This window comes from Rhizomonospora bruguierae, assembly GCF_018397995.1.
GTDB classification, from domain to species: domain Bacteria; phylum Actinomycetota; class Actinomycetes; order Mycobacteriales; family Micromonosporaceae; genus Rhizomonospora; species Rhizomonospora bruguierae.
The window spans coordinates 184,116-241,786 of record NZ_BBQH01000012.1; the positions used below are offsets into that span (position 1 = coordinate 184,116).

A 57,671-nucleotide genomic window follows, 5' to 3' on the forward strand; every position below is an offset into this window, starting at 1 on the left:
GCTGTGGAGACGCCCGACCGAGGCGACTGGCCGGGTACGGTCCACCGCCGGTGCGGCCGGAGGCGGCACCGCGGCGACCGTGGTATGTCAAGCCGGCACCGGCGCGGCCTCGCCGGGGTCGGAAGCACTCACCCCACGCCCGATTCGCCCGGATGTGGGACCAAAGTGATGCTGTTCTGTTACGCGATCTATGTTGTGCGGTTAGCCCGCGTTGGTCGGACGTACTCCCCTAGTACCGCGAGGCTAGGTCGCCGGCACCGGTCCGGTCAAGGACCCATGATCGGGACCAACCGCCGCAACCCCGGCCAGCCGGGCATTCGCCGAACAGCGAATTTTGTCGATCGCGCGGCGCACCGCCCGACCTCCGCCGCTACCCGACCCCCGGGTGTTACTTGCCGGCGTCGAGGATCTCCGCTATCGCGTCCCGGCGGACGGCGTCGAACAGCGTCTTGGCCTTCCCCGGGTCCGCGAACACCACGCTCTCGCTGCCGACCCGGCCCGTGCCCTTGCTCGGGCTGGTCAGGAACGTGAGGTTGCCGCTACGCAGGTGGCGCAGGTCGGTCGCCATATCGATCAGTGACAGCGTCTTGTCCACGGCGACCGCGTCCGCCGACGCCCGCACGAACGAGTTCAGCCTGGTGGGGCTGGCGAGCAGGCCCCCGGAGGCCGCCGTGTCCAGGATCGCCTTGATCACCTGCTGCTGGTGCCGGATCCGGGCGAAGTCGCCGTCCTTGAACGCGTACCGCTCGCGGGCGTAGTCCAGCGTCGCCGCCCCGTCCATGACCTGCCGCCCCTTGGTGAACTGGCGCTTGCCGTCCGGGTTCAGCGAGTGGGTGGAGGTGAAACTCTGCTCCACATCGATCGTCACGCCACCGAGCGCGTCGACGATCTCCTTGAAGCCGGCGAAGTCGATGACCACGACATGGTCGATCCGGACGTTCGTGAACTTCTCCACCGACTGCACCATCAGCGGGATGCCGCCCCAGGCGAACGAAGCGTTGATCTTCGCGTCCCGGTCGCCGTGCTTACCGTCCTTGGACCGCGGCACGTGCACCCAGGTGTCCCGCGGGATCGAGATGAGCTGCGCGCTGGACCGGTCCTTCGGCAGGTGGGCCACGATGATCGTGTCGGTGCGCGAGCCGGAGCTGCTCTCCGGGTCCCGGGAGTCGCTGCCCAGGATCAGGAAGTTCTGCGCGTCCTGCGCCACCTTCGCCGGGCGCGCCTCCTCCGGCACCTGGTCGAACGCGTCCACCCGGTCCACCCCGGACTCGACGGAGCGCAGGTAGAGCCCACCGGCCACAACCGCGCCGCCGCCCAGCAGGGCCAGCACCAGCAGGGTGATGAGCAGGACGCGCCGCCACCGCCGGCGCTTGCGGGGCGCGGCCTCGACCTCGCCGTCCGGCGGCGGCTCGAAGATGTCAGCGGAGTCGGATTCCACGAGACCGGGGCGAGACATGGCTTCGATGCTATCGATTCCTGCTCTGCCGCGGGTACCCGCACGTGCCGCGCGAGGTGTGCGGTCCGCAACGTGACGCGGCAGGCTGGGCGCGGGCGGGGCACCGCTAGGATCCGCACCAGGAACAGCGGGGAAGGGTCGGGATGCAGCCAGTTAGCCCCTACACGTTCAACGGCGCACTGGGCCACTGCCCGGTGGGCGCGGTCTGGTCCGCCGTGGACGAACAGGGCAGGCCGCTGACGGTGGCCGTGCTCGACCCCAACGTCGCCCGGGACCCGCGCTGGCGGGACGCGTTCGCGGCGGCGGTCAGCTCGCTGGCGCGGCCCGGTCCGGAGAATCCCCGGCACGTCCGCGCGGACTTCACCGTGGACGCACCGTGGGCCGCGTACGCGGGGGCTGGTGGTGAGGGCCCCGGCGCCGAGCGGGTGTTCGAGTCGCTCGGCATGCAGGTCCAGGCCACGGAGCCGGACGCCCCGCCGGTCGGGCCGGCCGCCGACCCGGATGACAGCGACGCGTCGCAGCCCACCGCCCGCATCGACCTGCCGCAGCAGCCCACCCAGCCGTCCTACCCCGCGGGCACCGGCCCCAACCCGGCCCCCACCTCGGCGCCGCCGGTCCCGATCTCAGGCGTTCCGGACCCGGTCTCCGGGATTCCGGTGTCACCCGCATCCCAGCCGCAGTCGCCGGCCTCATACGACGTCGTCTACTCGTCGTCGCCCGCGTACCAGGACCCGTTCAGCTCCCCCGTGCGGCACATCGTGCCGTCCGAGCCGCCCAAGCGGCGCACCGGGCTGTGGGTCGGAATCGCGGTGGTCCTGGTCGTCCTCCTCGCCGGCGCCGGCACCCTGTTCGCTCTGACCGGCGGCTTCGGCGGCGGGGACAGGCCCGAGCCCCGACCGTCCGCGACGACCGCGGCGCCGCCGGTGGCGCTGCCGCCCACCCCGCCCGTGAGCCCAGGCGTCGAGCCGCCCACGCAAGGCTCATGGCCCACGAAGTGGCCCCGCTACTCGGCCACCGACCAGGTGAAGACGCTCACCCTGGAAGGGCTGGGCTTCCCGGTCAAGGTCCCACCGACGTGGCAGTGCACGCTCGCCGGTCAGGCCGAGGGCCTCATCAGGTACACCTGCGGCACACCGCCCGGGCAGAAGCCCGAGTTCGGCGGCGACCTCATCGTGCGCGCCTGCGCGCAGCCCTGCGACGAGCAGCGACAGACCGAAATGCGCCAGGCCGAGGAAGCGTGGGGCGCGCAGTGGATCCGTAGCGGACAGTTCTCCACGTACGCCGAGCAGATCCTGCAGGTCGATGGCGAGCCGCGGCACGGCCTGGTGGTGGTCGGGTACTTTCGCGGCGGCGACAGCGGCGAGATCGACCGGCAGCTGGTGTTCCGGATGACCGCGCCCCAGCGGGAGGCCCAGACGTTGCGCAGGGTCGCCACCTACCTGCGCGACACCCTGGTGTTCTGAGCGATCCGCCCGCGCTGACCGGCCGAGGCCGCCCCGGTCAGCGGGTGGTCTCGGCGATCCAAGCGGCCATGCGCGTGGCGAACTCGCCCGCCGAAAACCAGGCCGCGTGCGCCGCCAGCCGTTCGCGCGGCAGTTCGGTGACGCGTCGCAGCAGAGGTCTGTAGGCGTCCGGGTCGCGGGAGTCGGTGAGGAAGCCGGTCTCACCATCGACGACCGTCTCCAGCAGCCCGCCCCGGCGCAGCCCCACCACCGGGGTTCCGCACGCCTGTGCCTCGACCGGGATGATGCCGAAGTCCTCGTGGACCGGGAACAGCAACGCCCGGGCGCCCCAGTACAGCCGCCGCAACCGCTCCCGGTCCGGCTGCACCTCGAACGTCACCGGGACGGCAGCTCGCTCGGCCGCGCGGCGCAGGTTCGCCTCCTCCGGACCCGACCCAGCGACGACCAGCGGCAGTCCGGCCGCGGCGGCGATCGCGATGATGAGGTCGAAGTTCTTGTACGGAATCCAGCGCCCCGCGCCGAGCAGGTAGTCCCGCGGCTGCCCCCGGTCCGCGGCCGGCGCGTCCGCGAAGAACTCCACGTCGACCGGCGGGTTGATGACGACCGCGTCGCGCCGCCAGTAGCGGGCGATGCGATCGCGCACCTCACGGGAATTCGCCGCGTAGCTGTGCACGTGCCGGCTGAGCCGCACGTCCACGCCCTGCAAAACCCGCCTCGGCACCGTCAGCAGCGGACTGGACCCGCGCCCGTCGAAGTCCGGGCTCCAGACGTACCGCGCCGGCGAGTGCACGTAACTGAGATACCGGGTCCGGTCGGGCGGACCCAGCCGCACGGTGTGTGCGAACGCGTGGCTGGAGGAGATCACGACGTCGAACCGTTCCCGGCTCAGCGTGCGCCAGGCGAGCGGCATCAACGGCAGTGCGCCCGCCTTGCTGTACCGCAGCGGTGTGCGGGCCAGCCAGGACTCGCGCAGGTCGGGCTCTTCCGCGTCGTGATCCTTCCACAGTACGAAACGCTCGGCGTGCGGCACGATCTCGCCGATGCGCCGGAACACCATTTCCGAGCCGCCGGTCGCACCGAACCACTCATGCACCAACGCGACGGATTGCCCGGCGAGTACGTCCTGGCCCGTCATCCGTTACTCCTCACGACCGGGGGCGGCGCAGCCTCCCGCTTGTCCCGGCGGCGGAGGCCGGACAGGAACCGTTCACGCAGACTCGGTACCGCCGTGACATACACGCCCCAGACCAGCAGGATGGCGGCACAGGATACGGCGAGGCGTACGAAACCGGTGCCGCGCAGGGCGTACCCGACCGCGCCCGCCGCGGCCGCGCCAGGCAGCAGGGTGGCGAGTAGTCCCGCGCAGAACCTGAGCACGCCCAGCCAGTGCGCCGACAGCAGGAACATGAGCACTCCACAGACGGACGACGCCGCGCCGATGGTGAACGCACCCCAGTACCGGTACAGCAGCAGGTTCACGGCGACGGCCGCGGAGAACGACACCGCCATGACGACGGTGACCCGCAGGTTCGCGCCCCGCGCGTTGAGCACCTTGACGAATGTGTACCCGACCACCTGGGCCCAGATGCCGAGGGCGAAGCCGAGCAGCATCACCGACGAGGTCGCGACGGCCCGCTCGTCGAACTCGCCGCGGGCGTACACGAATGTGACGATGCCGGTGCTGTTGATGCAGAGCATCAGCGACAGCGGCACGGTCGTCAGGAGCACCGGCGGGATCAGGCGGCGCAGTCCGCCGATCACCTCGTGCGCGGCCATCTTGGTGAAGGAGGCCAGGCCGGCCAGGCCAAGCGGCGCGGCGAGCAGCGCCATCAGTGAGTCGACCACGAACCGGGCGTACTCGGTCGCAGCCACCACCTCGACGCCAAGCAACGAGCCGACGATCCGTTCGACGGCGATCGAGCCCTGGAGGATCACCGGGACAAGCAGCAGCGGGCGCAGGCGCCGCCAGAACATCGCCAGCGCGATTCGGTACCCGGCCCGCTCGGGTAGCTGGACGGTGCGGTCGTCACCGCCGGTCAGATACCCGCGCCGGTGTACCCAGAACGCCCCGAACGCGCAGAGCACGATGTACGGGATGGTGAAGCCCCAGGCGAGCAGCGCGACATGCCCCGTCTTGTACGCCGCGAGGGTCGCGCCGATTAGGCCGAGGCTCTGGAACGACGGCCGCAGGTTGATCAGGCGGACGTCATCGTGCGCCAATCCGACCAGTGTGTACAGGTTGTACTGGACGTAGAACGGCACGCCGACGGCGGCGATACCAAGCATCGACGCGGCTATCGCCGCCGTACCGGCGTCGAGGCCCGGCCCCAGCAGGCGGACCCAGCCGTGCCGCCCGATCAGCAACGCGAGCACGAGCACCAGCGAGAACGCCGCCAGCAGCGAGCGCACGCTGCGGTACAGGGCGGCCGCCATGGCCGGGCGCTCCTGCCGGTACTGGACGTAGAGCGGCAGGAAGCCGGCCGTGAGCGCGTCGGCGGTGAAGAAGTTGATGGGGATGAAGGTGGCGGTCAGCGCGATCCGGTTGGCCGCCACCGCGCGGCCCGCCCCGAACAGCGCCGCGAGCAAAACCTCGCGCGCGACGCCGAGAATCTTCCCGGTGATGCCCCCGAGAACCAGGCGGAAGAAGATTCTGCCCACGGCGGCCCCGTCACGACCTCGCGGCCGGGGCGAGGTCCTCGAAGGCCGCCAGATACCCGCGAGCGCAGTGGGCGAGCGTGAACTGGGCCGGCAGCAGGCTCTCCCGCGATGCCCGCTTCCGGGTCGCGTCCCGCAGTGCCTCCGCGACCAGCCCGGGGTCCGCCGGGTCGACCTGCCGCATGACGCGGGCCAGCGTCTCGGAGCCGAGCGAGCCCGCCGGCACCACGCACGGCAGTCCGCAGGCGAGCGCCTCCAGCCCCGCCATCGGCAGCCCTACCTCCATCCGCGCGGTGGTGAGCAGGGCCACGTCCGCGGCCGAGTAGTACCGTCGCACGTCGTCCCGGTGCACCCGGCCGACGAATCGCACCATCTCACCCAACCGCAGGTCGCGGGCCAGGCCACGCAGGCGGCTCTCGTCCGGCCCGTCGCCGACTATGAGGAACGCGTAGTCCGCCGCATGTCCGCGGTCGCGCAGCGTGGCAGCCGCCCGCAGCACCCGGTCCAGCCGCTTCTGTACGTGCACCCGGCCGACGCAGGCGACGACGGCGGTGGCTTCGGCAATACCCAGCGCCCGCCGGATCTCCGCCCGCCCGGCCGGGTCGAAGGCGCGCTCCTCGACACGCACGCCGTTATGGATCAACTGCACCCGCTCCGCCGGCACGGACCAGCGTAGCGGCGCGGCGGCCAGCGACCGGACGACGTTGTCTCCGACCGCGACGATCCGGTCGAAGTCCCGGTACCGGGCGGCGTCCCGGAGCAGCCCGAGCGCGTTCTTCGGCGTCGTGGCGAGCGACCGCGGGTTAGCCGCCCGCAGCTTCGATCCGATTTCCATGGTGGACGTCCCGTGGGCCTGCATCACGAACGGCGTCCCCGGGTGCCGTTCACGGTCACGGACCACCGAGTACGCCCCCGCGCTCACCGAGAGCACGACGCCCGGCGCTTCGGCCAGTGCGGACCAGTAGCGGCGGGAGGCTTCCCACCACCCCGCGGAATAGGCGCCGGGGCGGGTACCGGCGAGCGGTACGACCCTGACACCATCCTCGGTGAACGGAGCCTCCGTCCCCGGTAGCACGGTGGTCACGACGCACACCTCGCGGACCGACCGGGCCCACTCGACCGCCAGGCTCCACGCCAGCGTCTCCATGCCGCCCGTATGGTGGTGCGGCGTGGCGCGGGAATAAATCAGTATCGACTCGATCACGTGAGCGTCCTATACAGCGCTTCTAGCTTGTCGGTCTGTCGGCGCAGGTCGAACCGCTCCCGGACCAGGTTCCGGCCGGCCTTGCCGAACTGGTCGCACAGTTGCGGATCGCGCAGGAGCGCCACCAACCGCTCTGCCAGGTCCGCCGGCTTCCGCTCGGGCACCAGGAAGCCGTTGGTGCCGTCCGTGACGGCCTCGGGAATACCGCCGTGGTCCGTACCCACCACCGGCTTGCCGGATGCGCCAGCCTCCAGCAGCACCATGCCCAGCCCTTCCTGGTCGCCATTCGCGGCGGTGACACTGGGCAGGCACAGCACCTGCGACTCGGCCAGCAGCCGCAGCGTCTCGCCGTGCGGTTGGGCGCCGAGGAACCGGACCGCGTCCGCCACGGCCAACTCGGTGGCCAGGTCGTTCAGCGCGGCGTGCAGTGGACCGTCGCCGACGATCACCAGTTCGGCGTCGGGGACCGCCGTGCGGACGAGGGCGAACGCGCGCAGGAGGTCGTCCGTGCCCTTCTTGGCGACCAGGCGCGCCACATGCAGGATCCGGGGGGCGTCGATAACGCCGGTGGGCCGGATCGCCTCCACGTCCACGCCGATCGGCAGGACGACCGTGCGCTCCGCCGGGTACCCCCAGTCCACCGCGCGGCGGCGGATGTGCTCGGAGACGCAGATGAAGGCGGCGCCGGAGTCGAACAGGTCGCCCCGCCAGCCGACATAGTTCATCCAGGACGGCTTCCGCGAGGCCAGGAGTTGGGACTTCGTGACCGTCACGTCGAAGCCGTGCAACGTGGTGACCAGCGGCACCCCCAGCGCCCTCGCCAGTGGGGCAGCGTAGACGCCCTCAACGCCGAAGTGGGCATGCAGCAACGCGGTCCGCCGCTCCTTGAGCGCCGCCCGCAGCGGTCCCGGGCAGCGCGCCACCGTGTACGCCAGCACCGCCCGGCGTCCGAAATCCGCCACGCTAACCGAGTCGACATCCGGCCCGGTCGGCACCGGGTCCCTCGCCACGTACAGCGGCCGGTGCCGGCGCAGGGCGCCCGCCTGGGCCCGGATGAAGGTCTCCGACGGCAGGAACTGCTGATGTCTCAGCACGCCGACCGTCGGCCCGGCCGGGTGCGCTTCCGGCATTGTCCTTCGCCTCCTCGCCAACGGGGCGGATCAGGTGAGCGATCAGCAGTGCAAGCACCGGAATCAGGTGGATCTCGCCGAAGACATCAGTGTTCTCGCCCATGCCCTGGACGACGACCCAGGCGAGGGCGGCACCCGCGAACGCGACGAACCGTTTGTCGACCCCGGCGCGGCGGGACAGGCCGCCAGCGACGAGCCAGCACGCCACCGCGAAGAACGCGACGCTCAGCGCCAGGCCCGCGAGGCCAGCATTGGACCAGGCGGCCAGCAGGACGTTGTGCGGGGGGAAGCTGCGGTAGAGCCCGCGCTCGGCGGCGTAGTCCGGAAAGCCGGCGTCCCAGCCGCCGTACCCCAGCCCGAGCAGCGGGTGCTCCCGGAAGGACTCCCCGCCGAACTCCCAGATGGCGGTGCGGCCGACGAACGCCTCGACGATCGCACGGCGCAGGGCAGCATTGACGACGAGCAGCAGAAGGGCGCCCGCCGCTCCCGCCGAAACCGCACCGACCAGCAGGTACCGGCGGGCGGCGGGCAGGGTGAAGCGGCTCATCTGGTACGAGCCGAGGGCGGCCGCGGGCAGCACGACCGCGAGGATCGTGGCGGACTTCGAGCCGGTGAACGGGACGGCGGCGAGCGCGACGACCCCGGTCGCGGCCACCCAGCGGGTGCGGGTCAGGCCCGCCACGGCCAGCGCGGCGAGCCCATTCACGCCGAGGAACATGGCGGCCACGTTCGCGTTGACGAAGACCCCACCCGCCTTGGCAGGGTCGAGGACGTTGTTCGGACTGTCGCCGAACAGGGCCACGACCGTGTTGTGCCCAGCGAAGAAGCCACCGACTGAACGCAGGAAGGCGTCCTCGACACCGGGCAGGAAACGGAAGGTGACGACAAGGCACGCCTCCGCGATCACCCACGGCCAGTAGAACGACTGGATGGAGCGCAGCAGTGCGGGTTTGCGTCGTAGCGCGGCGGCCATCACCGCCAGCGTGACGATGAACTGTCCGAGCAGGACCACCGGTTGCAGGCCGGCACGCGGGTCGGGCGACCAGGCGAGCGCGAGCACCCGCACCACCAACAGCCCGGCCAGGACGGCGAACAGGCCGGTGTGCGGAAGTGACGGCCACGGGCGGCGCGCGAGCCGGACCAGGCCGCCCGCCGCGAGCAGCAGGGCGACCAGCGTCGTGAGCGCCACGTCGAGCGTGCCTTCGGGGAGCAGGTACACCTGCGGCAGCGCGAGGAAGAGAAGGATGGCGGCCTGTGTTCGCGGTGCTGAGCCAGAGACCGCACCGGCGATGTGGCCGGCCAGTCCACGGACCGTGCGGGACGACGGAGCACTAGACATGGGCGTCCTCGGCTCCCTGGTCGACCGCCCGCGCCACGATCTCCCGCAGCACCTCACCACGATGTTCCCAACCGAAGTTCCGGGCGTACCCGGTCCGGGCGTGGATGTCCTCGTCAGCGCCGGGATCGATCGCCGCCAGGACCCGGGCCACGAAGTCGTCGGTGTCGCCGGCGACTTCGACGAGGCTGGTCTCCCCGGCGACCCGCACGACCTCCGGGATCGCGGTGCTGACCACGCCGACGCCGCCCGCCAGGTACTCGTAGCACTTGAGCGGGCTGACCCCGGCGGTGTATCCGTTGCGGGCGTAGGGGATCAACCCGATCGTGCATTCTCCGACCACCTCGGCCAGCCGGTCCAGCTTGAGCACGCCCAGGTACTTCGCGCCCAGCCGCTGAAGTTCCGCCAGTTCGGCGGCGAAGCCGGTCGCGACCGGGCCGGCCAGCAGCAGATCGCCGCGGCCACGCAGCGCGGTCGCGAGCGCGCGCAGCAGATTGGTGTCGAGTTTGTGGGGCGACAGGTTGCCCGCGAATATCGCCGCCGGGCGGCGTCGCGCGGCGGGGCGCGCCGCCGCCGAGAACACGTCCACGTCAGCGACGTTCGGCAGCGTGCGGACGCGGGGGAAAGCCACCCCGGCGAGGTGCTCGGCCACCCCGTCGCTGGTCGCGATCGCCATTGTCGCCCGCGTCGCGAGCCGCCGCTCCCCCGCGCCGACCGCCACCGCGTCGATGCCGGGAAACGCCTGGTAGATGTCGACGCAGTGGTAGAGAGTGCAGTCGGCGTACCGCTCCAGGTCGTAGGTGACCGGGGTGAACGTCCATAGGATCCGGGGACGAGGGCCACGGCGCCACTGCGTGACGGCCCGCTCCAGCAGGAGCCGGTTCGGCACGCGCGTCGGCGCCCGGTGCAGTGGCACCACGAGCGGGGAAATGATCTTCGCGCGCTCGGGTATCGGGCGGTACGCGGTCGTGGTCTGCCCGCGGATGGAGTTGCGCAGCCGCTGCGCCATCCGCCCGAGGTCCCGAGCGTCCACCCGCGGTCGCCGCAGCCCGAGGGACTCGACGAAGTGCGTGTCGTACGCCCGGGCCAGCTCACGCACCACGTAGTGCTGGTTCGTGGCGATCGGCGAACTCCACTCGGCGGTCCCGAGCACCAGGATCGTGGGTGACGCACCCGTCACGGCTGCTCCGATCGCTGAACGGCTGCGGTATCCGTGGCGCGGATCCGGGCGAAGCTGTCGCGCAGGCCGCTGCGCAGCGCCCTGGCCGCTGGGCGCTCCACCAACCGGTAGGTGGCGTAGCCGAGCAGCAGAACGGCGGCCACGACCACGGCGGCCAACAGCAACGGCGGCACCCGGTCGTGCAACTGTCTGATCGCGGCCAGGCCCAGCTGGTGGTGCAGCAGGTACACCGGGTAGGTGAGCGCGCCGACGGTCACCAGCCCGCGCCACCGCACCCAGGAGAACCAGCCCAGCGCCACTCCCACCATGACCGCGAAGAACACCAGCATGACGGCCAGCGTGACCGGGTAGGAGATGATGCCCCGCTTCACCGGGTCGCGCTGCGCCAAGCAGGCCATGGAGATCGCGATCGAGGTGCCGAGCATGCACCACAGCAGCAGATCCGGACCGAACCGGCGAATCAGATACAACGTGATGCCGGCTACGAAGAACGGCGCGTAGAACGGCTCCACAATCGCGTTGAGGAAGCCAGAGCCCGTATAGATCGAGAACAACGACACGACCGTCCAGAGCATGCTGAACAGGACCACCCGACGATACGTGACCCCGAGGTGGACCACGATCGCGAACAGCAGGTAGAACTTCAGCTCCACGAAGAGCGTCCAGTACACGCTGTCGACGGACGGGACGTTCAGGAACTTCTGCAGCATGGTCAGGTTGATCGCCACATGCGACAGGTGCGGCCGTTCCCCCTCCAGTGGCAGCAGCGAGAGCACGGCCGCGGTCACCACGACAGCGAACATGTACCCGGGCATCAGCCGGGCCACCCGAGAGGTGAAGAACTGGGCCAGCGAGCGCCCCCAACTACTCATGCAGATGACGAAGCCGCTGATCACGAAGAACGCCTCGACGCCGAGCCACGCGTACTGCAGGGCCGCCTTCACCGGGGCGCCGAACGCCGCCTCGTCGGCGCCCCAGGCACCGCCGGACGAGGGCAGAAAGTGGTATCCGACGATCGCCATGGCCGCGACGAAGCGCAGCAGGTCCACGACGTAGTGCCGGTTCTCCGCATCGGGGGGTGGCGCACCAGCCCCGTCGACCCCCGAGGCCGCTTCGGCGACGCTGGGCGTGGCTGGCGGCGGCAGTCCTGTCGACGATGCCTCGACGGCAGGTACTGTCCGGGTCTCGATGCTCATTGGTTCCTCGGGTGGCGCGCTCTGCTCGGCACCGGAAGGATATGTGAGGGCCGCTCGGCGTGGTGACCCGCCGTGTTTGCCGCCCCGTGGCCGTTCGCATATCTTCAGCTCATGTCGGGGGACGTCGCGCTGTTGCTGCACCGCGCCGGCTTCGGCCCCACACCGGCCGAACTCGCCGCGGCGCGCCAGTCCGGCTACGCCCGGACACTGTCGAATCTTGTCGAACCCCCTGGTCCGGACGTGGATGCCACCGGCGCCCCCATGCCGGAGATCGGCTTGGACCCGTTCGCCGGCCTGCTGGACCCGGCGCCCGAACAGGTCGCCCGGGCGCACGCCATCCGTCGCGAGCAGACCAAGTTGATCTCCCAATGGTGGCTCGACAGGATGGTCGTGGCCAGCCACCAGGCGGTCGAGCGGCTCCAGTTCTTCTGGCAGGGTCACTGGGCCACGAAGGTCCCCAGCGCCCAGCTCATGCTCGGGCAGCACCGTGCGCTGCGGGCCGCCCGTGACTTCACCGACATGGCGCACCGGATGGTCGCCGACCGGGCCCTGGTGTACTGGCTGGACGGCCAGCACAACAAGAAGGACGCACCGAACGAGAACCTCGCCCGCGAGCTGTTCGAACTGTTCATGCTCGGCATCGGGAACTACACCGAGAAGGACGTCAAGGAGGCCGCCCGGGCGCTGACCGGGTACCGCGTCGCGCTGGACAAGGAAGCACTGATCTTCGACCCGCAGCACCACGACACGGGGCTGAAGAGCGTCCTCGGCACCACTGCGAACCTCAACGCCCGCGGCCTTGTGGACCTGGTACTGACGCAGAAGTCCTGCCCCCGATTCATCGCCTCCCGCATGTGGTACCGCTACGCGTCGGCCAGCGACCCGATACCGGAGCGCGTTCAGGAGCGGATGGCCGCCGCATTCCCGCGGCCCCTGGCGATGCTCAAGGCGATGTTCGAGGACGATGCCTTCGGCACCACGGCCGGCACGATGGTGAAGCAGCCGGTCGAGTGGTTCGTCGGGGCGCTGCGCCACCTCGGCCTGCGGCCGGCGCGCCTGGATAACGAGAACTTCGATCGCCTCTACTGGGCGCTGGACGCGCTGGGGCAGCGCCCGTTCGCTCCGCCCAGCGTCGGCGGCTGGCCCGCCGGTACCGCCTGGCTGACCTCCGCCGCCGCGAACGGCAAGCTGGCCATCGCCAAGGAACTGGTCGACCTGGTGGACCCCGCACCGATGACGCCAGAGAGCGTGGCCTACGTACTGTGCGTGGAAAAGTGGACGGACCGCACGTACGCGGTGATGAAGGGCGTCACGGATCCCCGCCTGTTGCTGACGCTCGGCCTCGTGAGCCCCGAGTACCAGGTGACCTGAATGGACGCACTGACCCGCCGCCGCTTCCTCCTCGCATCGGGCGCCGCCGGCGCCGCCGCCCTGGCCACCGGCTCGGCGGCCGTCCTGGGCCTCCGTGAACTGCTCGGCAAGGCTCCCGCCACCCCGGCGGACCACCAGCCGAAGCTGGTCCTGGTCACCCTCTACGGCGGCAACGACGGACTGAACACGGTCATCCCGTACGCCGACCCGGCGTACTTCCGCTGGCGCCCGGAACTGGCGTACGCGCCCGACAGGGTGCTCCGGCTGGACGACAGCCTCGGGCTCAACCCGATACTGACCGGGCTGAAGCGGATCTGGGACGCCAAGCGCCTCGCGATCATCCGGGGCGTGCAGTACCCGAAGCCCAACCGGAGCCACTTCCGCTCGATGGACATCTGGCAGTCGGCCTCCCCCAGCGGACCGGTCAACACGGGCTGGATCGGGCGCTGGCTGGACGGCACGAAGGCACCGGTCGAGGCTGCGGTGAGTTTCGAACCCGTCCTCCCGCCCGTGCTCGTGGGCCGGACCCGGGCCGGCGCCTGCGTCAGCTACCAGGGCCTCGACCTGCCCGCCTGGATGGACGCGAACCTGGTCGCCGCGCTCGGCCGCCCCCAGCCCGGGGAGCCGCCGATGCAGGCGCGGGCCGCCGCCGCCTACGCCGACCTGATCAGCATGGAGCGGGTCGTCCGCGACGCGGAACGGATCACGGCCGGCCCCGCCGAGGAGAGCGAGGCCCCCGAGGTCGCCGCCACCGGCACCGGCGGGACCGGCGCGCTCGGGACCCAACTCGCGCTGGTCGCCCGCTGTGTGGAGGCCGGCGTGCCGACCCGGGTGTACTCGGTGAGCCTCGGCGGATTCGACACCCATGCCGCCGAACGTGCCGGGCACGAGGTGCTCCTGGGCCAGTTGGACCGGTCCCTCACCAGCTTTGTGGACCGGTTGTCCCGTACCGAGGCCGGCCGCCGGGTGACCGTGGTCGTCTACAGCGAGTTCGGCCGCCGGGTGCGGGCCAACGCCTCCGACGGCACCGACCATGGCACCGCGGGTCCGGTTCTCGTCCTTGGCCCCGGGGTCGCGGGCGGCTTCTACGGCGAGCAGCCCAGCCTGACCGACCTCGACGACGGCGACCTCAAGGCGACGGTGGACTTCCGCGACGTCTTCGGGACGGTGCTCGCCTCGGTGCTCGGTGCCGAGCCGGCCCGGTACCTGAACGGGTACCAGGCGAAGCTGCTGCCGTTCCTGCCACCGTCCTGACGCGACCGGCTACCGGCCCCCGCCCCGGAACACTTCGGCGATGGTCCGCAGCAGGACCTTCAGGTCCAGCCAGAGCGACCAGTTCTCGATGTAGTAGTTGTCGAAGCGGGCCCGGTCGGAGATGGGGGTGTCGCCGCGCAGCCCGCTCACCTGGGCGAGGCCGGTCAGCCCGACCGGCACCCGGTGGCGCATGGCGTAGTCGGGGTGCTCGGCGGAGAACTTCTCCACGAAGTACGGCCGCTCGGGTCGGGGGCCCACCACGGTCATGTCGCCGCGCAGGATGTTCCACAACTGCGGCAGTTCGTCCAGCGAGGTGCGGCGCATGAAGCGGCCCACCGGGCCCACCCGCTGGTCGTTCGCGATGGACCAGTTCGTCTGCGACTCGTGTTCGTCCACCGGGCGCATCGAACGGAACTTGATTACCTTGAACGGCTTGCCGTGCCGGCCGATCCGCTCCTGGTAGAAGAAGATGCCCCGGCCGCCCTCGAGGAACGTCGCCACCGCGCAGAGCAGCAGCACCGGGCTGAGCAGGATCAGTGCCAGCGAGGCGAACGCGATGTCCGAGGCCCGCTTCGCCGCCCACCGTGGACCCGACAGCGTCGTGTGCCGGATCTGCACCACCGGGATCGCTCCGATGTGGTCGGGCCGGGTGCCGTGGAACCGGGAGCCCCACAGCCGCGGCACCGCCCACAGGTCGCACCGCTCGCAGGCCGGGCTCCGCAGCACCTCCATCAACTCGGCCTCCGGGCAGTCGATGTCGGCGATGATGAGCACGTCGGACTCGACCAGGGGGATCAGCTTCTCCAGGTCGTCCAGGCCACCGAGCAGCGGCATGCTGCGACTCGGCCGCTCCGCGCCGGCGGCGCCACGCGCGGCGGCGTCCGTCTCGTCCGTGTCGGCGCTGCCGGCGTCCGCCCCGCTGGCGCTGGCGCTGCTCCGCGGGTTGACGGCGTCGACGAAGCCGGCGAACCGGAGGCCGTACTGGGGGTAGCGGCGGAGGAGCCGGGCCAGGTCCACACCGATCGGGCCGCTCCCGATGATCACCGCGTTGTGCTCGACCCACCGCCGCTTGCGTGCGATCAGCGTCACGGTGCGACTCACCGCCCGGCCGACGATGACCAGGCCGGCCGACAGCGCCACCCCTCGCATGAACGTCGCCATGTACTCGACCGAGTCGTGCCGCAGCGCCGCGATGATGGACACGATCGCCGACGATGCCAGCAGCCGCCCGCACAGTCCCGGCAACTCGTCCAGGAGGCTGACGTGCCGCCGGGCGTGGTACAGCCCACCGGAGACGAAAATCGTCATCGTCAGGGCGGCCGTGAACAGTGTGCCCTTCCAGAACCGGTCGGTGAGCAGCAGCGGCGCCAGCAGCGCCGCCAGGTCCACCGGGGCCACCAGCATCCACGCCCGCAGCGGTCGGGTCCGCCGTGAGGCGCTCGACACCGCGTACGGCAGCACCGCCGTGGTCCCGTTTGCCGGCTCGTCGTCGACCATCACCGCCAGGACCGCCGCCGCCTGGGCCGCGTCAACGTCCGGTGTCGCGGTCGCCGTCGCTGTGGGCGTGCCGGCTGTGGGTGTGGCCTGCCGCGGGGCCGCTTCCGGGCCGGCCTTGCCAGCGCTCTCGGCGGTGTCCCCGTCGGCGTCCCCGTCGCGGGTGGGCCTGGGGCAAGGGATCGACCGCTGATCGGTCCCGCCGTCCGGTGACAGCGCCGCAGACCGATCAGCCGCTTCGATGACGGGCATCTCCACTGTCGCCTCGCGGCCCACCGCAGCGAGACTGGAACTGCTCATGCGATCCCCCGAAGATGTGCAGTGGTCGCGCGTGTCCCCGGACGTGCGGCCGTGAGCAGGATACGGCCGATCGACCGGCCCCGCTATGCCGCTCCGGCGCGGGGCGGCGGCCATTCGCACGCCTTCCTGCCCTTTCGCGCCATTGGCACGAACCCCCACCCGCTCGCGCCCACACCGGCACGACGTGGGCGGCATCGGGTCTCCCGTGCCCGGTCAGCCCTCGGGTTCCATCGCCTCGGCGAGGGCGTCGGGGTCGATCTGCTCGGTGAACGCGGCCGCTTCGGCGTCGCGGGCGGCCATCGCCTCCTTCACGGCGCGGATCGCGACGCCGGCCGGGTAGCCCTTGCGCGCCAGCATGCCGGTGACCTTTCGGAACACCGCCTCGGGCGGGCCGGTGGCGGTGCGCAGCCGGCGCTCGGCGAGGGCGCGCGCGGTGGCGGCCTCGGTCTCGGGGTCCAGCTCCTCCAGGGCGGCGCCGGCGGCGTCCACGTCCACGCCGCGCTGGCGCAGTTCGTTGGCCAGCGCCCGGCGGGCGAGCCCGCGACCGTGGTGGCGGCTGGTCACCCAGGCGCGGGCGAAGGCGGCGTCGTCGATGATGCCGACCTCGTCGTACCGGTCGAGCACCTCGGCGGTCGTCTCCGGGGAGATGCCCTTCCGGCGCAGCGCGGCTGCCAACTCGGCGCGGGTGCGGGGGCGCACGGCGAGCTGACGCAGGCAGATCTCCCGCGCTACCTCCGCCTCGGCTCGCTGCGGGGCCGGCTCCGGTGCGCGGGCGCCCGGGAGGTCCGTCGGGTCTGGGGGGTCAGCGGCGCCCGGGGCGCTGGTCGGATCGGCGGAGTCGGCGGAGTCGGAGAAATCGGCGGGGTCGGGCGGGTACGCCGCGCGGCGGGGCGCACCGGAGGCGGGTAGCGCCCCCTCCGGCCATCCCGCCTCCGCGTCCTCGGACCAGCCCGCGGCCAGCGGCCCACCACGCCGCCGGCGCCCGGACCGGGAACCGCCCGTCGCACCCGCCCGGGGCGGGGCGGCATCCCACCCGCGCCCCGAACGGGCGCCTCGCCTGCCCGGCACCAAACCCGCGGGCCGATCAGAAGTCGACCGGCGGCAGCTCCGGGCCACCGGTGGCGTCCGCACCGGCGCCCGCGCCGACGCCGAGCTTCTCGAGGATCTTCTTCTCGATCTCGGCCGCCACGTCCGGGTTCTCCTTGAGGAACGTGCGGGCATTCTCCTTGCCCTGACCGAGCTGGTCGCCGTCGTAGGTGTACCAGGCGCCGGACTTGCGGATGAAGCCCTGCTCCACGCCGACGTCGATCAGCGAGCCCTCGCGGGAGATCCCCTTGCCGTACATGATGTCGAACTCGGCCTGCTTGAACGGGCTGGCCACCTTGTTCTTGACGACCTTGACCCGGGTCCGGTTGCCGACCACCTCGGTGCCGTCCTTGAGGCTCTCGATGCGGCGCACGTCCAGCCGGACCGAGGCGTAGAACTTCAGCGCCTTGCCGCCGGTGGTGGTCTCCGGGCTGCCGAACATCACGCCGATCTTCTCGCGCAACTGGTTGATGAAGATGGCGGTGGTGCCGGAGTTGTTCAGCACGCCGGTGATCTTCCGCAGCGCCTGGCTCATCAGCCGGGCCTGGAGGCCGACGTGGCTGTCGCCCATCTCGCCCTCGATCTCGGCGCGGGGCACCAGCGCGGCCACCGAGTCGATCACGATGATGTCCAGCGCGCCGGAGCGGACCAGCATGTCCGCGATCTCCAGCGCCTGCTCGCCGGTATCCGGCTGGGAGACCAGCAGCGCGTCGGTGTCCACCCCCAGGGCGCGGGCGTACTCCGGGTCCAGCGCGTGCTCTGCGTCGATGAACGCGGCGATGCCGCCGCCGCGCTGGGCGTTGGCGATCGCGTGCAGCGTCACCGTGGTCTTGCCGCTGGACTCCGGGCCGTAGACCTCCACGATCCGGCCGCGGGGCAGGCCGCCGATGCCGAGCGCCACGTCCAGCGCGATGGAGCCGGTGGGGATCACCGCCGTCTGCACCACCGGCCGCTCCCCCAGCCGCATGACCGACCCCTTGCCGAACTGCTTGTCGATCTGGGCCAGGGCCAGGTCCAGCGCCTTTCCCTTGTCCGGTCCTGCCGCCATGCTCGCCACCCCTGTCGTCGCCGTCTTGGCCGGTCTCTTCGTCACGCCGACACGCTAGGCGCTGGGTCCGACAGAAAACAGCCGCCGGGCCGTAGACCGCGGATGAGCGCCGACGCGAGGACCATACCCGAACATCTGTACGATCATGAACGGACTCGCCGAACGGGTGTACGAGCAGGTCAGCGCAGCTTCGTGGGGACCCGGTCCGGATACGCGGCGCACACGGCCCGCCACACGGTGAGCGCGGGCTCGCCCGCCTCCAGGGCCTCCACGACCGTGCGCCCGCCGAGCTGGGGCAGCACCTGGTCGCGGGCGACGCTGGCGGCGTACACCGGGCCGAACGCCTGCTCGAAGCGGGACCAGAAGTCGGTCAGTCGCACCGGATCACTCCTCCTCCACCGGCGGCACGGGCCGCAGCGCCAGCGCCACCAAGGGCACCGTCACCAGGGCCGCGAGCAGGGTGAGCGTCGGGTACCCCGCGGCGTGCACCACGAACCCGCCCAGCGCGCCGGCGAGCGCGCCGGCCAGCCCCATGCTCAGGTCGGTCAGGCCCTGCGCCGCCGGCCGGTCCGGCGGCGGCACCGACTCGGACAGCAGCGTCGAGCCGGCCACCATCGTGCCCGACCAGCCCAGCCCCAGCAGTACCAGGCCCACCCCGAGCCGGACCGTGTCGTGCCCCGCGGTCCCGGCCACCGCGCAGGCGGCCACCAGCAGGGTCACCCCGCCGAGGATCACCGCGCGCCGGCCGAGCCGGTCGGACAGCACCCCGACCAGCGGGGACAGCGCGTACATGCCGGCGATGTGCAGGCTGAGCACCAGGCCCACGACGCGCAGCACGTCCGCGTCGCCGTGCGACTCGCCGATCCGCACCGGCGTCATCGACATCACGCCGACCATCACCGCGTGCCCCACCGCGACGGCCGCGATGCCGAGCCGCGCCGCCGGCCGCCGGGCCACGACGGGCAGCGCCGACCTCACCCCGGTTCTCCGGGTACCGGGGGCGGCGGCGGCCGGGGTCGCCAGGCGCAGCGGGTCGGGGCGCAGCAGGGCGAGCAGCGTGAGGGCCGAGAGCGCGAACGCCACGGCCGACAGCGCGAACGGCCCGCTCAGCGGCGGCACGCCCAGCGGGCGGGTGGTGGCGTCGGCGAGGGCGGCGAAGTTCGGCGCCGAGACCGCGCCGAGGGTGGTGGCCCAGACGATGAGCGACAGGTCCCGGCCGCGGCGCCCCGGCGGGGAGAGGTCCATCGCGGCGTAGCGGGCCTGGAGGCCGGCGGCGCTGCCGCCGCCGAACAGCAGCATGCCGGCGAGCACCAGCGACACCGAGCGCAGCGCCGCCCCGCCCACCACGACCAGGGCGCCGGCCGCGCCGCACAGGTACGCCAGCGCCAGCGCGGGCCGCCGCCCGCGCGACTGCGTCAGCCGGGTGACCGGGATCGCCAGCAGCGCGCCGCCGATCACGCTCGAGCTGCCCGCCAGCCCGGAGATGCCGGCGCCGCCGAGCCGGGCCGCCAGCAGGGCGCCGACCGAGATGCCCAGCGTCACCCCGACGCCGCCGATCACCTGGGTACCGAACAGCAGCGCGAGCGTCCGGCGCCGCACCCGCGCGAGGTGGGGCGGGACGGTGGCCGCGGGCGTGGGTGCCGGCGGGCCGGCGGGAACGGTGTCGGGGCTGGCCGAAGGGCGCGTCGTGGTCATCGTCCGCATCGTTTCGCGCGGCCGGGCCACGATCAAGAGATTTCGAGCCACGCGTCCACCGGGCCGGTGCCCGGCCCCGGGCGTGCGGCGTCAGGCGGCGAGGGCGGCGGCGGCCACCTTCAGGTCGGCGACCAGGCCGCTGTACGCGGTCTGCCGGTCGTCGGCGCGCAGCACGGCGGACGGGTGGATGGTGGCGACCAGCTTGGCCGGCTCGACCGGGAAGTCCTGCGGCCGCTGGGCGGACTCGGGCCACGGGAGCACCGTGCCGCGCGACTGGGTGACCCGGAACGACGGGCCGAGCAGCGCCTTGGCGGCGGTGGCGCCGAGGACCACGACGACGTCGGGGCGCAGGGCGGCGAACTCGGCGACCAGCCAGGGGCGGCAGGCGGTGATCTCGATGCGGTCCGGCGACTGGTGGATGCGGCGCTTGCCGGGCCCGGACTGCTTGAACTTGAAGTGCTTGACCGCGTTGGTGATGTAGAGGTGCTCCACCGGCAGCCCGGCCTCGTCGACGGCGCGGCGCAGCAGGTGCCCGGCCGGGCCGACGAACGGCAGGCCCTGCCGGTCCTCCTGGTCGCCGGGCTGCTCGCCGACGAACACCAGCTTCGCGCCCGCGTCGCCCCGGCCGAACACGGTCTGGGTGGCGTCCTGGTACAGGTGGCAGCCCTGGCAGCCGGCCGCGGCGGCGCGCAGCTCGTCGAGGTCGGGCGGTCCGGACGGGACGAACTCCTGCGCTCCCGGTGCGGTCTCGGTCATCCCCCGTTTCTACCCGACGCTTCCGGCATCACGCCGAGAGCCCACCCGCCGGGCCGTTCACCCCGACCGCCACCGCCACCGCCGCGGCGAGCGGGTCGATGCCGGGCTGGTCCAGGTTGCTCACGCTGATCCGTACCGCGGGCGGGGTGGCCAGCCGGTACAGGGAGCCGGGTGCCACGGCGTATCCGGCGTCGCGCAGCGCCGCGACGGTGACCGTCTCGTCGGGAACCGGTACCCAGACGTTGAGTCCGGTGTGGCCGGTGGCGGCGACGCCGCGCGCCGCGAGGGCGGCCAGCAGGGCGCGGCGCCGCCGGTCGTAGCTGGCGCCGGCGGACGCCACCAGCGCGGCGACGGACCGGTCCCGCCACAGCTCGACCACCAGGCGTTGCAGCACGGTGGACACCCAGCCGGCGCCGATCCGGGCGTGCCCGGCGACCCGGGCGACGGTGGTCTCGTCGCCGGCGATCACGGCCAGGCGCAGGTCCGGCCCGTACGGCTTGGAGACCGAGCGGACGAACGCCCAGCGCCGCCCGGTGCCGGCCAGGGTGTGCAGCGCGACGTCGGCCAGTTCGGCGGCGTGGTCGTCCTCGATGAGCAGGGCGTCGGGGTGGGCGCGCAGCACGCGGCGCAGCGCGGCGGCGCGGGTGGCGCCGACGGCGGCGCCGGTGGGGTTGTGCGCGCGGCTGGTGACGATGGCCGCCTGCGCGCCGCCGGCCAGCGCGTGCGCCAGGCCGTCCGGCAGCGGCCCGTCGTCGTCCACCGGTACCGGCACCGGGGTGAGCCCGAGCGCGGCGACCAGGTCGAGCAGGTTGGCCCAGCTCGGATCCTCGACCGCGACCCGGTCGCCGGGGCGCAGGTGGGCGCCGAGCAGCCGCTCGATGCCGTCGAGGGCACCGCCGGAGAGGGTCAGTTGGGCGCGCCCGACCGGCACGCCGTCCGCGGCGAGCCGGCCGCGGGCCAGGTCGAGCAGTTCGGGCAGCGGGCCGGCCGCGGCGTACCCGACCGGCGTGGGCGCCGCCCGGATGAGCCGGCGCAGGGCGCCGTCGAGCCTGGGCACCAGGCGCAGGTCCGGCTCGCCGGTCGCCAGGTCCAGGATCCCCTCGGGTACCGGCGGCTGCCGCATCGCGCGCGGGATGGCGACCGGGGGTCGGTGCCGGACCCGGGTCCCGTTGCGCCCGGCGGTCTCGACCACGCCGCGCTGGCGCAGCGCCTGGTACGCCTTGGCGACGGTGGCCGGGCTGAGCCCCAGGTCGGCGGCGAGCCCCCGCACGGCGGGCAGCGCGGCGCCGGGCGGGAGCGCGCCGGCGCGCACGGCGGACTCGATGCTGGCCGAAATCTCGACCGCGGTAGCACCCCGGATCTGATAACGTACTGCCACAGTTTTCAGATTGTACTAGTACATTGGGGAGGGCGCCATGACCGACACGTACCGGAAGACGGCGCGCACCACCGCGAGCCGGTACCGGGAACGGGTCGGCTACGACCGCGCGGCGGTGCACGCGGTGCTGGACGAGGCGTACGTCTGCCACCTCGGCTTCGTCGTGGACGGCGAGCCGCGGGTACTGCCCACCCTGCACGCCCGGATCGGCGACACCGTGTACGTGCACGGCTCCACCGGCAGCCGGCCACCGCTGGCCGCCCGGTCCACCGAAGGGCTGCCGGTCTGCCTGACCGCGACCCTGCTGGACGGCCTGGTCTACGCCCGCTCCCACTTCAACCACAGCGCGAACTACCGCTCGGTCGTGGCGCACGGCGTCGCCCGGCCGGTGACCGACGAGGCCGAGAAGCGGCGGGCGATGGACGCGCTGGTGGACAAGGTCGGCGCCGGCCGGTCGGCGGACAGCCGCCCGCCGACGAGGAAGGAACTGGCCGAGACGGCCGTGCTGGCGCTGCCGCTCACCGAGGTGTCCGTCAAGTCCCGCAGCGGGCCGGTCGGGGACGATGCCGAGGACCACGCGCTGCCGCACTGGGCCGGTGTCGTCCCGCTGCGCCTGACGCCCGGGATCCCGGAGCCCGACGCCGGGGTGACCGCGCCGGTCCCCGACTACCTCCGCCCGCCCCGCTCCCCCTGGCTGACCCCGGTACCGATGCGCGGCGAGCACGTGATCCTCGAACCGCTCGACCTCGCGCACGCCGGGGCGCTGTTCGCCGCGACGGACGACCCGCTGGTGTGGCGGTACCTGACCCGGCCGCGGCCGGCGTCGGTGGCGGACCTGGCGGCGATCATCGCGGAGGCGCTCGCCGGTCACGCGCGCGGCGAGCGGGTGCCGTGGGTGCAGCGCTCCGCCCGCACCGGAGAGGTCATCGGCACCACGTCGTACTACGCGGTCGACCCGGCGCGGCGGTCGCTGGCCATCGGGTCCACGTTCCTGGGCCGGCCCTGGTGGCGTACCGGGGTGAACACCGAGGCGAAGCGGCTGCTGCTGCGCCGGGCGTTCGAGGATCTCGGCGCGATGCGCGTCGAGTGGCACACGGACATCCGCAACGACCGGTCGCAGCGCGCCGTCGAGCGCCTCGGCGCGACCCGGGAGGGCGTGCTCCGCGCCGACCGCCAGCGCCCCGACGGCAGCTGGCGGGACACGGTCCTGTACTCGATGACCGCGGACGAGTGGCCCGCGTCGCCGGTGGCGGTGACCGCCTGATGGGCGTCACCGACCTCGGGGCGTACGTGCTGGGCACCATCGCGATCGTCCTGCTGCCCGGCCCGAACTCGCTGTTCGTGCTCTCCACCGCCGCCCGGCGCGGGGTGCGCGCCGGGTACCGGGCGGCGGCCGGCGTGTTCCTGGGCGACGCCGTGCTGATGCTGCTGACCGCGGGCGGGGTGGCGTCGCTGCTGCGCGCGTACCCGCCGCTGTTCCTGGTGGTCAAATACGCCGGCGCGCTCTACCTCGGGTACCTCGGGGTGACGATGCTGGTCGGCGCGGGGCGGCGGTGGCGCCGCGGGGCGTCCACCTCGGCCGCGCCCGCGCCGAGCGCGGCCGACCTGCGCAGTCCGTTCCGGCGGGCGCTCGTGCTGAGCCTGCTGAACCCGAAGGCGATCCTGTTCTACGTCTCGTTCTTCATCCAGTTCGTCGACCCGGCCTACCGGTACCCGGCGCTGGCGTTCCTGGTGCTGGGCGCGATCCTCCAGGCGGTGAGCGCGATCTACCTGAGCACGCTCATCTTCACCGGGACGTACCTGGCGACCCAGTTCCGGCGGCGCCACCGGCTCGCGGCCGGTGGCACCACCCTGGTCGGCGCGGTCTTCCTGGCGTTCGGGCTGAAGTTGGCGACGGCGTCGCTTTAACTCGGCGCCCCGAACCAGCGGGCCAGCGCCTCCCGCAGCCCGCCCTCGTCCGGGTGCTCGGAGGTGGCCGCCCAGGCGACGAAGCAGTCCGGGCGCAGCAGCAGGGCGCCCGGCATCGACGCGCCGACCACGTCGACCCGGTCCCGCCACGGCTTCGCCACTGTGGCCAGTGCGCCGGTGCCGTCCAGGAGCAGCGGCCGGGCGGCGCGGGTCAACTCGGCCAGGCGCACCGGCCCGGAGTCCGTGTGCAGGGTCCGGTCCTCGGCCCAGCAGCCCACCGGCGGCCCGCCCGGCCGGCCCATGTCGTACCGGATGTCCGCCCCGGCCAGGAGCGCGGCCACGTGCCCGGCGTTGTCGGGCGCGGCGAGGAACTCGGCGACCAGGGCCCGCAGCGCCGTGACGTCGTCGCCGGGCGCGATCAGCGCCGCCTGCGCCCGGGTCGACAGGATGACCCGCTCCGCGGCCGGGCGCCGCTCGGTCTCGTAGGAGTCCAGCAGTCCCGCGGGCGCCCACCCGCGCACCTGCGCCGCGAGCTTCCAGCCCAGGTTGATGGCGTCCTGGAGGCCCAGGTTCAGGCCGGGGCCGCCGATCGCGGAGTGGACGTGCGCGGCGTCGCCGAGCAACAGCACCCGCCCGTCGCGGTACCGGTCGGCGAGGCGGGTGTTGCCGCCGGTCAGGCGGCGCAGCAAATGCGGGCCGTCACCCTCGGGCGGTGAGAGCGGCACGCCGGCGCCGAGCACCCGCGTCACGCTGGCGCTCATCTCGGCCAGGGTCAGCGGCTCGCCCGGCGTTTCCGGGCCGGTCCACTCCGTGGTGCTCAGCATCGCCGGCCGGCCCGGGAACAGGGCCCAGGCGATGAGTCCGTGGTCCGTGCGGGTGTGCTGGAACGGCGGGATGGTCCCGTAACCGGGAACCACGAGCGCGCCGGTCCGCCCGTCGATCATCTCGGCCGGAACGCTGACGTGGGCGGTGCGGGAGACCGACCGGTCCGTGGTGACGCCCGGGAAGCCGATGCCGGTCAGCTTGCGCACGGCGCTGTGCCCGCCGTCGGCGCCGACCAGGTACCGCGTGGTCATCTCCGCGCCGCCGGCCAGTGTCACGCGCACCGCGTCGGCGTTCTGGGCGAGGCCGGTCACCTCGTGGCCGCGGCGCACCTCCACGCCGAGTTCGGTGGCCCGCTCCGCGAGGACCTGCTCCAGGCGCCGCTGCGGCACCGGCAGCGTGTAGAGCGGGTTGTCCGGCACGGCGCGCAGGTCCAGCGGCATCGCGCCGAACACATAGGACGGTTGTGGGTGCGGCGGCGCGGGGTCGCCGGTGACCCGTTCGTACAGGCCGCGCCGATCGAGCGCGCGGACCACCTGGCCGACCAGGCCGTTGGCGCGCTGCTGCTCGCCCGGTTCGGCCAACCGTTCGAGGACGACCGGCCGCACGCCGGCCAGGGCCAGTTCGCAGGCGAGCATGAGCCCGTTCGGGCCGGCGCCGACGATCACGACGTCGGACATGATGGAAGCTCCTTTCACGGGCGGCCGGTATCGCCCGGCGGCGCCGGGTCGCGGCGCCGGGTCGGTTCGGTGCGGCTGCGGTTACGGAGTGGGAAGGCCCGCGGCGATCCGCGCCAGGGCCTCGGCGAGCAGACGATCGACCGGCACGCCCGGCCCGGCGCGCAGGAAGTGCTGGGTGACGACGCTGACGGCGGCGCCGACGGCGGCCGCCACCAGGTGCGGGTACATGTCGCGGTCGAGGTCGGTACCGGTGCGCTCGGCAACGGCGGCGGCCAGGTCCGCCTGGGCGACCGCGCCGGCGCGCAGCAGTTCGCCCTGCAGCGCCGGTTCGGCGAGCATCGCCCGCAGGCCGCTCGCCCAGCCGGCGGGGCTGGTCTCCGGCGATCGCCCGACGCCGGGTTCGGGCGCGAACTGCTCCTGGACCGCCGCCCCGATGGCCGTCCACAGTGGCTCCTGACTCGGCCGGGCCCGCAGCGCCCGCGCCACCCGCCGGCTGCGGTCGAGGTGCCGGGAGACGATGGCCTCGGCCTTGCTGGCGAAGTAGTTGTTGAACGTGCGCGGGGAGACGCTCGCCGCCTCGGCGATGTCCTCCACCTTGACGGCCTCGAACCCCCGCTCCACGGTGAGGCGGATGGCGGCCCAGCTCAGCGCCGCCCGGGTCGCCGCCTTCTTGCGCTCCCGCAGTCCGCTCACGCCACCACTGTGGCACAAAACCTGCGGGGTACGCAAATATGCGCGCCCCGCAACTTCTCCGCCGGCTCAGACCGGCTGGGCGGCCGGGTCCACGAGCAGGTCGGTGCGGCCCAGGTCGGCGGCGACGCCGTTGACCACCCGGACGTCGTCGGCCAGCCCGCGTCCCGGCGGCCGGGCCCGGCGGGCGGACCGGCCCAGCACGAAGTAGTGCACGGCGGCCCGGACCCGGGCGCGGTCCGCGGCGCTCGCCCGCGTGGTCGCGATGATCAGTTCCCGGAGCGTCTCGGCGAGCCGCCCGGCGAGCCGCAGGTTGACCGGCTCCCGCCCGGCGGCGAGCATGGCCAGCCGGCCGTCGACCCGGGCGATCAGCGCCTCCGAGTCGCGCCGGAAGTCGTCGCACGGCAGGGGCCTGTACACCGCGGTCATTCCGCTCCTCCTCCACCCACCATCGCCGCGGGCCCACCCCGCGCGTCGCGCACCTTCGGCCCCGGGCGGCACTTTCGTCCCGGGGGAACCGCTCTATCTGCCCTAGTGGCGGCAAGGCGCCGCAAAACGGACTCCTCGCCAGTGTCGCCGTTGTCGTACCCGTGCGGGAGCATGGTGAACGTGGACGACACGGTGGAGGGATTCGGCGCCGCTACCAGGGCCTGGTTCGGCGCCGCCTTCGCCGCGCCCACCCCCGCCCAGCGGGGCGCCTGGCGCGCGATCGCCGCCGGCCGGCACGCGCTCGTGGTTGCGCCGACCGGGTCCGGCAAGACCCTGGCGGCGTTCCTCTGGTCGCTCGACCGGCTGGCCGGCCAGGGCCCGCCGGCCGAGGCCCAGCACCGCTGCCGGGTGCTCTACGTCAGCCCGCTCAAGGCCCTCGCGGTGGACGTCGAGCGCAACCTGCGGGCCCCGCTGGCCGGCATCCGGCAGGCCGCCGCGCGGATCGGCGCGCCGATGCCCGAGATCACCGTCGGCATGCGCACCGGCGACACCCCGGCCCAGGAGCGCCGGGCGTTCGCCCGCACCCCGCCGGACATCCTCATCACCACCCCGGAGTCGCTGTTCCTGCTGCTCACCTCGCAGGCACGGGAGTCGTTGCGCGGCGTGGAGACGGTCATCGTGGACGAGGTGCACGCCGTCGCCGCGACCAAGCGCGGCGCGCACCTGGCGCTGTCCCTGGAGCGGCTGGACGCGCTGCTGCCCCGGCCGGCGCAGCGGATCGGGCTGTCCGCCACGGTCCGGCCGACCGACGAGGTGGCCCGCTTCCTGGGCGGCGCCCGGCCCGTCGAGGTGGTCCAGCCGCCGACGGCGAAGACCATCGAGGTCAGCGTCCAGGTGCCGGTGGAGGACATGACCCGCCTGGACGAGCGGAACGACTTCGCCGACCCGGGCGATGCCGGGGGGTTCGGGGAGGTCCCCCGGCGCACCCCGTCCATCTGGCCGGCGGTGGAGGAGCGGGTGCTGGATCTGATCCAGGCGCACCGGTCCACGATCGTGTTCACCAACTCCCGGCGCGGCGCGGAGCGGCTCTGCGCCCGGCTGAACGAACTGGCCCTGGAGCGCGCCGAGCAGCAGCCGCCACCCCCGCCGAAGGGTCCGCCGAAGAACGGGCTGCCGGCGGAGATCATGGCGCAGTCCGGCCAGGCCGGCGGGGCGCCGCCGGTGATCGCCCGGGCCCACCACGGCAGCGTCTCCCGGGAGGAGCGCAAGCACATCGAGGAGTCGCTCAAGAGCGGCCGGCTGCCCGCCGTGGTCGCCACGTCCAGCCTGGAGTTGGGCATCGACATGGGCGCGGTGGAGCTCGTGGTCCAGGTGGAGGCGCCGCCGAGCGTGGCCTCCGGCCTCCAGCGGGTCGGCCGGGCCGGGCACCAGGTGGGCGCCGTCTCCCGCGGCGTGGTGTTCCCCAAGCACCGGGGGGACCTCGTGTCCTGCGCCGTCGTCGCCCAGCGGATGGGCGACGGGGCGATCGAGCAGCTGCGGTACCCGCGCAACCCGCTGGACGTGCTGGCCCAGCAGGTCGTCGCCGCCGTCGCCATGGAGGAGTGGGGCGTGGGCGACCTGGCGGCGCTGGTGCGCCGGGCCGCGCCGTTCGCCGAGTTGCCCGAGTCCGCCCTGCACGCGGTGCTCGACATGCTCTCCGGGCGCTACCCGTCGACCGCCTTCGCCGAACTGCGCCCCCGCCTGGTCTGGGACCGGGTCGACGACCGGCTCACCGCCCGCCCCGGCGCCCAGCGCCTCGCCGTGACCAGCGGCGGCACCATCCCGGACCGGGGACTGTTCGGCGTCTTCCTGGCCGGCGCCGAGCGGGCCGCCCGGGTCGGCGAACTGGACGAGGAGATGGTCTACGAGTCCCGGGTGGGCGACGTGTTCCTGCTCGGCTCCACGTCCTGGCGCATCGAGGACATCACGCCGGACCGGGTGCTGGTCTCGCCCGCCCCGGGCGCGGCGGCGCGGATGCCGTTCTGGAAGGGCGACTCGCTGGGCCGCCCGGTGGAGTTGGGCAAGGCGATCGGCGGGCGCATCCGCGCGCTGACCCGGGTGGGCGACGAGGCGGCCGTCGAGCACCTGCGCGCCGGCGGGCTGGACGACTGGGCCGCCGGCAACCTGGTGGCGTACCTGCGCGACCAGCGCGAGGCGACCCGGCAGCTACCGGACGACCGCACGGTGCTCGTCGAGCGCTTCCGCGACGAGCTGGGCGACTGGCGGCTGGCCGTGCACTGCGTGCTCGGCGCGAGGGTGAACGCGCCCTGGGCGCTGGCGATCGGCCGCCGGCTCGCCGGGCGGTACGGGATGGACGCGCAGGTCATGCCGTCCGACGACGGGATCGTGGTGCGGCTGCCCGACATGGCCGACGAGCCGCCCGGCGCCGACCTGGTGGCGTTCGACCCGGAGGAGATCGCCCAGCTCGTCGAGGAGTCGGTGGGCACCTCGGCGCTGTTCGCGTCCCGGTTCCGGGAGTGCGCCGCCCGCGCCCTGCTGCTGCCCCGCCGCGACCCGCGCCGCCGCCAGCCGCTGTGGCAGCAGCGCCAACGCGCCGCCCAACTGCTCGACGTGGCCCGCGAGTTCGCCGACTTCCCGATCACCCTGGAGGCGGCCCGCGAGTGCCTCCAGGACGTGTTCGACGTGCCCGGCCTGGTCCAGCTCATGCGGGAGTTGTCCGGCCGCGGGCTCCGCCTGGTGGAGGTGGAGACGCCCCGGCCGTCGCCGTTCGCCCGGTCGCTGCTGTTCGGGTATGTGGGGGCTTTCCTCTACGAGGGGGACGCGCCGCTGGCCGAGCGCCGGGCCGCCGCCCTGGCGCTGGATTCCACCCTGCTCGGCGAGCTGCTCGGCCGGGTGGACCTGCGCGAACTGCTCGACCCGGGGGTCGTGGCCGAGACCGAGGCGGCCCTGCGGTGGCGCACCGAGCAGCGCCGCCCCCGCGACCCGGAGGACGTGGCCGAACTGCTGCGCGTGCTCGGCGACCTGTCCGAGGCGGAACTGGCGGAGCGCGGCGTGCCCGCCGAATGGCCCCGCGCCCTGGCGGCCGCCAAGCGGGCCATCCGGGTGCGGATCGCCGGCGAGGAGCGCTGGATCGGTGTGGAGGACGCCGGCCGGGTGCGCGACGCGCTCGGCGTCGCCCTGCCGGTCGGCGTCGCGACCGCGTTCACCGAGCCGGTGGCCGACCCGCTCGGCGACCTCATCGCCCGGTACGCCCGCACCCACGGCCCGTTCCCGGCGGCCGCCGCCGCGGCCCGGTTCGGCCTCGGCGTGTTCGTGGTGGAGCAGGCGCTGCGCCGGCTCGCCGCCACCGGCCGGGTGGTCTCCGGCGAGTTCTCCCCGGGCGGCGCCGGTACCGAGTGGTGCGATTCGGAGGTGCTGCGCATGCTGCGCCGCCGGTCGCTGGCCGCGCTGCGCCGCGAGATCGAGCCCGTGCCGCCCCGGGCGCTGGCCACGTTCCTGCCCCGGTGGCAGCACCTCGGCTCGTCGGCCCGCGGGGTCGAGGCGGTCGCCGCGGCCGTCGAGCAGCTTCAGGGGGTCGCGGTGCCGGCGTCCGCGCTGGAGCGGCTGGTCCTGCCCGGCCGGGTGGCCGACTACACCCCCGCGTACCTGGATGAGCTGTGCGCCAGCGGCGAGGTGGTCTGGGCCGGCTCCGGCGCGATCGCCGGCGGGGACGGCTGGGTCACGCTCGCCTACGCGGAGGCCGCGCCGCTGCTGCTCCCGCCGGTGCACGACGGGCTGGCGCCGACCCCGCTGCACGAGGCGATCCTGGCGGCACTCGACGACGGGCAGGCGCTGTTCTTCCGGGCGCTGTCCGACCGTGTCGGCGCCCGGCTCGGCGCCACCGACGACCAGGCGCTGGTCGCCGCCCTCTGGGATCTGGTCTGGGCCGGCTGGCTGTCCAACGACACCCTCGCCCCGCTGCGCGCGACGCTGTCCGGGGCCGGCGCCCACCGCACCAGGGCGGCGCCCGGCCGCACCCGGTACCGCCGGCCCGGTTCGCTGGGCCGCCCGGCGATGCCCGGCCGCACCGGCCCGCCCATCGCCGCCGGCCGCTGGCACCGCCTCCCCGAGCGGGATCTCGACCCGACCCGGCGCGCCGCCACGCTCGCCGACGCGCTGCTGGAGCGGCACGGCGTGGTGACCCGGGGGGCGGTCGCCGCGGAGGGCGTCACCGGCGGCTTCGCCGCCGTGTATCCGGTGCTCGCGGCGCTGGAGGAGCGGGGCGCCACCCGGCGCGGCTACTTCGTGGAGGGGCTCGGCGCCGCCCAGTTCGCCGTGCCGGGAGCCGTGGACCGGCTGCGCGCCCTGGCCGAGGGCGCCGACGAGGCCCGCCGATCCGGCGTCGGCTCCGCCCTGGTCCTGGCGGCCACCGACCCGGCGAACCCGTACGGGGCCGCCCTCCCGTGGCCCGAGCGGGTGGTCGACGCGGGCGACGACACCGCCGCGCCCACCGCCGCCACCGGCCACCGGGCCGGGCGCAAGGCGGGCGCCCTGGTCGTCCTGGTCGCCGGCGACCTCGCCCTGTACGTGGAGCGCGGCGGCCGCACCCTGCTGTCCTACACGGACGATCCCGAGGCGCTGGCCGGGGCCGCGAAGGCGCTCGCCGACGCGGTGCACTCGGGCGCGCTCGGCGCGCTGTCGGTCGAGCGCGCGGACGGCGGCGCGGTTCGCTCCTCGCCGCTGCGCGACGCGCTCACCGCCGCCGGCTTCCGCGCCACCCCGCGCGGCCTGCGTTTACGCGGCTGACCCCGGCTCCACGCCCGCACCGCCGGCGACCGTGGGCTGATGGGCGCACCCGCCGGCCGGCGGCAGCCAAGGTCGCCGGGCGGGCGGCGCATCAGCTGAACCTGTTGAGGGCGCTGCGACGGTTCTGGCCGGCGGAGGATTCGCCCAGGGCCCGCCGGATCGCCTCCTGCTCCTGCTCCCGGCGTGCCGCAGGGTTCCGCAGGGTCAGCACGAAGCCGCGGACCATCCGGTCCTGGCGCAGGTCGCGGCAGATGACCTCGACCGGGACCCGGTCGCCGCCCCGCCCGCGCAGCGTCCAGTCGTCGCGGACCCCGCCGGGGTCCGATGCCGCCCGGGAGCGGTCCAGGGTGCACCCCGGCTGGTCCTGCTCGTCGGGGTGGACGATGTCGCGCAGCGTCGCGAAGGCCGGCGCGGCGACCCCGAGCAGCGTGGCCAGCGACGGGCTGGCGTACCGGATCCGACCGTCTTCGTCGGCGATCAGCACCGCGTCGGCCGTGTTCTGCACGATCGTGCGCACGTACCGGTCGCCGTCCCGCCGGTTCACCTCGTCGGTCAGGGCGATGCGCTCCAACGCGAGGGTCGCCTGCGCGGCCAGCACCTCGATCGAGTCCTGAAGGGCGGCGAGCAGGCGCTCCTGGGCGGCCACGAACAGCGCACCGAGCCGACGGTCGCCACCGCTGCGCCCGTCCAGCACCAGCGGGCAGACCAGGGTGGCGGCGAAGTGGCCCAACTGGTCCCGCAGCGCGGGGTGCAGGGCGCGGGCCGGGAGCACCCGGGTCCGCCGGGCCAGCGCGGTCGGCGGCGCGGGGTAGGCCGCCGGCAGGGCCGGGCCCCACACGCTCATCCCCGCGGTGGGGAGGCCGCCGGTGTGGCTCGCCGCGAAGACGACCCGGTACTCCGCCGCCGGAGGCATCAGGTCGCCCACCGCCCGCCGCACCGCCGCACCGACCGCGGCCGCGTCCGCCGCGCCGACCAGTTCCGCGCACGCCTGCCGCAGCGCCAGTTCGCGCCCGGTCGCCCGGCGGTGCCGTTCGACCATGTCGCCGAGCCGGGTCGCCACCAGCACCAGCATCAGCATGCCCGCGATCGCGATCACCAGGCCGTCGCGGACCGGGCCGGCCAGCGCCTCCACCAGCAACAGACCCGGGGGTACCAGCAGCGCCAGCGCCAGCGCCACGGGCGGGCGCCCGTGGTCCGCGCGGGACGGCGCCGGTACCGGCTCGGTCAGCTCCTGCATGGACGGTTGCAGCGCGGCCAGCCCCCAGCACCCGTAGAACAGCAGGTAGCCCAGTTCCGCCGGGTTCCCCGGGCGCCAGCCGGAGCCGGCCAGGTCGTTCGTGTAGACCACGTCGGCGACGAACCCCGCCAGCGCGCCGGCCGCCAGCAGCAGCACCGCCGGGTTCCGGGGCGCCGTGGTGACCAGCCGGCCCGCCGTGACGACCAGCAGCAGCCCGCCCATCGCGAACACGGCGGCGGCCGAGCGGTCCACCGCGTCCAGGCCCGGCTGGGCCACGATCGGCCCGATCAGCACCACCCACGCGATCAGCGCGCCACCGCAGACCATCACCAGCAGGTCCAGCAGGCGGCCCCGGTCGCGCAGCACCACGCTGGCCCGGGTCAGCATCACCAGCCCGGCGATCACGAGCGGGAACATCGCCAGATAGCACAGGTCCGCCGCCAGCGGGGCGGCCAGCGACCGCCCGCGCACGGCGAAGCCGTAGAGCGCGTCGCCGGTCGCCATCGCCAGCACCGCGCCGGCCACGAGCAACCACGGCAGCCGCCGCCGCGGGCGGTGCCGGTACCCGCCGTACCCCATGGCCGCCACCGTGAGCAGCCCGATCACCGCCCACGCGGCACCCGACCACCCCGGCAGCGCGAACACGACGGCCGCGCCCAGCGCCACGAGCGTCGCGTAGCCGGCCCCGATCCGGACCACCCGGCCTCCCCCGATCCGTCCTGCGTCCGGTCTATCAATTGGCGCCCGGTTTGCCTACCGCCCCCATGCACCCGCTCCGGCGACCTTGGAAGCGAAGTGTCCGGTTCGGCGAGGATCAGGGCGTTTGTCACCCACCACGGGTCCACATTGGCGGGCCGGCGGCGCGGGCGGACGGCAGCGTAACGGGGCGGGGAGAGATCAGGCGAACCGGGGGACGACCTCGGCCGCGATCAGGTCCAGGTGATCCAGGTCGGAGAGGTCCAGGATCTGGAGGAACAGCCGCTGGACGCCGGCCTCGGCGTACGCGCCGATGGCGTCCACGACCTGGGAGACCGTGCCGGACAGCGGCGGGGTCTGGCCGATGGCCTCGGTGCGGCGGCGGGCCTCGGCCTCGGTGCGGCCGATGGCCACGGTCTGGGCGGCGGAGAGGACCAGCGGGTCGCGGCCGGGCTCGCGCACCGACGCGGCGATCGCGCGGACCCGCTCGAGGACGGCGGCCGTCTCGGTGACCGGCGCGAACGGGACGTTGAACTCGTCGGCGTAGCGGGCGGCCAGATCCGGGGTCCGGCGGGGGCCGCGGCCGCCGACGATGACCGGCGGGCCGCCGGGCTGGCTCGGCTTGGGCAGCGCGGGCGAGTCGACCAGTTCGTAATGCTTGCCGCGGAACGTGTACGCGGAGCCCACCGGTGTCCGCCACAGGCCGGTGACGATCTCCAGCTGCTCGGTGAGCCGGTCGAACCGCTCGGCGAGCGGCGGGAACGGGATCCCGTACGCCGTGTGCTCGGCCTCGAACCAGCCGCTGCCGAGGCCCAGTTCGAGCCGGCCGCCGCTCATCTGGTCCACCTGGGCGGCGCTGATGGCCAGCGGCCCGGGCAGCCGGAACGTGGCCGAGCTGACCAGCGTGCCGAGCCGGATGCGGCTCGTCTGCACGGCGAGCGCGCCGAGGCTGACCCACGAGTCGGTGGGGCCGGGCAGGCCGGCACCGTGGATACCCAGGTAGTGGTCGGAGCGGAAGAACGCCTCGAACCCCAGTTCCTCGGCGTGCCGGGCGACCCGCAGCAGGTCGTCGTGCGTGGCACCCTCTTGAGGCTCGGTGAAGACACACCATCGCATGGGGCAAGGTTGTCACGTGGATCAGCTGATCGTGCGGGAAGCCACCAAGGGGGATGCGCCGGCCGTCCGGGCGGTCCGCGCCACCGCCGAGGGCGGAGACGGGTACGACCTGCCCACCCTGATCGCCACCGGTGCCGACGGCGCGGTACGCGGCGCGCTCGCGTACCGGATCGCCGGCGACGGGCTGGAGGTGGTCAGCATCTCGGCGGCCGAACCCGGCGGCGGCGTGCGGACGAGGCTGCTGGACGCGGCGACGGACCTGGCCCGCGAGCGCGGCCTGCCCCGGCTGTGGCTGGCCACCCAGGGGCGCCGGGCCGGCGGGCGCAACGCCTATGTGGACTTCCTGCGCGCGGCCAGCCTGATCGTGGTGGTGCTCTGGCACTGGGCGTTCACGCTGCTGACCTGGGGTCCGGACGGGCCGCACGCCACCAGCCCGCTCGGCTTCGTGCGCGGCTTCTGGCTGGTGACGTGGCTGTTCCAGGTCATGCCGCTGTTCTTCTATATCGGCGGCTACGTGCACCTGCGGTCGTGGGAACGGGCGCACGCGCGGGGCGTGCCGCTCGGCGGGTTCGTGTGGCGGCGGGTCCGCCAGCTCGCCGTGCCGGCGGCGGTCCTGCTCGCGGTGTGGGCGGCGGTCGGCGCCTTCGCCGCCTGGTACTTCGACTGGGCCGGCATGGGGCGGACCGTCAAGCTCATCGTCAGTCCACTGTGGTTTCTCGCGGTGTACCTGATGCTCATCGCGCTGCTGCCCGCGGCGCTGTGGCTGCACCGCCGGTACGGGCTGCTGGTGCTGGTCTGGCTCGGCGGCGGGGCGATGCTGGTCGACCTGCTGCGGTTCCGGTACGGCGCGGGCTGGGTCGGCTGGGTGAACATGGTGCTGGTCTGGGGCCTGGCGCACCAGGCGGGATTCTTCTACGACCGGGTGGTGAGCGCGGCCCGGCGCACCGACTGGGCCCTGCTGTGGACCGGCCTGTTCGGCCTCTGCGGCCTGGTCTTCTCCGGCCTGTACCCGGGCTCGATGGTGGGCGTGCCCGGCGAGCGCTTCTCCAACATGGCGCCGCCGACGTTCGTCATCGTGTCCCTGCTGCTGTTCCAGATCGGCGTGGTGGAGGTGCTGCGCCCCACGATGGAGCGGGTGCTCACCGGCCGCCGGTGGCGCGCGGCCAACCAGGCGGTCAACCGGTACGCGCTGCCGCTGTTCCTGTTCCACGGCACCGGCATGGCGGTCGCGCTGTTCGCCGCGTGGCGGCTCTTCGGGTACCAGCTGCCGGCGCACTCCGTGCCGGACTTCACCTGGTGGCTGTGGCGGCCACTGGCGGTGCTCGGCCCGCTGGTGTGCACCCTGCCGTTCCTGTTCCTGTTCGCCCGCCGGCCGCCGTCCCGACCGTGAGCCGCCGGGCGCCGTCCCGACCGTGAGCCGCCGGGCGGTCGGGCACCTTCCCGGACCGTGACCCGCCGGGCGGTCGGGCACCTTCGCGAGCCTGATCCGGGCGGCAGGCGATACGGTGCTCGCATGGCGGGCTACGAGTGGATCAGCCTCACCACCGACTACGGCCTCTCGGACGGCTTCGTGGCGTCCTGCCACGGCGTCATCGCCCGGCTCGCGCCGACCGTCCGGGTCATCGACGTGACCCACACGGTGGCCCCCGGCGACGTGCCGCGCGCCGCCGCGGTGCTGGCGCAGACCGTGCCGCACCTGCCGCCGGCGGTGCACGTCGCGGTCGTGGACCCGGGGGTGGGTACCGCCCGGCGCGGGCTGGCCATCCAGACCCCCGGCGGAGTCCTCGTCGGCCCGGACAACGGCCTGCTGCCCTGGGCGGCGGAGGCGCTGGGCGGTGCCACCCGCGCGGTCGAACTGGCCAACCCGCAGTGGTACGCGGCGGCGGTCTCCCGCACGTTCCACGGCCGGGATATCTTCGCCCCCGCCGCGGCGCGGATCGCCTTCGGCACCGATCTGGCCGAGGCCGGCCCGCCCGTGGAACTGGCCACCCTGGTCCGGCTGCCGGAGCCGGTGATGCTGGCCGGCGACGGCTGGCTGGAGGCCGAGGTCCTCACCGTGGACCGGTTCGGCAACGTCCAACTGGCGGCGCCGGGGGAGGCGCTGGCCGCCCTCGGCGACCGGCTCACGGTCGGCGGGGTCCACGCGGTCCGCGGCGCCACGTTCGCCGACGCGCCCCCGGGCGGCCTGGTCGTCTACGCCGACTCCGCGGACCGGATCGCGGTCGCCGTCGACGGCGGCCGGGCGGTCGTGGTGCTCGCCGTCGCGCCCGGCGACATCCTGCGCATCGAGACCACCTCCTGACCCACCCGCCGCGAGGACGGGCTGCACACGACGGCGGGGCGCGGCAGGATGGGTGCGTGCCCGAAGGCGACACCGTCTGGAACACCGCCCGCGCGCTGCACCGCGCCCTGGCGGGCGGCCGGCTGACCGCGACCGACTTCCGGGTGCCGCGGTTGGCCACCCAGTCGCTGGTCGGCTGGACCGTGCTGGAGTCCGCGAGCCGCGGCAAGCACCTGCTGCTGCGCATGCGGGAGCCGACGGGGCGCAACCACCTGACGCTGCACTCGCACCTGCGGATGGACGGCGCCTGGCGGGCGTACGCGCCGGGCGACCGGTGGGCGGCCAAGCCGGCCCACCTGATCCGGGTCGTGCTGCGCACCGCCGACGCCGTGGCGGTCGGATACCACCTGCACGAAGTGCAGCTTGTGCCGACCCTGTACGAGGGGCGGCTCGTCGGGCACCTCGGTCCGGACCTGCTCGGCGCGGGCTGGGATCCGGCCGAGGCGGTGCGCCGCCTGGCCGCGCAGCCGGAGCGGCCGGTCGCGGAGGCGCTGCTGGACCAGCGGAACCTGGCCGGCGTCGGCAACCTGTACAAGTGCGAGGTGTTGTTCCTGCGCGGCGTCTGGCCGTGGACGCCGGTGGGCCAGGTACCGGAGCTGCCCGCCGTGGTCGACCTGGCCCACCGGCTACTCGCCTCGAACCGGGGGCGGTGGCTACAGACCACCACGGGCTCGCTGCGCAAGGCGGAGGCGAACTACGTGTACGGCCGGCGCGGGCAGCCGTGCCGGCGGTGCGGCACACCGGTCCGCAAGCACGAGGCCGACGCGGAGCGGGTCACGTACTGGTGTCCGCGCTGCCAGCCCCAGCCGCCGGGCTCGCCGCGCTCCCCCGAAACACCGGCCCCTGAGACAGCCGCCCCCGAGGCACCGGCCGCCGAGGCAGCGGCCGGTGAGGCGCCGGACGCGGAGCGGCCGCCGGTCACGGCGTGACGTGCATCGGGACGCTGCCGACGACGACGCCGGGCAGATCCCGCAGCGCGCGCCGCAGCCGCCTCGGCGTCTCGGTGCGCAGCAAGCGCTGCCACCCCGGGGGCACCACGACCTCCGGGAGGAGGACCGTCACGGTGAGATCGGGGCGCAGCGAATGCAGCGCCGCCAGGTAGTGGGCCAGCGGGGGCACGATCGCCCGGTACGGCGACACGATGATCTCCAGGGGCAGGTGGTCGCCCCACGCCTGCCACTGGGACCGGAACCGCTCGTCCTCCTCGTCGTCGGGGCTGATGTGCACGGCGAACGCCGGCTGGTTGAGCGAGGCCACGTACGCCAGCGTGCGCAGCGCCGCCCGGTCCAGCCGGGCCACCGGGACGACGTACAGGTGCCGCACCTGGTCCGGCCGCTCCGGGCTCTCCCCGGCCGGCTCGGTGGGCTGGCGGTGCGACAGCGCCGCGCCGACCCGGTCGTAGTGCCGCCGGATCCGCATCCCCAGCAGCACCATCAGCGGCACGGCGAGGACCACCACCCAGGCGCCGGAGAGGAACTTGGTGGCGGCGGCGGTGACCAGCACGACCCCGGACAGCGCCGCGCCGACCGCGTTGATGGCGAGGCTGTGCCGCCAGCGCCCGGTGCGGTGCCGGCGCCAGTGCACCACCATCCCGGCCTGGGAGAGCGTGAACGCGAGGAAGACGCCCACCGCGTACAGCGGGATCAGCGCCTGGGTACTGGCGCGGAACACGATCACGAGCAGCGCGGCGGCCACGGCCAGGGTGGTGATGCCGTTGCGAAACGCCAGCCGGTCACCCATGCGCAGGAAGCCGCGCGGCGCGTACCCGTCCCGGGCGATGAAGTACAGCACCCGCGGGAAGTCGTTGAACGACGTGTTCGCGGCGAGCAGCAGGATGGCCGCCGTGGCGATCTGGACGAGGTAGTACCAGGGGCCGCTGGGGAAGGCGCGCCGGGCCAGTTGGGACAGCACGGTCTCGTGTGCGCTGGGCGCCACGCCCTCGATGTGCGCGAACACCACCAGCCCGGCGAACAGCGTGACCAGAATGCCGATCATCCAACTCAGCGTGGTGCGGGCCTGCCGCCACTCCGGCGGATGGAACACCGGCACGGCGTTGGAGACGGCCTCGATGCCGGTCATGGACGTGGCGCCGGAGGCGAACGCGCGCAGCACCAGGACCGCGCCGATCCCCGCCATCGCGGATTCGTGCGGCGCGGGGACCGGCGTGAACCCCCGCCCCGCCGCCCGGGCCAACCCGACCACCAGCAGAGCGCCGATGGCCACGAGGAACCCGTACGTGGGCGCGGCGAACAGCTTCCCGGACGCCCGCACCCCGCGCAGGTTGCCGGCGAGCAGCACGGCGATGACCACCAGGGCCATCGGGATGGTCAGCGGCGCCAGCCGCGGCAGCGCGGACGTGACGGCGGCGATGCCGGACGCCACCGACACGGCGACGGTCAGCACGTAGTCCAGCAGCAACCCGACGCCGGCCGCCAGCCCGTACCGGGCACCCAGGTTGTCGCTGGCCACGATGTACGAGCCGGCGCCATGCGGGTAGGCGGCGATGGTCTGCCGGTAGGAGATGCCGACCGAGAGCATGAGGACGACCAGGGCGGCGCCGATCGGCAGCGACAGTCCCAGCGCCCCGGTGCCGGCCAGCACCAGGATGGTGAGCATGGCCTCGGGCCCGTAAGCGACCGAGGAGATCAGGTCGGAGGAGAGGATCGGCAGCGCCACCAGCTTGCGCATCCGCTCCTGGACCACGGCGGCGCTGGTCAGCGGCGGCCCCACGGCGACCCGGCGGACCGCGGCGAGCGACCGGCCGAGCCGGGACTGCGGGCGCCCGGCGCGCTCGGTCGCCGCCAGTTCGCCGGGCGCCTCGGCCCGGAACAGCCGCACCTGGGCGAACCGGTTGAACCGGCTGGCCGTCGGCCGGTCGCTGAACCGGCCGAGCGCCGGGTCGAGGGGCAGGTCGCCGCGGCGGCTGCCCGCCGGGGGCCAGCGCCGGCCGAGATCCCGCAGCGCGTCCAGTTCGGCCGGGTCGAGCGGGGTGTACTCGGCGGACGGGCTGAGCGATACCACCGGGCGGTCGCCCTGATCACCGTCACCCATACCCGCCCATCCCCGGACCGACGACGCCGAAGGTCAGGGGGATCCCGGCTCAGCCCACGGTAGCGGGACTAGGCGCGCGAGGTGGGCCGAGCGGGCACCGGGTCAGCCGGTAAGGGATCAGCCAGGTTCCGCAGCTCGGACAGGCCGGCGGCGACGCCGCGCAGCAGGTCCGTGGCCTCGGTCAGCCGGGTCACCTCCGGGTGGCCGCCGACCGAGCGGACGTCCTCCGCCACGTAGCTGGCCGCGGCGGCCACCAGCCGCTCGTACGCGTCGACCCCGCTCACCAACTGGTCGACCAGGTCCCGGTGCGCCTCGGCGAGGTCCGGGGCGGCGTCCTGCGGGGCGAACCGGAGCGCGCGCTCCACGGCGGCGACCCGGTGGGCCAGGTCCCGCAGCGAGCGCTCGGCAGCCGCCGCCTCCAGGACCGCGCCCTCGCCGATGGCGCCGAGCCGGACGGCCAGGCCCTCCATCGCCGAGGACGCGCGGTCCAGCCGCGCCCACGCCTCGGCCGCCCCCGAGCCGCGCAGCGCGAGCCGGGACCGCCGCCGGCGCACCTCGGCGACGGCGGCCCGGCCGGCCGGCAACGCCTGCACGGTGGCCAGCAGCCGGGCTTGGACGCGTTGCGCGGCGAGCGCCGGGTCGGCCGGCTCGGGCACCGGCTGGGCCGCCAGGGCACGCAGGTCCGACCAGCGCCACCAGGCGGTCGCCGCGCTCAGGCCCGCGGCCGCCGCCCAGGCCGCGTCCGGCAGACCCAGCCCCGCGTACGGGGTGAGCACCGCCGCCGCACCGGTGAGCCCGGCGGCGATGACGCTCCACCGGCGGGCGCCCCGGCGCAGCCGCCGCAACCGCCGGAAGTACCTGGCCCGCTCGTCCACCATCGCGCCCCGCCCCCGTTTACCCCGCGCTCGACGCCTCGCCCGCGGGCTTCTGTTCCTGCGCCAGGCTGGCCCGGATCTCGTCCAGCCGGGCCACCGTGGCGTCGGTCTTCGCCCGGTCCACCGCCGGCTGGGCCGGCGCACCGGCCAGCTTCTCGCCGGACATGCTGGCCCGGATCTGGTCCAGCCGGCTCGCACCGGCGATGTCCAGCGTCGACTTCTGCACCTCCAGCATGCGCCCCTCGACGCTGGTGGAGGCCAGCTCCGCGCGGCCCATCGCGGTCGAGTACCGCTTCTCGATCTTCTCGCGCACCTCGTCCAGCGACGGCGTGGTGCCCGGCGCGGCGATCGCCGACATGGACTCCAGCGAGCGGGCCACGGTCTCCTGCATCTTGGCCTGCTCGAGCTGGCTGAGCAGCCGGGTGCGCTCGGCGAGCTTCTGCTCCAGCACCATCCGGTTGTTGTCGACCGCCTTGCGGGCCTGGCCCGCGGCGTTCAGCGCCTGGTCATGCAGGGTCTTCAGGTCCTCCATCGCCTGCTCGGCCGCGACCAACTGGGTGGCCAGCTGCTGGGCGGTCTGCTCGTACTCGCCCGCCTTCTGCTCGTCCCCGTCGGCGCGCGTGCGGTCCGCCAGGACCAACGCCTGGCGGGCCATCGCCTGGAGCTTCTCCACCTCGGACAGCTGCCGGTTCAGCTTCATCTCCAGCTGCCGCTGGTTGCCGATCACGGCGGCGGCCTGCTGGACCAGGGCCTGATGCTGGCGCTGGGCGTCCTCGATCGCCTGCTGGATCTGTACCTTCGGATCGGCGTATTCATCGATCTTGGCGCCGAACAGCGCCATCATGTACCGCCAGCCCTTGACGAACGGGTTCGCCATCGTCCGCTCTATTCCCCTCGTGTCGACCGCTTGATCCTCGACAGTACGCGCTCGGCGCACGTCTCGGCAGCCGCCGGACGGACCGGTCGGGGGATGGCGGTCAGCCGACCGGGGCCATCTCGCGGTCGATGCCCCGGTCACGGATCGTCCGGGCGCCCGCCAGCGCCGCCTTCAATGCCGCCGGGTGCGGCGTGTCGCGGCGGATCGAGACGGTGGTCTCGCCGACCGCGCCGCCGCCCAGCCGGCGCACCATCTGCTCCTGGCGGGTGGTACGCAGGGCGGAATGGGCATGCGGGGAGAACTTCGCGGCGGGGGCCGACGCCACCGGCAGCACCGCGCTCGCCGGCGCCGGGGTCCGCGGGGCGGTGCCCTCCTCGCCGGCACCCGGGACCGGGGACGCCGGGCGCTCGGGCGACGGCCGGGCCGCCGGGACGGCCGCGGGCCGACCGCGCCCCGGCTCGGCACCGGCGCCGCCGGCACCCTCCGGGCCCCGCGTCGGGCCCTGCGGCGAACCCTGGGTCGCGGGCTCCAGCACGCCGTCCACCTGCTCGGCCAGGATCAGCGTGTCGCTGACCTCGCGCAGCAACTCGGAGAGTTGGGCGCCGAGCGCGTCGCAGATCGCCGCCAGCAACTCGCTGGACGCCTCCTTCTGCCCGCGCTCGATCTCAGACAGGTACCCGAGGCTGACGTTCGCCGCGGTGGAGACCTCACGCAGGGTCCGGTGCTGACCCCGCCGGCGGGCGCGTAGGGCGTCGCCGATCACCCGTCGTAGCAGGACCATGGCACCTCCTCCTGACGCGGGCCCCCGGCTGGCGCCGATGGCTTCCCGCAACGGTACCCGCTGAGGCCACCGTCGACATCTCGGCCCGCCATACCCGGAAGCAACGCGGGTCACCCCTGCCCCGCCGCGTCCGCAGGCCAGAACGGCCCCATTCGACCCTCAGGCGCCGATCGACTCGGTGAGAAGCGCGATGGCGGCCCGCACGGCCGCCACCCGGATGGCGGGCCTGCCCCCCGGCAGGCGCAGCTCCCGGATCTGCCCCACACCCGGCCCGGCGACGGCGAGATACACCAACCCGACCGGCTTGCCGGCCTGCGGCTCCGGGCCGGCGACACCCGTCGTGGCCAGGGCCCAGTCCGCGCCGAGCCGCTCCCGGCCGCCGGCGGCCAGGGCGGCGGCCACCTCCGGGTCGACCGGCCCGCGCGCGGCCAGCAGCGGCTCGGGCACCCCGGCCAGGCGCGTCTTGAGGTCGGTGGCGTAGGCGACCAGGCCGCCCCGGAACACCGCGCTGACCCCCGGGATCTCCACGATCGTGGCGGCGAGCAGGCCACCCGTCAGGGACTCGACCACGCCCAGGGTTTCGCCACGGGCGTAAAGGGTCTCGACCGCCGCGGCCGCCGGATGGGGCACGGTCACGCCTCCTCCCGCCGCGCCGCGAGCCACGCCCGGTGGGCGGCACCGACCCGGCGCCAGAGCCGGTCGGCCTCGGCGGGGGCGGGGCGCAGCCCGAAGACCTCGGCGAGCAGCGCCAGCCACTCGCCCCGCCCCGTCACCTCGCGCCTCGACCTGCCCGCCGCGGAAAGCGTGCTGAACGCGCAGCCGCGCAGCACGTCGACGGCGTCGGCCCGGCGGCGCTGCGCGGTGAACACCCGGACGAAGCCGGACTCCGGGTCGGTGGACAGGCGCCGGTGGTTGGCGGCGAGGTCGGCCGGGCCGGCAAGCGGCATGCCGAAGTCCATGCCGAGGAAGCCGCCGGACGGGTCGTGCGCGAACCGCCAACCGCCCGGTATCACCGACGACGGCGCCAGCGCGTACGCGAACGGGCCCTGGCGGTACCGGCCCGGGCGCAGCGGCAGCGGCTCGTACAGGCCGTCGCCCAGTCCCACGTCGACGAGCCAGTCGCCGCCCGGCAGCCCGTGCACGGTCAGCGCCAGGTGGTCGCCGCTCGCGCCGACCGGCTCCGGTACCCCGTGCGGCTGCACCCCGGCCACGTGCCAGCGCACGTCGTACCCCAGCGCCGCCAGCAGCGCCGAGAAGGCGCCGTTGAGGTGAAAGCAGTAGCCGCCCTCCCCGGCGACCACGCGGGCCGCCGACTCGGCCGGGTCCACGGTCGTCGGGGAATCGAGGTGGATGCGCAGGGTCTCGTAGGGCACCCGCTCGACGTGCGCGCGGTGCAGCGCGTGCAGGCCCACCACGGACGGCGGCCCGGGGTGGGCCACACCCAGCCGGGCCAGGTAGCCGGCCACGTCCACGGACCCGCCGTCCATCAACTCCCCTGCCGGCGCATCCGCAGCGCGCGCAACACGTAGTCCGCCCCCGTCACCAGCGTCACCACGACGGCGGCGCCCATCAGCCACGGGCCCACCGCGGCCAGCAGCCCGCCGAACGGCCACAGGTACCAGACGATCGCCGCCGTCTGGAGCGCCGTCTTCGCCTTGCCGCCCCGGCTCGCCGCGATCACCCCGTACCGCAGGACCCAGAACCGCAGCGCGGTGACGCCGAACTCCCGCGCCAGGATGACCCCGGTGACCCACCAGGGCAGGTGCCCGAAGGCGGACAGCAGCACCAGGGCGGTGCCGGTCAGCGCCTTGTCCGCGATCGGGTCGGCGACCTTGCCGAACGCGGTGACCAGGGCGTACCGGCGGGCGATCCACCCGTCCACGAAGTCGGTGAGCGCGGCCAGGCCGAAGGTCACGCAGGCGGCGATCCGGCCGCCGGGGTGGGTCAGCCCGGAGAGGATCAGCAGCACGGCGAACACCGGGATCATGACCAGCCGGGCCGCGGTCAGCACGTTCGCCGCGTTGACCAGCGGCACCCGGCGCGCCTGGGCCGCCTGGTTCACCGCGGCCCCGTCGGCGGTACCGCGGCGGAGATCAGCTCGGTCGGCACGGCGATCAGGTCGACGCCCTCGGTGCCGGTCACGGTGGCGCGGACCAGGTCGCCGGGGCGCAACGCGGCGAGATCCACCCCCGCGTCGCCGGCGACCAGCGTGGTGGAGCCGTCCACCTCCGGCGCCTGGTGCGCCGCCCGGCCCTCGACGACGCCCTCCTGCCCGTCGTCGAGGGCGTCGACCAGCACCTCGACGACGGAGCCCAGCCGCTCCTCGGCCCGCTGGGCGCACAGCTCGTCGGCGAGGGCGAGCAGCCGGTCGTACCGCCGCCTGACCGTCGCCCGGGCGACCTTGCCGGCCATCCCGGCGGCCTCGGTGCCGTCCTCGTCGCTGTAGTCGAAGACGCCGATCGCGTCCAGCCGGGCGGCGGTCAGGAACCGGACCAGCTCGTCGAAGTCGGCCCGGGTCTCGCCGGGGAAGCCGACGATGAAGTTGCTCCGGGCGCCGGCCGCCGGATCCAGCGCCCGGGCCGAGGCGAGCAGCTCCAGGAAGCGCCCGGTCGAGCCGAAGCGGCGCATCCGGCGCAGCACCGGCTCGCTGGCGTGCTGGAACGACAGGTCGAAGTACCCGGCCACGCCGGGCGTGGTGGCGATCGCCTCGACCAGCCCCGGCCGGGTCTCCGCCGGCTGCAGGTAGCTGACCCGCACCCGCACGATCCCGGCCACGGCGGCGAGCTGGGGCAGCAGCTTCTCCAGGGCGCGCGGGTCGCCCAGGTCCTTGCCGTACGAGGTGGAGTTCTCGCTGACCAGCACCAGCTCCCGGACGCCCGTCTTGGCCAGCCACTCCGCCTCGCCGAGCAGCTCGTCGGGGGCACGGGAGACGAACGCGCCGCGGAAGGCGGGGATCGCGCAGAAGGCGCACCGGCGGTCGCAGCCGCTGGCGAGCTTGAGCGACGCGACCGGCCCGCCGCCGAGCCGCTTGCGCAGGATGCCACGCAGGTGGGCCGGGGTGTGCGTGTCGACGGTCGCGTGCCCCGGGAGCACCACCCCGGCCCCGCGGCGGGCGACCGGGGTCAGCGGGAGCAGCTCGCGCCGGTCACGCGGGGTATGCGCGGCCAGTTCCTCGCCGGCCAGCACCGCGGTCAGCCGGGTGGAGATCTCCGGGTAGTCGTCGAAGCCCAGCACCGCGTCCGCCTCGGGCAGGCTGTCGGCCAGCTCCGCGCCGTACCGCTCGGCCATGCACCCGGCCGCGACCACCTTCGCGCCGGTGTCCGCCGCCGCGAGCAGGGTCTGGATGCTGTCCTCCTTGGCCTTGGCCACGAAGCCGCAGGTGTTGACCACCACCACGTCGGCGCCCTCGCCGTCGGTGCCGACCTCCCAGCCGTCGGCGTGCAGGCGGGCCGCCAGCTCCTCGGAGTCCACCTCGTTGCGGGCGCAGCCCAGGGTGAGCAGGGCGACGCGGCGGGCCGGTGCGGCGGAGTCGGACACCACCCGAGGGTACCGGGCCATCGGCGCAGCCCGGGCGCGCGGCGGACAGCGCGTGAAACGCCCCCCAAGGCATTGAAGTCCGGCGACGCTTACTGAAGGCTTGTCTGGTCTACCCCCGGGAGGACCTTCGATGACGCATCTGGACGCCGAGCCGATCGACCCGCCGTCCGGCTGGCAACGCGAGCACCTACAGCGGTACGTGGCCACGGACGGCGCCGACGGTCACTACTGGAACGGCGTGCCCACCCTGCTACTGACCGTGCACGACCAGGCGGCCGGGCGGGGCCGCCGCACCCCGCTGATCTACGGCCGGGACGGCGACGCCTACCTGGTGGTCGCCTCGGCCGGCGGGCGGCCCCGGCACCCGCGCTGGTACCGGCTGCTCTCGGCCGACCCGCGGGTCCGGGTCCAGGTGGAGGGGCACCGGTTCGACGCCGAGGCGCACACCGCCAGCGGCGAGGAGCGGGACCGGCTGTGGACGCTGATGTGCGGCGTCTGGCCGGACTACGACGTTTACCAGAACCGGACGGATCGGCAGATCCCGGTCGTCGTTTTGCAACCGGTCCGAGACCGGTGACGGACCCCGCGCCCGCCCCGGGCGTGCAAGGATACGCCGTGCTCACCCAGCGTGATCCGCACGCCCCGGCGCCGGCCGGGCCGCGCTCGGCCGGGCTCGCCACCGCCGGCCGCAGCGCTACCGCCGGCCATAGCGCCGCCGCCGGCCGCAGCGCCAACACCGGCTCAGCCGGCATCAGCCACGGCGCGGCCGGCACCACCGCCGGCCACACCGCTGCCGCTGGCGTCACCATCGGACGTACCGACGCGGGCAGCGCCGCCGCCGGCGGGGGCACCGCGCGTTGCCGGGCGGGCGTGGGTACCAGCGCCGCGCCGGACGCCACCGCCGCGGGGCGCACCGCCGCCGCGGCCGCCCTGGCCGCGCTCGGCACCGGGACGCCCGCGTTGATCGTGGTGTACGCCTCGGTCCGGTACCGGCTGGCGGACCTGCTGGCGGGGGTCCGCTCGATCACCGGCGAGGCACCGCTGGTCGGCGCCACCAGCAGCGGGCACTTCGCCAACGGCGCGCTCGCCGAGCCCGGGGAGGGCGTGGCCGTGCTGGCGCTCAGCGCCGGCCCGTACCGGTTCGGGGTCGCCTCCGCGACCGGCCTGCGCGCCGACGCGTTCGGCGCCGGCCTGTCGATCGCCCGGGCCGCCCGGGCCGCCGCCGAGCCGGGCGAGGCCCCGCACTCGGCCGTCCTGCTGTTCGCCGACGGCATGGCGGGCAACCAGCAGACGCTGCTCAACGGCGTGCACCGGGTGGCCGGCTCGGCGGTACCGGTGGCCGGCGGGGCGGCGGGCGACGACCGGCGGCTCGCGGAGACGTTCGTGTTCCACGACGGCGCCGCCCTCGCCGACGGCGCGGTCGCGGTCTGGATCAACTCGCCGCACCCGCTGGACGTGCCGGTGGAGCACGGCTGGCGCCCGGTCAGCCTGCCACTGCTGGTGACCCGGGTGGACGGTTCGGTGGTGCACGAGATCGCCGGCCGGCCGGCGCTGGAGATCTGGCGGGAGCACTTCGACCACGAGCCGATCGACGAGAAGCTGCGCACCTCCCGGTTCGCCGGCTACCACTCGGCGCACGCTTTCGGCCTGATCGAGCCGGACGGCACCGAGCTGATCCGGGGGGTGTTCGTGGACGGCGCGGATCGGCTGCGCACGTTCACCCCGCTGCCGCCGTACTCGGCCGTGCAGATCGTCACCTGCGGCCAGGACGACCTGCTCGGCATCACCGACCGCGTGGTCGCCCGCTCGGCCGGCTCGCCGGCGGCCGCACACCGGCGGCACGAGCCGTCCGTGCTGCTGGTGTTCAGCTGCGTGGCCCGGCTGGACATCCTGCGCGAGCGGGGCGCGGAGGAGGCCCGGCGGCTGCAGACCGCGGCAGGCGCCCTGCCGACCTTCGGCTTCTACACGTACGGTGAGTTCGCTCGCACCACGGGCGTCGCCGGCTACCACAACGCGACCGTGGCAGCGATCGCCCTGTAGACCGCCGATAGGAGGCGCAATGTCAGGCGGCACCGGCGGGCCGGGTGCGGGTGGCGCCCCGCCGGCCGAGGAGTTAGCCGGTGGCCCGCCCGGCGGGCTCGCCGGCAACCCGGTATCGGAGCTGCGGCGCCAGCTCGCCGTGGTCACCGACGCCGTCCGCGACGCGTACCGGGACACCACCCGGCTGATCCGGGTGCTCACCGTCATCGGCCAGCCGTGCCCGCCCGACGAGCTGATGGACCTCACCCTGACCGTGCTGTCCGACGTCTTCTCCGCGGACGTGACCTGCCTGCTGCGCCCGGTGCACGACCGGCTGGTGGTCCGCAACGCGTGCGGCCTGCCCGAGGACGACCCGGCGTTCCGGGAGGGCTGGCCGATGCCCACCGCCGGGCCGGCCGTCCTCCGCTCCCCCGGCATGGCCTCCCGGCACGGCGGCGCGGACCTCACCTTCGCCCCGGCCCCGATGGCCCGGCTCGGCATGGAGTCCTCGGTGTGGATCCCGCTCGCCGAGGACGGCGGCCGCGGGTTCTGCGATCTGCTGCTGCTCTGCCGCCGCGGCCGCGACCCGTTCACCCAGCTCGACCTCCAGGTCCTCGGCTCGGTGGCGGACCGGCTGCGGCTGGCCGTGGAGGAGCGCGAGCGGACCATCGCGATGGAGCAACTGGCCCAGTCCGGCCACCTGCTCGCCCGGCACCTGGACCTGGAGCCGCTGCTCGCCGAGGCCGCCGAGCTGCTGAGCCGGCTCACCGCCGCCGACGCCGCCTGGCTGGTCGTGATCGAGGACGGCCGCGGCCACCTGCGCGGCGTCGCCGGTGAGGTGGCGGGCGACTGGCCCCGCCCGGTCGAGGAGCTGCCCGGCTGGGAGACGGCCCGGCACGGCCAGCCCTACGCGTGCGCCGGCCTCCCGCCGGCGCCGGGGGACGGGGCGGTCACCGCGTGCACCGCGCCCGGGCAGAGCCTGCTCTGCGTGCCCGTGACCCGCGACGGCGTCCCCGCCGTGCTGCTCTACGCCGCCCGGGACCAGCTGCGCCCGTTCGCCGCCGACCTCGCCGAGATCGTCACGATCTTCGCCAACCACGTGGCCGCCGCGCTGGCCAACGCCGAGCTGTACCGGGCGCTGGTGCGCAGCGAGTCGTCCCTGCGCCTGGTCACGGACTCGATCAGCGACCTGGTCGCGATGGTCGGCGCGGACGGGTGCCTGGTCTACGCGTCCCCGTCGCACGAGCGGGAGCTGGGGCGGGCGCCGTCCCGCCTGCTCGGCCGCCCGGTCACCGAACTGGTGCACCCGCACGACCGGCACCGGGTCGAGGCGGCCCTCACCGCCGCGCTCGCCGCCGACCCCGGCGACCGGACCATCGAGTACCGGGTGCGCGGCGGCGACCAGCGGTGGGTGTGGGTGGAGAGCGCCCTGCGCCCCGCCCCGCCCACCGAGGCGACCGGCGGCCAGCAGGCGGTCGTGCTGTCGTCCCGGGTGGTGGAGCAGCGCAAGCGCCTGGAGGACGAACTGCGCCGGCGCGCCACCCACGACCCGCTCACCGGGCTGGCCAACCGGACCCTGGTCGGCCAGCGCCTCGCCGCGGACCTGGCCCGGGACGAGCCCGGCCAGGTCGGCCTGCTCTTCTGTGACCTGGACAAGTTCAAGGCGGTCAACGACCGGCTGGGCCACGAGGCCGGCGACGAACTGCTCAAGCAGGTCGCCGCCCGGCTGCGCCGCAGCCTGCGCCCCGGTGACCTGCTCGGCCGGTTCGGCGGCGACGAGTTCGTGGTGGTCCTCGACGGCGTCGCCGACCTGGCCGCCGTGGCCCAGGTCGGGCGGCGCGTGGCCCGCGCCCTGGACGCCGACTTCCACCTGGGCGGCGAGCGCGTGCGGATCTCGGCCAGCGTCGGCGGCGTCGTCGGCGCCCGGCGCGCCACCACCGCCAGCGACATGCTCCGGGACGCCGACGCCGCCATGTACGCCGCCAAGGACCGCGGCCCCGGCCTCATCCAGGTCTTCGACGACGACGCCTCGCACCGCTCCCTGGACCGCCTCGGCCTGCGCTCCGACCTGCTGCGCGCTCTCGAACGCCGCCAGCTCGCCCTGGCCTACCAGCCCATCTGGGACCTGGAGACCGGCCGGGTGCTCGCCTTCGAGGCCCTGCTGCGCTGGGCCCATCCGCAGCGCGGCCCGGTTCCCCCGGACGTGTTCATCCCGCTCGCCGAGGAGACCGGCGCGATCATTCCCATCGGGCAGTGGGTGCTTGAGCGGGCCTGTCGGCAGCTCGCCGACTGGCGCTCCGCCAGCGGCCGGGACGACCTGCGGATGAGCGTGAACCTGTCGCCGGTTCAGCTCCAGCAGCCCCACCTCGCGCCGACCGTGCTGGCCGCGATCCGCGCCGCGGGGGTGCACCCCACCGACCTCTGCCTCGAGGTCACCGAGCACAGCTACCTGCGCGACGACGTGGCCGAGTCGGCCGCGGCCCTGCGCGGGGCGGGGATCAGCTTCGCGCTGGACGACTTCGGCACCTCCTACTCCAGCCTCGCCTACCTGAAGTGGTTCCCGATCGACATCCTCAAGATCGACCGCTCGTTCGTCGCCGGAATGACCGGCGGCGGCACCGACCGGGGCCTGGTCCGCGCCGTGCTGGCCATCGCGGACGCGCTCGGCGTCGGCGTGATCGCCGAGGGCATCGAGACCGAGCGGCAGCGGGCGGAGCTGCGGGCGCTGAACTGCACCCGGGGCCAGGGCTATCTCCTCTCCCCGGCGCTGCCCGCGCACCGGGCCGCCACCCTCCTGCGCACCCCGGAGCCGCTGCTGGCACCGTGACGGCTCGCCACCGCCACCCGTCGCAGCGCTCCCCGATCCGTGGCGGCCCCGGCCCCGGCGAACAGCACCGCCCTATACTCGTTCGGGACAGGTCCGCGTGGCCCGTCCCGGACGAGCGGTGTGTCGTACCCGGCAGGCGAAGACGACGCACAGAAGATCACCGAGTCGGCGCGAGCGCGCGAGGCGCGGCGGGGCCCACGCCCCGGGTGGCCCGAATCGAGCCGAGTGGCGGGATCTTCTCCCTGTACGGCTCTGCGAAAGCGAATCGTGATGGCCTGGGTAGTACTCGTCGTCTCCGGAATGCTGGAAACCGTCTGGGCGGTCGCGCTGGGCCGCAGCGCCGGGTTCAGCCGCCCCGTACCGTCGATCATCTTCGCGGCGGGCCTGCTCGCGAGCATGGCCGGGCTGGCCTGGGCGCTGCGCAGCATCCCGGTCGGCACCGGCTACGTCGTGTGGGTGGGCATCGGCGCGGTCGGCACGGCGCTGGTCGGCATGCTCGCCCTCGGTGAATCGACCAGCTGGCCGCGGATCCTGTGCCTGTTGCTGGTCGTGGCCGGGGTGGTCGGCCTGAAGCTGTTCGCCTGACCCGCGACGCCCGGCCCGGCTGGGCCGGGCGGACGTCAGTGGGCCGGGCGGAAGTGCCCACCGGTGACGTCGGCGGGCGTGGCCGTGGCCAGGTTCGGCTTCGGCACGGCCAACTCGCCGAGCTTGGTACGCGAATTGCTGATGCCCGACTGCAACGTATTGAGCATGGCCATGACGGTGTCCTCGTCCTCGCGGACGGCGTTGGACTGGGCCGAGAGCGCATCCGCGATCTTGACGGCGATCTCCTGCGCCGTCGGCGCGGCGAGGTTGGTCTCCGTCTTGGGGTCCGGGCTGAGCCCCTGCGCGATCGTGCTGGCGCTGATCAGTGCGATGCCGACCCAGGCGGTCACCCCGAATCCGGTGAGAACGGTGCCGGCGGTGATGCCGATGAGGGTGGCCCAGGTGTGCGCGCTCGGGCTCTTGTCCTTCGACAGCTCACCGAGCGCCTTGATCGAGGAGTCCAGCAGCTGGAGGATCGCCTTGCGCTGGGCGATGTAGGCGAGCTTGTTGAGCCCCAGCACCTCCCGCGCCATCTTCGCCGCCGCCGCCTGGTTGACCACCGTGTTCTGCAGGGGCGTCAGGAAGTTGTCGATGAAGTTGACCTGGAAGTCGCCCGCCCAGTGGCCCATGTCGCTGCGCACGTCGTTGATCCGGGTCAGCGCGAGCCTGCTCGTCTGGTAGTTCTGGGCGTCGTCCTGGCTGCCGCCGAACGAGCTCTCGATCGTCCGCAGCGCGTCGATCGTGGGGTTGAGGGCATCCGGATCGGGCAGGAGGTACCGCTCGAACGCCGGAATCACCCACTCGTAGTACTGGGTGCGGATGGCGGTCTCGTACGCCGCGATCTCCGAGTCCGGGATCCTCGCCTCGCCGCTCGAGTACTGGTCCGATCGGTACACCCAGCCGCTGCCGTCGGCGATGACCCGGTCGTTCGGCCGGTCCGGGTGCAGCCGCTCGTACTCGTGCTGCATCGCCTTGACCCAGGACTCGACGTCGGCCAGGGTCTGCCTGATCAGTTCCGCCTTCAACTTGGCGGCCTGGCTGCGCAGGGTGCTCTCAAAGGTGCCACCCGCCAGTTCGGGCGGAGTGTCCACTTGGGTCGACATGGCTGCTCGCTTTCCTCCGGGCCGGGCGGTCGTGGCTGGGTGTCGCGGCTCCGGGTGGCCGGAACCGCGGGTCGCGTCGGTGTCGAGAGCGGCCCGTCAGTTGGGCAGGATCGGTTGGCCCGGGTCGTCCTCGGAGCCCGGCACCGGGGGGTTGGAGCCCGGATCGCTCGGCTGCCACGTCGGGTCCCGCAGCAGCGCGTTCAACTCCTCGCCCGCGGCCGTGTCCGCCTCCGCGTACGCCTCCCGCGCCATCCGGACGCCCTGGGCGGCGTCCAGGATCGTGGTGCCGATCTCGGCGTACATCGACTGCAACTCGTCCCGCACCGCCGCCCACGCGGATCCCGTCGGGCTGTACGTGGCGCTCGACCCGGAGTAGACCGGCGTCGTCGATCCGAATCCGTCCTCGTCGTTGCCGGCGGCCGCGCCGCCGATCAGCCGGTTGGCGTCGTAGTAGACGTCCGCGACGCGCGGCAGCAGCACCTCCGAGACGCGCCAGAGGTGGTAGAGATCTCCACCTGTCACATCAGCCATCGCTGCCCCCCATGTCCCCTATCTGACCGCGACGCCCCGGGCCCGTTGCCCGAGGCGTCAGCCCTGCCCGGCGATCCCGCGAGCCGAACGGCGGCGGATCGCCCAAACTACCAACGCCACGGCGAGCAGCGCGGCGAGCGCACCGGCGACGACCGGCCACCGGTCCCGCCCCCCGCCGCCCGCCGGGCCGTCACTGTCCGGCTTGCCCGCCGTCGACGGGCGCGCGACGTGCAGCCGGTTGCCGGACGTGTCGACGACGTAGACGGCACCGGAGGCGGCCACGGCCACCGGACCGGACAGCTTGCCCGCCGTCACCACGGTCTCCACCGCCTGGTCGGGCCGCAGCCGCCGGAGGCCGCCCTCGTCGAGGACGTAGAGCGCGTCACCGCTGGCGGCAACCGCGGCGACGCCCGGCATCGCGTCCTTCGGCAGCAACGGCGTCGCCTCGCTCGCCAGCGCCCACCGGTCGGCACCGGGCGAGGTCACGGTGGCGACCTGCCCGTCCGCGAGCCGTTGCAGCGCCGTGCCGGACACCCAGACCGCGCCGCGCCCGTCCACGGCGAGGGAGGTCACGTACGGCAGCCCCGCCGTGGTGGCCGGACCGCCGCCCACCGCGTTCTCGCCGCCGCCGCCCATCACCGTGCGGATCGACCCGTCGGGAGCGACGGCACGGATCCGCCGGCTCCGCAGATCTCCGATGTAGACGGTCCCGTCCGGCCCGGCGGCGATGCCCTTCACCCCGCCGATCTGCGCCTCGCCGGCGGGGCCGCCATCGCCGGAGAAGCCCGCCACCCCGGTACCCGCAAACGTGGACAGCTTGCCCTTCGGGGAGAGCGCCAGCACCCGGAACGCGTCCCCGTCAGCGATGTAGACGGTGCCGTCCGGCCCGGCGGCCACGCCCGTGGGGCCGGCCAGCGTCACCTCGGCACCGGGCAGGGACGCACCGGGCGGCAGGGCGGTGACCGGCCGCTGGCCGGGGCCGGTTCCGGCGACCGTCCGGATCACACCGTCCGGCCCGACCGCGCGCACCACCCGGTTGCCGGTGTCGGCGATGAACACCGTGCCGTCGCGCCCCACGGTCACCCCGACCGGACTGCTCAGCCGCGCCCGCGCCGCGGGACCGCCATCGCCGGCGAATCCGGACTCGCCCGAACCGGCGAACGCGACGATCTCGGTGCTCGCGGCGAGCGCCGGCATCGATGGAGGCAACGCACCAACGAAGGCGAACAGCACCACCGGAAGCACTCGTAGCGCCTTGGCCCGCAGCCCCGTCATGGCACTCTGTGTATCACATCGATCCCGCACACGGTGGCCCGCGAAAGACCGGCCGCTGTGGAACCATGTATCCCATACGGCGCCCGGCAGCGCCCGCCGAGGGGGATAGGCATGCCAACCACCGACGACTACTTCCGCAATGCGGTGATTACGGCCACGTCGCCGGACAAGTGCATCAACGCCAGGATCTCCAACTACACCGACGTGGAGATCTGGTTCCGACAGGGGACGTTCGAGCGGTACGACGAAAGCGACCTGGCTCACCAGCTCGGCCGCCTCGGTCAGGGGGCCTGGGTCGGCTATCAGCGGGCCCGGCAGATGGCGTACCGGAAGGCGCTCGAACTGGGGCCGGACGAGGCCGACGCCCCCCGGCCGCCGGAGGATTCGCGGCGCCGCGCCTACGACGCCGCCCTGAACGAGGTCCAGGGCGAGGGCGTCTCGACCGACGGCTCGATCCGCATCCGCACGACGGGCATGCTGCGGTGGAGCGTGGAGCTCGAACGGAACGCGCCGCGGCGGCTCGGCGAGAAGGCGTTCCTCACCCAGCTCGGGTCGGCGTACCGGGCCCTGCTGGCCGACCGGGAGCTGAAGATCGCCGTCCTCAGGTCGGAACACTTCGACATGGGGATCCCGCGCAAGTGGCTGGAGACGATGAAGCGCCTCCAGGAACTCAACAAGCGCCGGATGTGAGACCCGGCCGTATCTCCACTGTGGAGGCAACCGCGGTCGGCGGGCCGGCCGGCGCTAGTCGTCCACCCGCAGGGCGGCCAGCGCCTCCTCCAGTTCGTCGGGCTTGACGAGGACATCGCGCGCCTTCGAGCCCTCCGACGGCCCGACGATCCCGCGCGTCTCCATCAGGTCCATCAGCCGACCGGCCTTGGCGAAGCCGACCCGCAGTTTGCGCTGGAGCATCGAGGTGGAGCCGAACTGCGAGGTGACCACCAGTTCGATCGCCTGGAGCAGCAGGTCCAGGTCGTCGCCGATGTCCTCGTCGACCTTCTTCTTGGCGTCCGGCGGCGGGACGGTCACGTCCGCGCGGAACTCGGGCTCGCGCTGCTTCTTGCAGAACGCCACCACGTCGTTGATCTCGGTCTCGGTGACCCAGGCGCCCTGGATGCGCTGCGGCTTGGAGGCGCCCATCGGCAGGAACAGGCCGTCGCCCCGGCCGAGCAACTTCTCGGCGCCGGGCTGGTCCAGGATCACCCGGCTGTCGGCGAGCGACGAGGTAGCGAACGCCAGCCGGGACGGCACGTTCGCCTTGATCAGACCGGTCACCACGTCCACGGACGGGCGCTGCGTGGCCAGGACCAGGTGGATGCCGGCCGCCCGGGCGAGCTGCGTGATCCGCACGACCGAGTCCTCCACGTCGCGCGGGGCCACCATCATCAGGTCGGCCAGCTCGTCCACGATCACCAGCAGGTACGGGTACGGGCGGATCTCCCGCTCGCTGTCCGGCGGCGCCTTGATCTGGCCCGCGCGCACCTTGCGGTTGAAGTCATCGATGTGCCGGACGCCGTTCGCGGCCAGGTCGTCGTAGCGCATGTCCATCTCGCGGACGACCCACTCGAGCGCGTCGGCGGCCTTCTTCGGGTTGGTGACGATCGGCGTGACCAGGTGCGGGATGCCCTCGTACCCGGTCATCTCGACCCGCTTCGGGTCGATCAACAGCAGACGCACCTCGTCCGGCGTGGCCCGGGTCAGGATCGAGACGAGCAGCGAGTTGAGGCAGGACGACTTGCCCGCGCCGGTCGCACCGGCGATCAGGATGTGCGGCATCTTGGCGAGGTTCGCCGCGACGAAGCCGCCCTCGATGTCCTTGCCGAGCCCGACCAGCATCGGATGGTGGTCGGAGGTGGCGACCCGCGAGCGGAGCACGTCGCCCAGGGAGACGTTCTCCGGATCGGTGTTCGGGATCTCCACACCGACCGCGCTCTTGCCCGGGATCGGGCTGAGGATCCGCACGTCCGCCGACTTCACCGCGTACGCGATGTTCCGGGACAGCTGCGTGATCCGCTCGACCTTGACACCGTGCCCCAGCTCCACCTCGTACCGGGTGACCGTCGGCCCGCGGGTGAAGCCGGTGACCGCGGCGTCCACGTCGAACTGCTCGAACACGCCCTGGAGCGCGGCGATCACCTCGTCGTTGGCGCGGCTGCGGGCCTTGGCGGCGGCGCCCGGGCGCAGCAGGTTCGGCGGCGGCAGCTTATAGTCGCCGCCGAAGCCGGTGATCGCGAGCTGCTCGGCGCGGGTGGGTGGGGCGCTGTGCTCGGGCGGCTCGGGCGGCCGGCGGGTGGCCGGCACCCGGCCCCGGCGCGGCACCGGGACCGTGTCGTGGACGATCTCCTCCCCGGCTTCCGCACCCCCGTCGAGACGCGCCGCCTCCGCCGCGGCGGTCGCGAGGCTGCCCTGCCGGCGGCGCGCCGGGCGGCGCCGCCCGGCCGGCTGCTGCTCCTCCTCGTCGGCGAACTCGTCCTCCTCGGCGGCCGGCTCGGCGCGCGGGCGGCCGAGGAGCGAGTCGCGCAGCAGGGCGAACTTCTCGGGCAGCGCGTTGATCGGCGTGGCCGTGACCACGAGCAGCCCGAACAGCAGCAGCAGGACCAGCAGCGGCGCGGCGACCCAGCCGGTGACCGCCCGCTCCAACAGGCCGCCCACGCCGGCGCCGATGAGCCCGCCGGAGTGGTCGAGCTGGGTCTCGTCGACCGGGTGCCGGGTGATGTGCAGCAGGCTCGCGGTGGAGACCACCAGCGCCGTCCAGCCGACCACGGAGCGGCCGCGGTGCGCCGCCTCGGCCGGCTCGCGCATCAGCCGGACCGCGCCGAACAGCAGCAGCAGCGGCAGCGCCGCCGCGATCGCGCCGAAGAACAGCCGCACCGCGCTGGCCACCCACTGCCCCACCGGGCCGGCGCCGGAGAACCACACCGCGACCCCGACCAGGATCGCCAGCCCCAGCACGAGCAGGCCGGCGCCGTCCCGGCGGTGCTCCGGGTCGAGATCCCGGGCGGTGGCGGCCTGTCGGCCCACGCCGCGCACGACCCAGCCGACGCCGTGCGCCAGGCCCATCCAGAGGGCGCCGAGGCCGGCGCCGACGGTACTCAGCGCGCCCGGGCCGGTGCGCCGCCGGGTGCGCGCGGTCCGCGCCGTGCGCGCCGTGCGCGCCCGGCTGCGGGTGTTGGTGGCCCGCGAGCGGGAGGCAGCCGAGCCCCGGGCCGCCGACGCGCTGCGGCGCCGGCCCGCCTGCGAGGTACGGCCAGCCATGGTCACACGGTAGCGGTGTGCTGTGACGATCCCTCGCTTTTGGCCGCCGTGTCGAACCTCCGCTTGCGGCGGTGCCGCCACCCCCGAACCCCGCCCGGGAGGCCACGATCAGCGCCGTGACCACCGCCGGGCGAGGAACCGGATCGCGGTGGTCAAGCCCGGTACAGCGGGTCGCCCTCCCGCCATCGACGCTGCGGCGGGAGGGCGACACGGCCCTCGGGTCAGGGACTCATTCCCGAGGGCGAGCAG

Annotated in this window: 45 protein-coding genes, 1 pseudogene and 1 riboswitch; of the genes and pseudogenes, 14 read left to right on the forward strand and 32 right to left on the reverse strand. The window is 74.1% G+C overall.

Features of this window, described 5'->3' with window-relative positions; genetic code table 11:
- Positions 1 to 388: 388 nt before the first annotated feature.
- Positions 389 to 1,456: an LCP family protein gene (locus tag KJS59_RS04310; protein WP_213450962.1), complete on the reverse strand. Its 1,068-nt coding sequence runs from the start codon at positions 1,454 to 1,456 to the stop codon at positions 389 to 391.
- A gap of 143 nt (positions 1,457 to 1,599) precedes the next feature.
- On the opposite strand from KJS59_RS04310, the gene KJS59_RS04315 reads away from it, so the two are divergent.
- Positions 1,600 to 2,919: a hypothetical protein gene (locus KJS59_RS04315; RefSeq protein WP_213450963.1), complete on the forward strand. Its 1,320-nt coding sequence runs from the start codon at positions 1,600 to 1,602 to the stop codon at positions 2,917 to 2,919.
- Positions 2,920 to 2,956: 37 nt separating this feature from the next.
- Here KJS59_RS04315 and KJS59_RS04320 read toward each other — a convergent pair whose 3' ends face one another.
- The 7 genes from KJS59_RS04320 to KJS59_RS04350 are packed head-to-tail and all read right to left on the reverse strand — an operon-like array spanning position 2,957 to position 11,620.
- Entirely contained in the window at positions 2,957 to 4,054 is a 1,098-nt protein-coding gene (locus KJS59_RS04320) for a glycosyltransferase (protein WP_213450964.1), read from the reverse strand.
- Positions 4,051 to 5,577 carry a lipid II flippase MurJ gene (locus KJS59_RS04325; RefSeq protein WP_213450965.1) on the reverse strand — a complete coding sequence of 509 codons (1,527 nt, stop codon included), beginning with the start codon at positions 5,575 to 5,577 and terminating at the stop codon, positions 4,051 to 4,053. Before KJS59_RS04325 ends, KJS59_RS04320 begins: the two co-directional genes overlap by 4 nt.
- A 10-nt stretch (positions 5,578 to 5,587) precedes the next feature.
- Complete coding sequence (locus KJS59_RS04330; RefSeq protein ID WP_213450966.1) at positions 5,588 to 6,778, reverse strand: glycosyltransferase family 4 protein; 1,191 nt, start codon at positions 6,776 to 6,778, stop codon at positions 5,588 to 5,590.
- Entirely contained in the window at positions 6,775 to 7,788 is a 1,014-nt protein-coding gene (locus KJS59_RS04335) for a glycosyltransferase (protein ID WP_249713871.1), read from the reverse strand. The genes KJS59_RS04330 and KJS59_RS04335 overlap by 4 nt, the downstream gene beginning before the upstream one ends.
- On the reverse strand, positions 7,742 to 9,247 hold the full coding sequence (locus tag KJS59_RS04340; RefSeq protein ID WP_213450968.1) for an O-antigen ligase family protein: 1,506 nt from the start codon (positions 9,245 to 9,247) through the stop codon (positions 7,742 to 7,744). The genes KJS59_RS04335 and KJS59_RS04340 overlap by 47 nt, the downstream gene beginning before the upstream one ends.
- Entirely contained in the window at positions 9,240 to 10,424 is a 1,185-nt protein-coding gene (locus KJS59_RS04345) for a glycosyltransferase (protein ID WP_249713858.1), read from the reverse strand. The genes KJS59_RS04340 and KJS59_RS04345 overlap by 8 nt, the downstream gene beginning before the upstream one ends.
- Complete coding sequence (locus KJS59_RS04350; protein WP_213450969.1) at positions 10,421 to 11,620, reverse strand: acyltransferase family protein; 1,200 nt, start codon at positions 11,618 to 11,620, stop codon at positions 10,421 to 10,423. Before KJS59_RS04350 ends, KJS59_RS04345 begins: the two co-directional genes overlap by 4 nt.
- A 111-nt stretch (positions 11,621 to 11,731) precedes the next feature.
- Between KJS59_RS04350 and KJS59_RS04355 the strand changes: the two genes are divergently transcribed.
- Complete coding sequence (locus KJS59_RS04355; RefSeq protein ID WP_213450970.1) at positions 11,732 to 12,991, forward strand: DUF1800 domain-containing protein; 1,260 nt, start codon at positions 11,732 to 11,734, stop codon at positions 12,989 to 12,991.
- Complete coding sequence (locus KJS59_RS04360) at positions 12,992 to 14,245, forward strand: DUF1501 domain-containing protein (RefSeq protein WP_213450971.1); 1,254 nt, start codon at positions 12,992 to 12,994, stop codon at positions 14,243 to 14,245.
- Between the two features lie 9 nt (positions 14,246 to 14,254).
- On the opposite strand, the gene KJS59_RS04365 is transcribed toward KJS59_RS04360, so the two are convergent.
- The 7 genes from KJS59_RS04365 to KJS59_RS04395 all read right to left on the reverse strand — a co-directional run bounded on the left by KJS59_RS04365 (position 14,255) and on the right by KJS59_RS04395 (position 22,002).
- Positions 14,255 to 15,742, reverse strand: coding sequence for a sugar transferase (locus KJS59_RS04365; protein WP_249713872.1), 1,488 nt, complete (start codon positions 15,740 to 15,742; stop codon positions 14,255 to 14,257).
- A gap of 510 nt (positions 15,743 to 16,252) precedes the next feature.
- Positions 16,253 to 17,107 (reverse strand): regulatory protein RecX, encoded by an 855-nt coding sequence (locus KJS59_RS31990; protein WP_213450972.1) that lies wholly within the window; start codon positions 17,105 to 17,107, stop codon positions 16,253 to 16,255.
- A 16-nt stretch (positions 17,108 to 17,123) separates the two neighbouring features.
- Positions 17,124 to 18,173 carry a recombinase RecA gene (recA, locus tag KJS59_RS04375; protein ID WP_213451048.1) on the reverse strand — a complete coding sequence of 350 codons (1,050 nt, stop codon included), beginning with the start codon at positions 18,171 to 18,173 and terminating at the stop codon, positions 17,124 to 17,126.
- Between the two features lie 179 nt (positions 18,174 to 18,352).
- Positions 18,353 to 18,553 (reverse strand): DUF3046 domain-containing protein, encoded by a 201-nt coding sequence (locus KJS59_RS04380; RefSeq protein ID WP_213450973.1) that lies wholly within the window; start codon positions 18,551 to 18,553, stop codon positions 18,353 to 18,355.
- 4 nt (positions 18,554 to 18,557) lie between these two features.
- Complete coding sequence (locus KJS59_RS04385) at positions 18,558 to 19,868, reverse strand: MFS transporter (protein ID WP_213450974.1); 1,311 nt, start codon at positions 19,866 to 19,868, stop codon at positions 18,558 to 18,560.
- Between the two features lie 90 nt (positions 19,869 to 19,958).
- Positions 19,959 to 20,624 (reverse strand): UdgX family uracil-DNA binding protein, encoded by a 666-nt coding sequence (locus KJS59_RS04390; RefSeq protein ID WP_213450975.1) that lies wholly within the window; start codon positions 20,622 to 20,624, stop codon positions 19,959 to 19,961.
- 28 nt (positions 20,625 to 20,652) lie between these two features.
- A complete protein-coding gene (locus KJS59_RS04395) occupies positions 20,653 to 22,002 on the reverse strand; it encodes an aminotransferase class I/II-fold pyridoxal phosphate-dependent enzyme (RefSeq protein ID WP_213450976.1) in 1,350 nt (449 codons plus the stop codon).
- Between the two features lie 37 nt (positions 22,003 to 22,039).
- Between KJS59_RS04395 and KJS59_RS04400 the strand changes: the two genes are divergently transcribed.
- Both KJS59_RS04400 and leuE read left to right on the forward strand, forming a co-directional pair.
- Positions 22,040 to 23,266, forward strand: coding sequence for a bifunctional pyridoxamine 5'-phosphate oxidase family protein/GNAT family N-acetyltransferase (locus KJS59_RS04400; RefSeq protein WP_213450977.1), 1,227 nt, complete (start codon positions 22,040 to 22,042; stop codon positions 23,264 to 23,266).
- Positions 23,266 to 23,910, forward strand: coding sequence for a leucine efflux protein LeuE (gene leuE, locus KJS59_RS04405; protein WP_213450978.1), 645 nt, complete (start codon positions 23,266 to 23,268; stop codon positions 23,908 to 23,910). Before KJS59_RS04400 ends, leuE begins: the two co-directional genes overlap by 1 nt.
- On the opposite strand, the gene KJS59_RS04410 is transcribed toward leuE, so the two are convergent.
- The 3 genes from KJS59_RS04410 to KJS59_RS04420 all read right to left on the reverse strand — a co-directional run bounded on the left by KJS59_RS04410 (position 23,907) and on the right by KJS59_RS04420 (position 26,531).
- Positions 23,907 to 25,412 (reverse strand): FAD-dependent monooxygenase, encoded by a 1,506-nt coding sequence (locus KJS59_RS04410; RefSeq protein WP_213450979.1) that lies wholly within the window; start codon positions 25,410 to 25,412, stop codon positions 23,907 to 23,909. The two genes, leuE and KJS59_RS04410, sit on opposite strands and share 4 nt — an antisense overlap.
- A gap of 81 nt (positions 25,413 to 25,493) precedes the next feature.
- Positions 25,494 to 26,105, reverse strand: a complete 612-nt coding sequence (locus KJS59_RS04415) for an acyl-CoA-like ligand-binding transcription factor (protein ID WP_213450980.1) — start codon at positions 26,103 to 26,105, stop codon at positions 25,494 to 25,496.
- A 66-nt stretch (positions 26,106 to 26,171) separates the two neighbouring features.
- Positions 26,172 to 26,531 carry a hypothetical protein gene (locus KJS59_RS04420; protein WP_213450981.1) on the reverse strand — a complete coding sequence of 120 codons (360 nt, stop codon included), beginning with the start codon at positions 26,529 to 26,531 and terminating at the stop codon, positions 26,172 to 26,174.
- Between the two features lie 180 nt (positions 26,532 to 26,711).
- Between KJS59_RS04420 and KJS59_RS04425 the strand changes: the two genes are divergently transcribed.
- Entirely contained in the window at positions 26,712 to 31,316 is a 4,605-nt protein-coding gene (locus tag KJS59_RS04425) for an ATP-dependent helicase (protein ID WP_376771119.1), read from the forward strand.
- 91 nt (positions 31,317 to 31,407) lie between these two features.
- Here KJS59_RS04425 and KJS59_RS04430 read toward each other — a convergent pair whose 3' ends face one another.
- Complete coding sequence (locus KJS59_RS04430; RefSeq protein ID WP_213450983.1) at positions 31,408 to 33,252, reverse strand: PAS domain S-box protein; 1,845 nt, start codon at positions 33,250 to 33,252, stop codon at positions 31,408 to 31,410.
- A 198-nt stretch (positions 33,253 to 33,450) separates the two neighbouring features.
- Positions 33,451 to 34,365 (reverse strand): LLM class F420-dependent oxidoreductase, encoded by a 915-nt coding sequence (locus tag KJS59_RS04435; RefSeq protein ID WP_213450984.1) that lies wholly within the window; start codon positions 34,363 to 34,365, stop codon positions 33,451 to 33,453.
- Positions 34,366 to 34,381: 16 nt separating this feature from the next.
- Here KJS59_RS04435 and KJS59_RS04440 point away from each other — a divergent pair, with 16 nt between their 5' ends.
- From KJS59_RS04440 to KJS59_RS04450, 3 genes are all read left to right on the forward strand, one after another.
- The gene (locus KJS59_RS04440; protein ID WP_249713859.1) at positions 34,382 to 35,755 is read left to right on the forward strand and encodes an acyltransferase family protein; all 1,374 of its coding nucleotides are present in this window, start codon (positions 34,382 to 34,384) and stop codon (positions 35,753 to 35,755) included.
- A gap of 123 nt (positions 35,756 to 35,878) precedes the next feature.
- A complete protein-coding gene (locus tag KJS59_RS04445) occupies positions 35,879 to 36,667 on the forward strand; it encodes an SAM hydrolase/SAM-dependent halogenase family protein (protein ID WP_213450986.1) in 789 nt (262 codons plus the stop codon).
- 56 nt (positions 36,668 to 36,723) lie between these two features.
- Entirely contained in the window at positions 36,724 to 37,635 is a 912-nt protein-coding gene (locus tag KJS59_RS04450; RefSeq protein ID WP_213450987.1) for a DNA-formamidopyrimidine glycosylase family protein, read from the forward strand.
- Here the strand turns inward: KJS59_RS04450 and KJS59_RS04455 are convergent.
- From KJS59_RS04455 to rimO, 8 genes and pseudogenes are all read right to left on the reverse strand, one after another.
- Complete coding sequence (locus KJS59_RS04455) at positions 37,625 to 39,757, reverse strand: APC family permease (protein WP_213450988.1); 2,133 nt, start codon at positions 39,755 to 39,757, stop codon at positions 37,625 to 37,627. The two genes, KJS59_RS04450 and KJS59_RS04455, sit on opposite strands and share 11 nt — an antisense overlap.
- A 68-nt stretch (positions 39,758 to 39,825) precedes the next feature.
- A complete protein-coding gene (gene pspM / locus KJS59_RS04460; RefSeq protein WP_213450989.1) occupies positions 39,826 to 40,635 on the reverse strand; it encodes a phage shock envelope stress response protein PspM in 810 nt (269 codons plus the stop codon).
- Between the two features lie 16 nt (positions 40,636 to 40,651).
- Complete coding sequence (locus KJS59_RS04465) at positions 40,652 to 41,509, reverse strand: PspA/IM30 family protein (protein ID WP_213450990.1); 858 nt, start codon at positions 41,507 to 41,509, stop codon at positions 40,652 to 40,654.
- 460 nt (positions 41,510 to 41,969) lie between these two features.
- Positions 41,970 to 42,290: pseudogene (locus KJS59_RS04470) on the reverse strand (helix-turn-helix domain-containing protein); the annotation flags it as partial.
- Positions 42,291 to 42,449: 159 nt separating this feature from the next.
- On the reverse strand, positions 42,450 to 42,926 hold the full coding sequence (locus KJS59_RS04475; protein ID WP_213450991.1) for a CinA family protein: 477 nt from the start codon (positions 42,924 to 42,926) through the stop codon (positions 42,450 to 42,452).
- Positions 42,923 to 43,777, reverse strand: coding sequence for an arylamine N-acetyltransferase family protein (locus KJS59_RS04480; protein ID WP_213450992.1), 855 nt, complete (start codon positions 43,775 to 43,777; stop codon positions 42,923 to 42,925). Before KJS59_RS04480 ends, KJS59_RS04475 begins: the two co-directional genes overlap by 4 nt.
- Positions 43,777 to 44,352: a CDP-diacylglycerol--glycerol-3-phosphate 3-phosphatidyltransferase gene (gene pgsA, locus KJS59_RS04485; protein WP_249713860.1), complete on the reverse strand. Its 576-nt coding sequence runs from the start codon at positions 44,350 to 44,352 to the stop codon at positions 43,777 to 43,779. Before pgsA ends, KJS59_RS04480 begins: the two co-directional genes overlap by 1 nt.
- Complete coding sequence (gene rimO / locus KJS59_RS04490) at positions 44,349 to 45,848, reverse strand: 30S ribosomal protein S12 methylthiotransferase RimO (RefSeq protein ID WP_213450993.1); 1,500 nt, start codon at positions 45,846 to 45,848, stop codon at positions 44,349 to 44,351. The genes pgsA and rimO overlap by 4 nt, the downstream gene beginning before the upstream one ends.
- Positions 45,849 to 45,957: 109 nt before the next feature.
- Between rimO and KJS59_RS04495 the strand changes: the two genes are divergently transcribed.
- The 4 genes from KJS59_RS04495 (at position 45,958) to KJS59_RS04510 (ending at position 51,258) form a co-directional block, all read left to right on the forward strand.
- The gene (locus tag KJS59_RS04495) at positions 45,958 to 46,404 is read left to right on the forward strand and encodes a nitroreductase family deazaflavin-dependent oxidoreductase (RefSeq protein ID WP_213450994.1); all 447 of its coding nucleotides are present in this window, start codon (positions 45,958 to 45,960) and stop codon (positions 46,402 to 46,404) included.
- Between the two features lie 38 nt (positions 46,405 to 46,442).
- Positions 46,443 to 47,867 (forward strand): FIST signal transduction protein, encoded by a 1,425-nt coding sequence (locus KJS59_RS04500; RefSeq protein ID WP_213450995.1) that lies wholly within the window; start codon positions 46,443 to 46,445, stop codon positions 47,865 to 47,867.
- A gap of 19 nt (positions 47,868 to 47,886) precedes the next feature.
- Positions 47,887 to 50,673, forward strand: coding sequence for a putative bifunctional diguanylate cyclase/phosphodiesterase (locus tag KJS59_RS04505; protein ID WP_213450996.1), 2,787 nt, complete (start codon positions 47,887 to 47,889; stop codon positions 50,671 to 50,673).
- An 85-nt stretch (positions 50,674 to 50,758) separates the two neighbouring features.
- A riboswitch (guanidine-III (ykkC-III) riboswitch) is annotated at positions 50,759 to 50,825 on the forward strand.
- A gap of 118 nt (positions 50,826 to 50,943) precedes the next feature.
- Positions 50,944 to 51,258 carry a DMT family transporter gene (locus tag KJS59_RS04510; RefSeq protein WP_213450997.1) on the forward strand — a complete coding sequence of 105 codons (315 nt, stop codon included), beginning with the start codon at positions 50,944 to 50,946 and terminating at the stop codon, positions 51,256 to 51,258.
- A 35-nt stretch (positions 51,259 to 51,293) separates the two neighbouring features.
- Here KJS59_RS04510 and KJS59_RS04515 read toward each other — a convergent pair whose 3' ends face one another.
- The 3 genes from KJS59_RS04515 to KJS59_RS04525 all read right to left on the reverse strand — a co-directional run bounded on the left by KJS59_RS04515 (position 51,294) and on the right by KJS59_RS04525 (position 54,167).
- On the reverse strand, positions 51,294 to 52,361 hold the full coding sequence (locus KJS59_RS04515; RefSeq protein WP_213450998.1) for a hypothetical protein: 1,068 nt from the start codon (positions 52,359 to 52,361) through the stop codon (positions 51,294 to 51,296).
- A 96-nt stretch (positions 52,362 to 52,457) separates the two neighbouring features.
- Positions 52,458 to 52,892 (reverse strand): hypothetical protein, encoded by a 435-nt coding sequence (locus KJS59_RS04520; protein ID WP_213450999.1) that lies wholly within the window; start codon positions 52,890 to 52,892, stop codon positions 52,458 to 52,460.
- 57 nt (positions 52,893 to 52,949) lie between these two features.
- Entirely contained in the window at positions 52,950 to 54,167 is a 1,218-nt protein-coding gene (locus KJS59_RS04525) for an NHL domain-containing protein (protein ID WP_213451000.1), read from the reverse strand.
- 111 nt (positions 54,168 to 54,278) lie between these two features.
- Between KJS59_RS04525 and KJS59_RS04530 the strand changes: the two genes are divergently transcribed.
- Positions 54,279 to 54,857, forward strand: a complete 579-nt coding sequence (locus tag KJS59_RS04530) for a hypothetical protein (RefSeq protein WP_213451001.1) — start codon at positions 54,279 to 54,281, stop codon at positions 54,855 to 54,857.
- Positions 54,858 to 54,911: 54 nt separating this feature from the next.
- Here the strand turns inward: KJS59_RS04530 and KJS59_RS04535 are convergent, their stop codons facing one another.
- Positions 54,912 to 57,422 (reverse strand): DNA translocase FtsK, encoded by a 2,511-nt coding sequence (locus KJS59_RS04535; RefSeq protein ID WP_213451002.1) that lies wholly within the window; start codon positions 57,420 to 57,422, stop codon positions 54,912 to 54,914.
- Positions 57,423 to 57,671 lie beyond the last annotated feature (249 nt).

Excerpts from the sequence above, each read along its gene's own strand:
- KJS59_RS04390 (WP_213450975.1), bottom strand. The coding sequence starts at position 20,624 with ATGACCGAGACCGCACCGGGAGCGCAGGAGTTCGTCCCGTCCGGACCG.
- KJS59_RS04525 (WP_213451000.1), bottom strand. The coding sequence starts at position 54,167 with ATGACGGGGCTGCGGGCCAAGGCGCTACGAGTGCTTCCGGTGGTGCTG.
- KJS59_RS04315 (WP_213450963.1), top strand. The coding sequence starts at position 1,600 with ATGCAGCCAGTTAGCCCCTACACGTTCAACGGCGCACTGGGCCACTGC.
- KJS59_RS04365 (WP_249713872.1), bottom strand. The coding sequence starts at position 15,742 with ATGGTCGACGACGAGCCGGCAAACGGGACCACGGCGGTGCTGCCGTAC.
- KJS59_RS04320 (WP_213450964.1), bottom strand. The coding sequence starts at position 4,054 with ATGACGGGCCAGGACGTACTCGCCGGGCAATCCGTCGCGTTGGTGCAT.
- leuE (WP_213450978.1), top strand. The coding sequence starts at position 23,266 with ATGGGCGTCACCGACCTCGGGGCGTACGTGCTGGGCACCATCGCGATC.
- KJS59_RS04340 (WP_213450968.1), bottom strand. The coding sequence starts at position 9,247 with ATGTCTAGTGCTCCGTCGTCCCGCACGGTCCGTGGACTGGCCGGCCAC.
- pspM (WP_213450989.1), bottom strand. The coding sequence starts at position 40,635 with ATGGTGGACGAGCGGGCCAGGTACTTCCGGCGGTTGCGGCGGCTGCGC.
- KJS59_RS04535 (WP_213451002.1), bottom strand. The coding sequence starts at position 57,422 with ATGGCTGGCCGTACCTCGCAGGCGGGCCGGCGCCGCAGCGCGTCGGCG.
- KJS59_RS04530 (WP_213451001.1), top strand. The coding sequence starts at position 54,279 with ATGCCAACCACCGACGACTACTTCCGCAATGCGGTGATTACGGCCACG.
- KJS59_RS04360 (WP_213450971.1), top strand. The coding sequence starts at position 12,992 with ATGGACGCACTGACCCGCCGCCGCTTCCTCCTCGCATCGGGCGCCGCC.
- KJS59_RS04385 (WP_213450974.1), bottom strand. The coding sequence starts at position 19,868 with ATGACCACGACGCGCCCTTCGGCCAGCCCCGACACCGTTCCCGCCGGC.
- KJS59_RS04495 (WP_213450994.1), top strand. The coding sequence starts at position 45,958 with ATGACGCATCTGGACGCCGAGCCGATCGACCCGCCGTCCGGCTGGCAA.
- KJS59_RS04410 (WP_213450979.1), bottom strand. The coding sequence starts at position 25,412 with ATGTCCGACGTCGTGATCGTCGGCGCCGGCCCGAACGGGCTCATGCTC.
- KJS59_RS04465 (WP_213450990.1), bottom strand. The coding sequence starts at position 41,509 with ATGGCGAACCCGTTCGTCAAGGGCTGGCGGTACATGATGGCGCTGTTC.
- KJS59_RS04520 (WP_213450999.1), bottom strand. The coding sequence starts at position 52,892 with ATGGCTGATGTGACAGGTGGAGATCTCTACCACCTCTGGCGCGTCTCG.
- KJS59_RS04355 (WP_213450970.1), top strand. The coding sequence starts at position 11,732 with ATGTCGGGGGACGTCGCGCTGTTGCTGCACCGCGCCGGCTTCGGCCCC.
- KJS59_RS04350 (WP_213450969.1), bottom strand. The coding sequence starts at position 11,620 with ATGAGCATCGAGACCCGGACAGTACCTGCCGTCGAGGCATCGTCGACA.
- KJS59_RS04310 (WP_213450962.1), bottom strand. The coding sequence starts at position 1,456 with ATGTCTCGCCCCGGTCTCGTGGAATCCGACTCCGCTGACATCTTCGAG.
- KJS59_RS04480 (WP_213450992.1), bottom strand. The coding sequence starts at position 43,777 with ATGGACGGCGGGTCCGTGGACGTGGCCGGCTACCTGGCCCGGCTGGGT.
- recA (WP_213451048.1), bottom strand. The coding sequence starts at position 18,173 with ATGGCGGCAGGACCGGACAAGGGAAAGGCGCTGGACCTGGCCCTGGCC.
- KJS59_RS04435 (WP_213450984.1), bottom strand. The coding sequence starts at position 34,365 with ATGCGATGGTGTGTCTTCACCGAGCCTCAAGAGGGTGCCACGCACGAC.
- KJS59_RS04515 (WP_213450998.1), bottom strand. The coding sequence starts at position 52,361 with ATGTCGACCCAAGTGGACACTCCGCCCGAACTGGCGGGTGGCACCTTT.
- KJS59_RS04510 (WP_213450997.1), top strand. The coding sequence starts at position 50,944 with ATGGCCTGGGTAGTACTCGTCGTCTCCGGAATGCTGGAAACCGTCTGG.
- KJS59_RS04420 (WP_213450981.1), bottom strand. The coding sequence starts at position 26,531 with ATGACCGCGGTGTACAGGCCCCTGCCGTGCGACGACTTCCGGCGCGAC.
- KJS59_RS04400 (WP_213450977.1), top strand. The coding sequence starts at position 22,040 with ATGACCGACACGTACCGGAAGACGGCGCGCACCACCGCGAGCCGGTAC.
- rimO (WP_213450993.1), bottom strand. The coding sequence starts at position 45,848 with ATGGCCCGGTACCCTCGGGTGGTGTCCGACTCCGCCGCACCGGCCCGC.
- KJS59_RS04445 (WP_213450986.1), top strand. The coding sequence starts at position 35,879 with ATGGCGGGCTACGAGTGGATCAGCCTCACCACCGACTACGGCCTCTCG.
- KJS59_RS04455 (WP_213450988.1), bottom strand. The coding sequence starts at position 39,757 with ATGGGTGACGGTGATCAGGGCGACCGCCCGGTGGTATCGCTCAGCCCG.
- KJS59_RS04505 (WP_213450996.1), top strand. The coding sequence starts at position 47,887 with ATGTCAGGCGGCACCGGCGGGCCGGGTGCGGGTGGCGCCCCGCCGGCC.